54 protein-coding genes and 4 tRNA genes (1 of these 58 running past the window's edge) are annotated in these 56213 nt (G+C 67.6%); 28 read left to right on the top strand and 30 right to left on the bottom strand.

The features are described from left to right. Nucleotides 1-151: 151 nt before the first annotated feature. From tuf to RYM47_RS13620, 5 genes are all read right to left on the bottom strand, one after another. Nucleotides 152-1342, bottom strand: a complete 1191-nt coding sequence (tuf, locus tag RYM47_RS13600; protein WP_315388606.1) for an elongation factor Tu — start codon at nt 1340-1342, stop codon at nt 152-154. Nucleotides 1343-1383: 41 nt separating this feature from the next. Further along, nucleotides 1384-1459, bottom strand: a tRNA-Thr gene (locus tag RYM47_RS13605). A 49-nt stretch (nt 1460-1508) separates the two neighbouring features. Continuing rightward, nucleotides 1509-1582: transfer RNA gene (locus tag RYM47_RS13610), tRNA-Gly, on the bottom strand. Nucleotides 1583-1606: 24 nt separating this feature from the next. After that, a tRNA-Tyr gene (locus tag RYM47_RS13615) sits at nt 1607-1692 on the bottom strand. Between the two features lie 136 nt (nt 1693-1828). Beyond that, complete coding sequence (locus RYM47_RS13620) at nt 1829-2839, bottom strand: isoaspartyl peptidase/L-asparaginase (protein ID WP_315388607.1); 1011 nt, start codon at nt 2837-2839, stop codon at nt 1829-1831. A 218-nt stretch (nt 2840-3057) separates the two neighbouring features. Between RYM47_RS13620 and RYM47_RS13625 the strand changes: the two genes are divergently transcribed. After that, entirely contained in the window at nt 3058-5796 is a 2739-nt protein-coding gene (locus RYM47_RS13625; RefSeq protein WP_315388608.1) for a TonB-dependent receptor, read from the top strand. 1022 nt (nt 5797-6818) lie between these two features. Here RYM47_RS13625 and ychF read toward each other — a convergent pair. From ychF to RYM47_RS13665, 8 genes are all read right to left on the bottom strand, one after another. Further along, nucleotides 6819-7910: a redox-regulated ATPase YchF gene (ychF, locus tag RYM47_RS13630; protein ID WP_315388609.1), complete on the bottom strand. Its 1092-nt coding sequence runs from the start codon at nt 7908-7910 to the stop codon at nt 6819-6821. Nucleotides 7911-8010: 100 nt separating this feature from the next. Further along, nucleotides 8011-8589, bottom strand: coding sequence for an aminoacyl-tRNA hydrolase (gene pth, locus RYM47_RS13635; RefSeq protein ID WP_008268208.1), 579 nt, complete (start codon nt 8587-8589; stop codon nt 8011-8013). A 48-nt stretch (nt 8590-8637) separates the two neighbouring features. Next, a complete protein-coding gene (locus RYM47_RS13640; RefSeq protein WP_014036085.1) occupies nt 8638-9255 on the bottom strand; it encodes a 50S ribosomal protein L25/general stress protein Ctc in 618 nt (205 codons plus the stop codon). A gap of 110 nt (nt 9256-9365) precedes the next feature. After that, the gene (locus RYM47_RS13645; protein WP_315388681.1) at nt 9366-10325 is read right to left on the bottom strand and encodes a ribose-phosphate diphosphokinase; all 960 of its coding nucleotides are present in this window, start codon (nt 10323-10325) and stop codon (nt 9366-9368) included. A gap of 109 nt (nt 10326-10434) precedes the next feature. Further along, nucleotides 10435-10511 (bottom strand) — tRNA-Gln (locus tag RYM47_RS13650). Nucleotides 10512-10520: 9 nt separating this feature from the next. Beyond that, entirely contained in the window at nt 10521-11390 is an 870-nt protein-coding gene (ispE, locus tag RYM47_RS13655) for a 4-(cytidine 5'-diphospho)-2-C-methyl-D-erythritol kinase (protein WP_315388610.1), read from the bottom strand. Further along, nucleotides 11387-12049, bottom strand: coding sequence for a lipoprotein insertase outer membrane protein LolB (lolB, locus tag RYM47_RS13660; protein ID WP_315388611.1), 663 nt, complete (start codon nt 12047-12049; stop codon nt 11387-11389). The genes ispE and lolB overlap by 4 nt, the downstream gene beginning before the upstream one ends. After that, nucleotides 12046-13746 carry a tetratricopeptide repeat protein gene (locus tag RYM47_RS13665; RefSeq protein WP_315388612.1) on the bottom strand — a complete coding sequence of 567 codons (1701 nt, stop codon included), beginning with the start codon at nt 13744-13746 and terminating at the stop codon, nt 12046-12048. The genes lolB and RYM47_RS13665 overlap by 4 nt, the downstream gene beginning before the upstream one ends. A gap of 64 nt (nt 13747-13810) precedes the next feature. On the opposite strand from RYM47_RS13665, the gene hemA reads away from it, so the two are divergent. The 4 genes from hemA to ppk2 are packed head-to-tail and all read left to right on the top strand — an operon-like array spanning nt 13811 to nt 18683. After that, the gene (gene hemA, locus RYM47_RS13670; protein WP_315388613.1) at nt 13811-15094 is read left to right on the top strand and encodes a glutamyl-tRNA reductase; all 1284 of its coding nucleotides are present in this window, start codon (nt 13811-13813) and stop codon (nt 15092-15094) included. Beyond that, nucleotides 15072-16157, top strand: coding sequence for a peptide chain release factor 1 (gene prfA, locus RYM47_RS13675; protein WP_315388614.1), 1086 nt, complete (start codon nt 15072-15074; stop codon nt 16155-16157). The genes hemA and prfA overlap by 23 nt, the downstream gene beginning before the upstream one ends. After that, nucleotides 16154-17854: a tetratricopeptide repeat protein gene (locus RYM47_RS13680; RefSeq protein ID WP_315388615.1), complete on the top strand. Its 1701-nt coding sequence runs from the start codon at nt 16154-16156 to the stop codon at nt 17852-17854. The genes prfA and RYM47_RS13680 overlap by 4 nt, the downstream gene beginning before the upstream one ends. 46 nt (nt 17855-17900) lie before the next feature. Beyond that, on the top strand, nt 17901-18683 hold the full coding sequence (ppk2, locus tag RYM47_RS13685; RefSeq protein ID WP_315388616.1) for a polyphosphate kinase 2: 783 nt from the start codon (nt 17901-17903) through the stop codon (nt 18681-18683). A gap of 9 nt (nt 18684-18692) precedes the next feature. On the opposite strand, the gene RYM47_RS13690 is transcribed toward ppk2, so the two are convergent. Further along, complete coding sequence (locus RYM47_RS13690; RefSeq protein ID WP_315388617.1) at nt 18693-19250, bottom strand: TlpA disulfide reductase family protein; 558 nt, start codon at nt 19248-19250, stop codon at nt 18693-18695. Next, on the bottom strand, nt 19247-20521 hold the full coding sequence (locus tag RYM47_RS13695; RefSeq protein WP_315388618.1) for a YihY family inner membrane protein: 1275 nt from the start codon (nt 20519-20521) through the stop codon (nt 19247-19249). Before RYM47_RS13695 ends, RYM47_RS13690 begins: the two co-directional genes overlap by 4 nt. Nucleotides 20522-20594: 73 nt before the next feature. Here RYM47_RS13695 and wrbA point away from each other — a divergent pair, with 73 nt between their 5' ends. The 3 genes from wrbA to RYM47_RS13710 all read left to right on the top strand — a co-directional run bounded on the left by wrbA (nt 20595) and on the right by RYM47_RS13710 (nt 22077). Continuing rightward, nucleotides 20595-21185 (top strand): NAD(P)H:quinone oxidoreductase, encoded by a 591-nt coding sequence (gene wrbA, locus RYM47_RS13700; RefSeq protein WP_315388619.1) that lies wholly within the window; start codon nt 20595-20597, stop codon nt 21183-21185. Continuing rightward, on the top strand, nt 21182-21520 hold the full coding sequence (locus RYM47_RS13705; RefSeq protein WP_315388620.1) for a DUF2069 domain-containing protein: 339 nt from the start codon (nt 21182-21184) through the stop codon (nt 21518-21520). The genes wrbA and RYM47_RS13705 overlap by 4 nt, the downstream gene beginning before the upstream one ends. A 71-nt stretch (nt 21521-21591) precedes the next feature. Further along, nucleotides 21592-22077, top strand: a complete 486-nt coding sequence (locus RYM47_RS13710) for an asparaginase domain-containing protein (protein ID WP_102946459.1) — start codon at nt 21592-21594, stop codon at nt 22075-22077. A gap of 54 nt (nt 22078-22131) precedes the next feature. Here RYM47_RS13710 and RYM47_RS13715 read toward each other — a convergent pair whose 3' ends face one another. From RYM47_RS13715 to sufT, 3 genes are all read right to left on the bottom strand, one after another. After that, nucleotides 22132-23871 (bottom strand): S8 family peptidase, encoded by a 1740-nt coding sequence (locus tag RYM47_RS13715; protein WP_315388621.1) that lies wholly within the window; start codon nt 23869-23871, stop codon nt 22132-22134. Nucleotides 23872-24351: 480 nt separating this feature from the next. Continuing rightward, nucleotides 24352-25449 (bottom strand): branched-chain amino acid aminotransferase, encoded by a 1098-nt coding sequence (locus tag RYM47_RS13720; protein WP_315388622.1) that lies wholly within the window; start codon nt 25447-25449, stop codon nt 24352-24354. A 59-nt stretch (nt 25450-25508) separates the two neighbouring features. Then, complete coding sequence (sufT, locus tag RYM47_RS13725; protein WP_005415385.1) at nt 25509-26060, bottom strand: putative Fe-S cluster assembly protein SufT; 552 nt, start codon at nt 26058-26060, stop codon at nt 25509-25511. Nucleotides 26061-26182: 122 nt separating this feature from the next. Here sufT and RYM47_RS13730 point away from each other — a divergent pair, with 122 nt between their 5' ends. Beyond that, entirely contained in the window at nt 26183-26602 is a 420-nt protein-coding gene (locus RYM47_RS13730) for a hypothetical protein (protein ID WP_019338129.1), read from the top strand. A gap of 98 nt (nt 26603-26700) precedes the next feature. Here RYM47_RS13730 and RYM47_RS13735 read toward each other — a convergent pair whose 3' ends face one another. Both RYM47_RS13735 and RYM47_RS13740 read right to left on the bottom strand, forming a co-directional pair. Further along, nucleotides 26701-28155 carry an NAD(P)(+) transhydrogenase (Re/Si-specific) subunit beta gene (locus tag RYM47_RS13735; RefSeq protein ID WP_315388623.1) on the bottom strand — a complete coding sequence of 485 codons (1455 nt, stop codon included), beginning with the start codon at nt 28153-28155 and terminating at the stop codon, nt 26701-26703. Further along, nucleotides 28152-28460, bottom strand: a complete 309-nt coding sequence (locus RYM47_RS13740; RefSeq protein ID WP_070209342.1) for an NAD(P) transhydrogenase subunit alpha — start codon at nt 28458-28460, stop codon at nt 28152-28154. Before RYM47_RS13740 ends, RYM47_RS13735 begins: the two co-directional genes overlap by 4 nt. Before the next feature lie 79 nt (nt 28461-28539). Between RYM47_RS13740 and RYM47_RS13745 the strand changes: the two genes are divergently transcribed. The 3 genes from RYM47_RS13745 to RYM47_RS13755 are packed head-to-tail and all read left to right on the top strand — an operon-like array spanning nt 28540 to nt 29914. After that, entirely contained in the window at nt 28540-29154 is a 615-nt protein-coding gene (locus tag RYM47_RS13745) for an RNA polymerase sigma factor (protein WP_315388624.1), read from the top strand. An 8-nt stretch (nt 29155-29162) separates the two neighbouring features. After that, entirely contained in the window at nt 29163-29480 is a 318-nt protein-coding gene (locus RYM47_RS13750; RefSeq protein ID WP_315388625.1) for a hypothetical protein, read from the top strand. 2 nt (nt 29481-29482) lie between these two features. Continuing rightward, on the top strand, nt 29483-29914 hold the full coding sequence (locus RYM47_RS13755) for a DUF3106 domain-containing protein (RefSeq protein WP_315388626.1): 432 nt from the start codon (nt 29483-29485) through the stop codon (nt 29912-29914). 10 nt (nt 29915-29924) lie between these two features. Here RYM47_RS13755 and RYM47_RS13760 read toward each other — a convergent pair whose 3' ends face one another. Beyond that, nucleotides 29925-31007 (bottom strand): NAD(P) transhydrogenase subunit alpha, encoded by a 1083-nt coding sequence (locus RYM47_RS13760; protein WP_315388627.1) that lies wholly within the window; start codon nt 31005-31007, stop codon nt 29925-29927. Between the two features lie 36 nt (nt 31008-31043). Then, complete coding sequence (locus RYM47_RS13765) at nt 31044-33353, bottom strand: DUF1631 domain-containing protein (protein WP_315388628.1); 2310 nt, start codon at nt 33351-33353, stop codon at nt 31044-31046. Between the two features lie 332 nt (nt 33354-33685). On the opposite strand from RYM47_RS13765, the gene RYM47_RS13770 reads away from it, so the two are divergent. The 4 genes from RYM47_RS13770 to RYM47_RS13785 are packed head-to-tail and all read left to right on the top strand — an operon-like array spanning nt 33686 to nt 36538. Beyond that, nucleotides 33686-34261 (top strand): nitroreductase, encoded by a 576-nt coding sequence (locus RYM47_RS13770; protein WP_315388629.1) that lies wholly within the window; start codon nt 33686-33688, stop codon nt 34259-34261. Beyond that, the gene (locus tag RYM47_RS13775) at nt 34262-35203 is read left to right on the top strand and encodes a 5'-3' exonuclease H3TH domain-containing protein (RefSeq protein ID WP_315388630.1); all 942 of its coding nucleotides are present in this window, start codon (nt 34262-34264) and stop codon (nt 35201-35203) included. It abuts the gene before it with no gap. Beyond that, a complete protein-coding gene (locus RYM47_RS13780; protein WP_315388631.1) occupies nt 35200-35751 on the top strand; it encodes an NUDIX hydrolase in 552 nt (183 codons plus the stop codon). Before RYM47_RS13775 ends, RYM47_RS13780 begins: the two co-directional genes overlap by 4 nt. After that, nucleotides 35744-36538, top strand: coding sequence for an N-formylglutamate amidohydrolase (locus RYM47_RS13785; RefSeq protein WP_315388632.1), 795 nt, complete (start codon nt 35744-35746; stop codon nt 36536-36538). The genes RYM47_RS13780 and RYM47_RS13785 overlap by 8 nt, the downstream gene beginning before the upstream one ends. A gap of 408 nt (nt 36539-36946) precedes the next feature. Here the strand turns inward: RYM47_RS13785 and pip are convergent, their stop codons facing one another. Beyond that, the gene (gene pip, locus RYM47_RS13790) at nt 36947-37891 is read right to left on the bottom strand and encodes a prolyl aminopeptidase (protein WP_315388633.1); all 945 of its coding nucleotides are present in this window, start codon (nt 37889-37891) and stop codon (nt 36947-36949) included. 55 nt (nt 37892-37946) lie between these two features. Continuing rightward, nucleotides 37947-38804 (bottom strand): peptide chain release factor N(5)-glutamine methyltransferase, encoded by an 858-nt coding sequence (gene prmC / locus RYM47_RS13795; protein ID WP_315388634.1) that lies wholly within the window; start codon nt 38802-38804, stop codon nt 37947-37949. Between the two features lie 341 nt (nt 38805-39145). Between prmC and ahpC the strand changes: the two genes are divergently transcribed. The 5 genes from ahpC (at nt 39146) to RYM47_RS13820 (ending at nt 44052) form a co-directional block, all read left to right on the top strand. Next, entirely contained in the window at nt 39146-39709 is a 564-nt protein-coding gene (gene ahpC / locus RYM47_RS13800) for an alkyl hydroperoxide reductase subunit C (RefSeq protein ID WP_315388635.1), read from the top strand. A 153-nt stretch (nt 39710-39862) separates the two neighbouring features. Further along, the gene (gene ahpF, locus RYM47_RS13805; protein ID WP_315388636.1) at nt 39863-41455 is read left to right on the top strand and encodes an alkyl hydroperoxide reductase subunit F; all 1593 of its coding nucleotides are present in this window, start codon (nt 39863-39865) and stop codon (nt 41453-41455) included. A 92-nt stretch (nt 41456-41547) separates the two neighbouring features. After that, the gene (locus tag RYM47_RS13810) at nt 41548-42504 is read left to right on the top strand and encodes a LysR substrate-binding domain-containing protein (RefSeq protein ID WP_315388637.1); all 957 of its coding nucleotides are present in this window, start codon (nt 41548-41550) and stop codon (nt 42502-42504) included. 126 nt (nt 42505-42630) lie between these two features. Then, nucleotides 42631-43038 (top strand): nucleoside diphosphate kinase regulator, encoded by a 408-nt coding sequence (gene rnk, locus RYM47_RS13815; RefSeq protein WP_315388638.1) that lies wholly within the window; start codon nt 42631-42633, stop codon nt 43036-43038. 51 nt (nt 43039-43089) lie between these two features. Continuing rightward, complete coding sequence (locus RYM47_RS13820; RefSeq protein WP_315388639.1) at nt 43090-44052, top strand: transaldolase; 963 nt, start codon at nt 43090-43092, stop codon at nt 44050-44052. 451 nt (nt 44053-44503) lie between these two features. Here the strand turns inward: RYM47_RS13820 and msrA are convergent, their stop codons facing one another. Continuing rightward, entirely contained in the window at nt 44504-45154 is a 651-nt protein-coding gene (msrA, locus tag RYM47_RS13825) for a peptide-methionine (S)-S-oxide reductase MsrA (RefSeq protein WP_315388682.1), read from the bottom strand. Nucleotides 45155-45184: 30 nt separating this feature from the next. Further along, the gene (locus RYM47_RS13830; protein ID WP_315388640.1) at nt 45185-45451 is read right to left on the bottom strand and encodes a DUF2007 domain-containing protein; all 267 of its coding nucleotides are present in this window, start codon (nt 45449-45451) and stop codon (nt 45185-45187) included. A gap of 102 nt (nt 45452-45553) precedes the next feature. Between RYM47_RS13830 and RYM47_RS13835 the strand changes: the two genes are divergently transcribed. From RYM47_RS13835 to rlmM, 3 genes are read left to right on the top strand one after another with little or no spacing between them, the layout of a single operon-like run. Beyond that, nucleotides 45554-47302: a glutamine--tRNA ligase/YqeY domain fusion protein gene (locus RYM47_RS13835; protein ID WP_315388641.1), complete on the top strand. Its 1749-nt coding sequence runs from the start codon at nt 45554-45556 to the stop codon at nt 47300-47302. A gap of 28 nt (nt 47303-47330) precedes the next feature. After that, nucleotides 47331-47891, top strand: coding sequence for a nucleoside deaminase (locus RYM47_RS13840; RefSeq protein WP_315388642.1), 561 nt, complete (start codon nt 47331-47333; stop codon nt 47889-47891). Continuing rightward, nucleotides 47875-48933, top strand: a complete 1059-nt coding sequence (rlmM, locus tag RYM47_RS13845) for a 23S rRNA (cytidine(2498)-2'-O)-methyltransferase RlmM (protein ID WP_315388643.1) — start codon at nt 47875-47877, stop codon at nt 48931-48933. The genes RYM47_RS13840 and rlmM overlap by 17 nt, the downstream gene beginning before the upstream one ends. 30 nt (nt 48934-48963) lie before the next feature. Here the strand turns inward: rlmM and RYM47_RS13850 are convergent, their stop codons facing one another. The 4 genes from RYM47_RS13850 to ubiH form a co-directional block, all read right to left on the bottom strand. Beyond that, nucleotides 48964-49371 carry a hypothetical protein gene (locus RYM47_RS13850; RefSeq protein WP_315388644.1) on the bottom strand — a complete coding sequence of 136 codons (408 nt, stop codon included), beginning with the start codon at nt 49369-49371 and terminating at the stop codon, nt 48964-48966. Nucleotides 49372-49401: 30 nt separating this feature from the next. Further along, nucleotides 49402-49869 carry a hypothetical protein gene (locus RYM47_RS13855; RefSeq protein ID WP_315388645.1) on the bottom strand — a complete coding sequence of 156 codons (468 nt, stop codon included), beginning with the start codon at nt 49867-49869 and terminating at the stop codon, nt 49402-49404. 68 nt (nt 49870-49937) lie between these two features. Continuing rightward, entirely contained in the window at nt 49938-51113 is a 1176-nt protein-coding gene (locus tag RYM47_RS13860) for a UbiH/UbiF family hydroxylase (protein WP_315388646.1), read from the bottom strand. After that, nucleotides 51110-52315, bottom strand: a complete 1206-nt coding sequence (gene ubiH, locus RYM47_RS13865; protein WP_315388647.1) for a 2-octaprenyl-6-methoxyphenyl hydroxylase — start codon at nt 52313-52315, stop codon at nt 51110-51112. The genes RYM47_RS13860 and ubiH overlap by 4 nt, the downstream gene beginning before the upstream one ends. Before the next feature lie 84 nt (nt 52316-52399). Here ubiH and RYM47_RS13870 point away from each other — a divergent pair, with 84 nt between their 5' ends. From RYM47_RS13870 to lptD, 4 genes are all read left to right on the top strand, one after another. Beyond that, nucleotides 52400-52984 carry a hypothetical protein gene (locus tag RYM47_RS13870; protein WP_315388648.1) on the top strand — a complete coding sequence of 195 codons (585 nt, stop codon included), beginning with the start codon at nt 52400-52402 and terminating at the stop codon, nt 52982-52984. A gap of 11 nt (nt 52985-52995) precedes the next feature. Continuing rightward, on the top strand, nt 52996-53550 hold the full coding sequence (locus RYM47_RS13875) for a cob(I)yrinic acid a,c-diamide adenosyltransferase (protein WP_315388649.1): 555 nt from the start codon (nt 52996-52998) through the stop codon (nt 53548-53550). Between the two features lie 29 nt (nt 53551-53579). Then, nucleotides 53580-54497, top strand: a complete 918-nt coding sequence (locus RYM47_RS13880; protein ID WP_315388650.1) for a histone deacetylase family protein — start codon at nt 53580-53582, stop codon at nt 54495-54497. A gap of 91 nt (nt 54498-54588) precedes the next feature. Continuing rightward, nucleotides 54589-56213 carry the 5' portion of an LPS-assembly protein LptD gene (gene lptD / locus RYM47_RS13885; protein WP_315388651.1) on the top strand. 832 nt of this gene lie beyond the right edge of the window, so only the first 1625 of its 2457 coding nucleotides appear in the window; the start codon lies at nt 54589-54591; its stop codon lies off the right edge, out of view.

Consider the following 56213-nt stretch of genomic DNA (forward strand, 5'->3'; position numbering starts at 1 on the left):
CCCAACCTGCGGTTTTGGAGACCGCTGCTCTGCCAATTGAGCTACTGGCGTACGTTAGAAACTGCCTTCCCTTAGACGGCGAAGGCGGACCGAGGTTCCCGGCCCGCCATTCGCGAGACCGGCAGCGCTGTGCTGCCGCCGGTATTGCAGATTACGCGACGATCTTGGAGACCACGCCGGCGCCGACGGTACGGCCGCCTTCACGAATCGCGAAGCGCAGGCCTTCGTCCATGGCGACCGGGTTGATCAGCTCGATGACCATCTTCACGTTGTCGCCCGGCATCACCATTTCGGTGCCTTCCGGCAGGTTGGCCTTACCGGTGATGTCGGTGGTACGGAAGTAGAACTGCGGGCGGTAGCCGTTGAAGAACGGGGTGTGACGGCCGCCTTCGTCCTTCGACAGCACGTACACTTCGCCTTCGAAGGTGGTGTGCGGCTTGATCGAACCCGGCTTGGCCAGGACCTGGCCACGCTCGACGTCGTCACGCTTGGTGCCGCGCAGCAGCAGGCCAGCGTTGTCGCCTGCCTGACCCTGGTCCAGCAGCTTGCGGAACATTTCAACGCCGGTCACGGTGGTCTTCTGCACCGGACGGATGCCGACGATTTCGATTTCGTCGCCAACCTTGATCACGCCGCGCTCGATACGACCGGTCACCACGGTGCCGCGGCCCGAGATCGAGAACACGTCTTCCACCGGCATCAGGAACGGCTTGTCGATCGCGCGCTCCGGCTCCGGAATCCAGCTGTCCAGGGCATCGACCAGCTTCAGGATGGCCGGCACGCCGATGTCGCTCTGGTCGCCTTCCAGCGCCAGACGCGCCGAACCGGCGATGATCGGGGTGTCGTCGCCCGGGAAGTCGTACTTGCTCAGCAGCTCGCGCACTTCCATCTCGACCAGCTCGAGCAGCTCGGCGTCGTCAACCATGTCGGCCTTGTTCAGGAACACGACGATGTACGGCACGCCGACCTGACGCGACAGCAGGATGTGCTCGCGGGTCTGCGGCATCGGGCCGTCAGCGGCCGAGCACACCAGGATCGCGCCGTCCATCTGGGCGGCACCGGTGATCATGTTCTTGACGTAGTCAGCGTGGCCCGGGCAATCGACGTGGGCGTAGTGACGGACCGGGGATTCGTATTCGACGTGCGCGGTCGAGATCGTGATACCACGAGCCTTTTCTTCCGGAGCGGCGTCGATCGAGGAGTAATCCTTGAACTCGCCACCGAAGCGCTCGGCACCGATCTTGGTCAGTGCGGCGGTCAGCGTGGTCTTGCCGTGATCGACGTGACCGATGGTGCCGACGTTGACGTGCGGCTTGGTGCGCTCGAACTTACCCTTGGCCATGGCTGCTTATCTCGAATTCGTCTGAGAGGTGATGCTTAAGATGGTGCTCACGAAAGGAATCGAACCTTCGACCTCTTCCTTACCAAGGAAGTGCTCTACCGACTGAGCTACGTGAGCCGAGTTTTGCATTATGACATGAACTCGATAATATTCAAAGTTCATTCAATGGAGCGGGAGACGGGAATCGAACCCGCACCATCAGCTTGGAAGGCTGAGGTTCTACCATTGAACTACTCCCGCGCCGGGAATGTCACAACGTGAAACTGGTGGAGGGAGGTGGATTCGAACCACCGAAGGCGTAAGCCAGCAGATTTACAGTCTGCCCCCGTTGGCCGCTTGGGTATCCCTCCTTACCACCCTGTCCCTGGCGCCGAAGCGTTTTCGGTGTGGGGTGGAAGAGCCGTGAATTTTGGGGGTGAATGCGGGTTCTGTCAACAACCTTTTTGAATTTTTTCACACGAATCGCGCAAACGTCGCAAATACGGCCTATTGGCCGGGAAGCGGCAGCGTTTCATCGTCGAAGATGGCCACGTGCGGCACGCCGTCGACGCCGATCCAGCCGCGGTACATGCCCTGCGTATTGAACGGCGTGGCCGCGCGTCCATCTGCGGAGAGCACGATGGCGCCGCCATCCCCGCCCAGCGCCGGAATGCGCGTGTTGATCACTTCGCGCGCTGCTTCCACCGGCCCCTGCTTGAGGTACTGCATGCGCGCGCAGATGTCGTGCGCGGCGGCGGTGCGGATGTAGTACTCGCCCCAACCGGTGCCGGACACGGCACAGGTGGCATTGGCGTAGGTACCGGCACCGATGATCGGCGCATCGCCGACCCGGCCGTAGCGCTTGTTGGTCATGCCGCCGGTGGAGGTACCGGCTGCAAGTTTGCCATTTGCGTCAAGCGCGACCGCGCCGACGGTACCGAAGTGCTTTGCGGTCTCCAGGTCGGCGTGCGCCTGGCCGCCGGCTTCTTCCTTCAGCGCACGCTGCAGCTGCTGCCAGCGCTTTTCGGTGCGGAAATACGAGGGATCGACCAGGGCGATGCCCTGGCTGGCGGCGAACGCCTCTGCACCCTGCCCGACCATCATCACGTGCGCGGAATGCTGCATGACGGCTTCGGCCAGCAGGATCGGATTGCGCACGCGCTGGACCCCGGCCACGGCGCCTGCCTTGAGGGTGGCACCGTCCATCAGCGCCGCATCCAGTTCATTGCGCCCGTCATGAGTGAACACTGCACCCTTGCCAGCATTGAAGGTGGGGTCGTCCTCCAGCACGGTGATCGCCGCGGTCACCGCGTCCAGGGCCGGCTTGCCGGCAGCCAGCGCCTGGTGGCCCTGCAGCAGGGCCTGGCGCAGGGCGGCGCGGGCAGCCTTCTCCTCCGCCGGCGACAGGTCCTTGCGCTGCACCCCTGCCCCGCCATGGATGACCAGGACCGGATCGGCGGCAAGGGCCAATGCCGGGGACAGGCACAGGGCAAACAGCAGGGCGGAACGCAGGCGCATGGGAGAAAGTCCGGACGAAGGGGTGAGTCCGCCATCATGGCCCAACCCCTGCCCGGCAGGCACCGCCTGTTCGTCATGGGTTACTCGTCATGCGCTACCTGAAGGCCGGCGAGTGGCGGCCTACGTAAAAAAGGCGTTAAATGCGCGCCGCCCATCCACCAAATGTGAATGGGGGTCAGGGACCTCCCTTGAGGCCCACTTTCTTTCCGGGAATTCTCATGCGTAAACAGGCGATGGCGTGGTCGATCCAGCTGGCGTTGATGGGTGTGGCCGCAACGGCGGCTGCCCAGTCCCCGGCCCCTGCCGGGGTGCAGCAGCTGGACACGGTGCAGGTCACCGGATCGCGCATTCCGCGCGCGCAGGTCGAGGGACCGGCGCCGGTCACGGTAATCACCGCCGAGCAGATCCAGGCCAACGGCTTCACCAGCGTGCCGGACGTGCTGCGTTCGATGACCCAGAACGGCGGTGAGACCCAGAGCCAGCAGTCGTCCAGCGGTGCCGATTTCTCGCCGGGCGCGCAGCAGGTCGACCTGCGCGGGCTGGGTCCGAACCACACGCTGGTGCTGGTCAACGGGCGTCGCATCGCCGACTTCCCGATGCCGTTCCAGGGCCGCAGCAACTTCACCGACGTGTCCAACATCCCGCTGGGGATGATCGAGCGGATCGAGGTCCTGACCGGCAGTGCATCGGCGATCTACGGCTCCGATGCGATCGCCGGCGTGGTCAATTTCATCCTGAAGAAGCAGGTGGATGGCACCACGGTCGATGTGCGCATGGGGACCACCAGCGAAGGTAGCGGCGAGTCGTTCGACATGAGCATCGCCAGCGGCTTCGACAGCGGTCGGTTCAGCGCGGTGTACAGCCTGGAACTGCAGTCGCAGACGCCGCTGTGGGCGTATGAGCGTGCGCAGCAGGACTCGACCCTGGACGCGCCCACCGAGAGCGCGCGTGCGGCGCGTCGCGCGTACCTGCGTACCGATTACAACGACGATTACCTGGACCCGGGCCAGGCCACCTGCGATGCGTTGGCCGGCCAGAACAGGGGCAGCACGTACTACGCGGAGCGGCCGCGTTACGGGTTCTACTGCGGCAGCGACCGTTCGATCGGTTACGGCACGATCCTGAGCGAGCGCCGCGGGGCCAACGGGTACGCGTCGCTGCGCTACGGCTTCGACAATGGTGCGGAGTGGTTCGCGGACGTGCAGCTGGGCTACCACGACATCGCGCTGATGCGCGACGTGACCCAGTGGGGCCTGATGGCGGCCGACGGCAACGAGGACGGCTACTTCTACAACCAGGCCACCGACCAGGTGGAGTTCTGGCAGCGCCAGTTCTCGCCGGAAGAAATGGGCGGGCTGGACAGGGGGATGATCCGCAGCACGCAGAAGACCTTCAGCGTGACCACTGGCTTCAAGGGGTCGCTGGGCGCGGCGTGGGATTACGAGGCTTCGCTGAGCCATTCGCAGTACCAGTCGTCGATCCGCTGGCCGCAGATCATCGCGTCCAAGGCGAACGATCTGTTCCTGGGCCCGCAGCTGGGCGAGGACGACGACGGCTTCCCGATCTACAACGCCGACCCGGCGCGCCTGTACCGGCCGCTGAGCCGGGCCGAGTACGACTCGATTGCCGCGCGCACGACCTATACGCCGAGGTCACGCACGGACACGGCGGCGCTGACGCTGACCAACGGCGAGCTGTTCGAGCTGCCGGGCGGCAAGGCCGGGTTCGCGGCGACGGCGGAGTTCGGCAACCAGTCCTACGCGCTGAACCCGGATCCGCTGGCGACGCAGTACTACTACTACAGCTGGAAGGATTCGGACGGCCACGGCAGCCGCAACCGCTGGGCCACGGCGGCCGAGCTGCGCCTGCCGCTGCACGAGACGCTGAACGTGAGCGTGGCGGGCCGTTTCGACCAGTACCGCTATTCGGGCAACACGATCGGCAAGGCGACCTGGAGCGGCGGGATCGAGTGGCGTCCGATCGAGACGCTGCTGGTGCGCGGTTCGTACGGCACGGCGTTCCGTGCGCCGGATCTGCACTATGTGTATGCAGGTCCGGGCAACGATGAGACCAGCGCAAACGATTACTACGCGTGCGCGGTGGACGGGGCGGACGATTGCTCGGACTACGAGGAAAACCTGATCCGCACGCGCGAGGGCAACCGCCAGCTGGATCCGGAAACCAGCACGTCGTGGAGCGCGGGGCTGGTGTGGTCGCCGGCGCTGGGGCTGGACCTGTCGGTGGACTGGTTCGACATCGACATGCGTGACCAGGTGCAGGACATGGACGTGAGTACGATCCTGCGCGACGAGGCGGCCTGCCGCCTGGGCGACGCGGACGCGGCGTCGCCGACCTGCGTGGACGCGGTGAGCCGGGTCACGCGGACCGACGACGGCCGGCTGTACGGGGTGCATGTGAGCCCGATCAACATCGCGCGTGAGACCACGCGCGGGATCGACGTGGGCGTGCGCTACCGGCTGGGCACGGGGATCGGCGATTTCATCCTGAGCGGCAACCATACGTGGGTGCAGCGCCATGATTTCCAGCAGTTCGCGGGCGACGTGGTGGAGGATCAGTTCGCGGTGAACAGCGGCTTCGACATTCCGCGCACCAAGACCAGCGCGAGCGTGACCTGGGAGAACGCGGCCTGGTCGGCAACGCTTTATGGGTCGCGCCTGGGCAAGCTGCCGACCTATGACAGCTACGACCAGAGCTTCGACTGGGAAAGCGGCGACAGCCCGTGGATGAGGGCGACCTACCGCTACAACCTGTCGCTGCAGTACCGTTTCGACGACCATTCGGGCCTGTCGCTGTCGGTGGTGAACCTGTTCAACAAGATGCCGCCGAAGGACGTGACCTATACGCCTTATCCGTACTACGACGTGTCGTGGTTCGATACGGTGGGGCGTACGATCAACCTGCAGTACACGCATAAGTTTGGTGGTACAGCGTTGTAAGCGGGGTTGTTTTGGAGGGCCGCCGACAGATCTGTCGGCGGCCTATTTTTTTGGGTTGCAGGCTGTACGGTGTCGCCGGGCTCTGCCCGGCTGCTGCTGGATCTGGGCGAACAGCCGTGGGGTGCGCGGGTTCTCCTGGTCAGGGCCGTCGGGGGTGGGTTTGCGGGGGACGCCGTGAATCCGTCCATGGAGGCTAAGTCGCCGCATCCATGCGGCTCATTCCCCCGCAAACCCACCCCCGCCGACCCTTCGACAGTGCCTCGGTGACCATGGGAAGCGCGGGTGTCGGCCGTTGGCCGACATCTGGATTCGTTTGATTTTCAGTCGTTACCGAACGTTGGGTTGTCCACGACGGTTGTTTGGGAACCAACCCTACCCGTAGTGACACGCCATGCGTGTCCGTCGTAAACCAGCAGCCCACACACTCGTGTCGACCATCGGTCGACACCCGGCTTTTCCCGTGGCCTCCGACGCACTGTCGGAGGGTCGTCGGGGGTGGGTTGGTGGGGGAATGAGCGGCATGGATGCCGCGACTTAGCCCCCATGGATGGGTTTACGGCGTCCCCCACCAACCCACCCCCGACGGCCCTGACCAGGGAAACCTCGCACCCCACAGCTGTTCGCCGGAAACCAACAGCAGCCGGGCAGAGCCCGGCTCTACGGCGGGTCACGGATTGCAATGGCGCGTGGCGACGCGTTCGTCGGTTGGGCGCGTCATTGTGGCTGCAGCGCGGCAGAGCCCGGCTCTACTTCTCCACACTACGCGTGGAAAGCAGTGGGGGTTTGCTGTGGACAAGTCACGTAAGCCACGCGCCGCAACGCTCTCGAACGGTGGTGATTTTTTATCCAGTGGATGCTCGGGTTTTCCACACCGTTCGTGGAAAGCCATGGGAGTTTGCTGTGGACAACTCCGTTGAAGACTGCGCTGCAATGGTTTCGAAGCGTGGTCAATTATTGTCCAGGCCAAAACGCAAACGCCCCGCACTAGGCGGGGCGTTCGGGTCGATCTGCGCGGGCGCGGATCAGACGTTGAAGCGGAAGTGCAGGATGTCGCCTTCCTGGACGCGGTATTCCTTGCCTTCCAGGCGCAGGCGGCCCGCTTCCTTGGCACCGGCTTCGCCCTTGTACTTGATGAAGTCGTCATACGCGATCGTTTCAGCGCGGATGAAGCCCTTCTCGAAGTCGGTGTGGATCACCGCAGCGGCCTGCGGCGCGGTGGCACCCTTGCGCACGGTCCATGCGCGCACTTCCTTTACGCCGGCGGTGAAGTAGGTCTGCAGGCCCAGCAGGCTGTAGGCCGCGTTGATCACGCGGTTCAGGCCCGGCTCGCTCAGGCCGAGGTCGGCCAGGAACGTGTCGCGGTCTTCGTCGTCCAGCTGCGACAGCTCTTCTTCGATCGCGGCCGACACCGGCACCACTTTCGCGCCTTCCTCGGCGGCACGGGCGCGCACTGCGTCCAGGTGCGGGTTGTTCTCGAACCCGTCTTCCAGCACGTTCGCGATGTACATCACCGGCTTGATGGTGAGCAGGAACAGGTCGCGGATCAGCGCCTTCTCTTCTTCATCCAGGCCCGCCAGGCGAGCGGCCTTGCCGTCGTTCAGGGCAACCTGCAGCTTGGCCAGCACCGGCTTGCGCGCCGCCGCTTCCTTGTCGCCGCCCTTGGCCGCGCGCTCGGCGCGGTTCAGCGCCTTCTCGACGCTGTCCAGGTCGGCCAGGGCCAGCTCGGTGTCGATCGTGTCGATGTCCGACAGCGGGTCGACCTTGTTGTTGACGTGGATCACGTCGTCGTTCTCGAAGCAGCGCACCACGTGGGTGATCGCGTCCACCTCGCGGATATGGGCCAGGAATTTGTTGCCCAGGCCTTCACCGCTGGCCGCGCCGGCGACCAGGCCGGCGATGTCGACGAACTCCACCGCGGTCGGAATGACCTTCTGCGGGTTGATGATGGCCGCCAGCTCGTTCAGGCGCGGATCCGGCACCGGCACGATGCCCACGTTCGGTTCGATCGTGCAGAACGGGAAGTTGGCCGCCGCGATGCCCGCCTTGGTCAGCGCGTTGAACAGGGTCGACTTGCCGACGTTGGGCAGGCCGACGATGCCGCATTTGATACCCATGGGTGACAGCTCTCTGGGGTGAAAGTGATTGGGAAAGCAGCGGCATGGGCGCTGCTTTTCCAATCATTCTCCGTACCGACCAACGGTCGGTACCTACCGTTTATTTCGGGGTGTGCAGCCGCTTCATCGCTTCGCTGAAATCGCCCTGTACCGCCAGCGGCATCACGTCGATCGCATCGTCGATGGCACGCGCGATCAGCACGTCGTCGTCCTTGGACGGGCGGCCAAGCACCCAACCCACCACGCGGTCCTTGTGGCCGGGATGGCCGATGCCCACGCGCAGGCGATGGAACTTGCCGTGACCGAGCAGGCGGATGGTGTCGCGCAGGCCGTTCTGGCCGCCGTGGCCGCCGTCGAACTTCAGCCGCGCCACGCCGGGCGCCAGGTCCAGTTCGTCGTGGGCCAGCAGGGTCTCTTCCGGCTCGATCTTCCAGAACCGCTGCGCGGCGGTGACCGACTTGCCACTGAGGTTCATGAAGGTGGCGGGCTTGAGCAGCCACACCGTCTGCCCGGCAATCTCGACCTTGGCGGTCTCGCCGAACAGTTTGCTGTCCACATTCCATCGTGCACCGGCTTTTTCAGCCAGGGCCTCAACGAAATGAAACCCGGCATTGTGCCGGGTCCGGGCGTGTTCCGATCCGGGGTTGCCCAGACCGACGATCAGTCGCAGTCCTGCCATGGTTCCTTCCAATACGGTGCCTGCCCGGAGGCAGGCACCGTAGCGGTATTACTCGGCGGCAGCCGCTTCTTCGTCAGCCGCGTCGGCCTTGCCGGCCTTGGCGGTGACGATGGCGTCGTCGTGGTCCTTGCCCAGCGCCAGGGCCGGGATTTCCACGCCCTTCGGCAGCTTGATGTTGGACAGGTACACCACGTCACCGGCCTTCAGCTCGCCCAGGTCGACTTCGATCGACTCCGGCAGGTCCTTCGGCAGGCAGGTGATGGTCACTTCCTTCAGTTCGTGGGTGACCACGACGTCGGCAGCCTTGCCGGCCGGCGAGGTGTCTTCGTTGATGAAGTGCAGCGGGACCGAAGCGGTCAGGGCTTCGTTCTCGTTCACGCGCTGGAAGTCCAGGTGCATGATCAGCTGCTTGTACGGGTGGCGCTGCATGTCACGCAGCAGGACCTTCTGCACCTGGCCGTCCAGGTTCAGGTCCAGGATCGAGGCATAGAACCACTCGTTCTGCTGGGCCAGCCAGATTTCGTTGTGGTCCAGGCTGATGGCGACCGGCTCGGCGTTGCCGCCGTACACGATGGCCGGGATCACACCAGCGTGACGCAGGCGGCGGCTCGCACCCTTACGCTGCAGTTCACGCTTGGTGACCTTGATTTCATGGGTCTTCGACATTTTCGACTACTCAGGTTGTTGCCCTGCCTTGCGGCCTGGCGGTTGAAGATGCTTCCGCGACCAGAAGCACCCGGGGTATGTCCCCACCGTTGCCGGCAGGGACGAAAAACTCAGTCGACGTACAGCGAGCTGACCGACTCGCCGAAGGCGATGCGGCGCATCGTTTCGGCCAGCATTTCCGCCACGCTCAGCTGGCGGATCTTGCTGCACACCCGCGCGGCGTCCTTCAGCGGGATGGTGTCGGTCACCACCAGCTCGTCGAGCTGGGAATTGGTGATGTTGTCCACCGCCGGGCCCGACAGCACCGCGTGGGTGCAGTAGGCGGCGACCTTGAGCGCACCGCGCGCCTTCAGGGCAGCGGCAGCGGCGCACAGGGTGCCGGCGGTATCGACGATGTCATCGACCATCACGCAGGTCTTGCCTTCGACGTCACCGATGATGTTCATCACGGTGGAGACGTTGGCGCGCGGACGGCGCTTGTCGATGATCGCCAGGTCGGCGTCGTCCAGGCGCTTGGCGACGGCGCGCGCACGCACCACGCCACCCACGTCCGGGGACACCACGATCAGGTTTTCAGTGCCGTAGGCGCGCCAGATATCGGCGAGCAGCAGCGGCGAGGCATACACGTTGTCCACCGGCATGTCGAAGAACCCCTGGATCTGGTCGGCATGCAGGTCCACCGTCAGGACGCGGTCGGCGCCCACGGCGCTGAACATCTTGGCGGCGACCTTGGCGGTGATCGGCACGCGCGAGGAGCGCATCCGGCGATCCTGGCGCGAGTAGCCGAAATACGGCACCACGGCGGTGACACTGTTGACCGAGGCGCGCTTGAGCGCATCGATCAGGACCAGCAGTTCCATCAGGTTCTCGGCGCTGGGCGCGCAGGTCGGCTGGATCACGAAGACGTCCTGCTTGCGGACGTTCTCTTCGATTTCGACCTGCACTTCCCCGTCGGAGAAGCGCGACACCAATGCCTTGCCCGGTCGCACCCCCAGCTCCTTGCAGATGCTCTGCGCAAGGCGCTTGTTGGCGTTGCCGGAAAATACCAGCAGGTTCGGGTGATCTTGCATCATGACGGTCTCGGGCGGGAGCGATTGGCGGAGAACTGGCGACAACACTGCGGGCGGTCAACCGTGTCCGCGCAGGCCTGCGCGGGAAAACGCGGTTGACGTCCGCAAGTGGCAGGGGCGGGAGGATTCGAACCTCCGAATGCCAGGATCAAAACCTGGTGCCTTGGGCCTCTTGGCGACGCCCCTGCATCAAAATCAAAAACGCTCGAGTACATCAAGCAGTGGCGAGCGCTCCACGCCCGCAGCCACCCATGCCCGCAGTCCTTCCGGCAACTCCGCCAGGCCCTGCTCTGCAGCAGCGCGCGTGTCGAACTCGACGAAACAACCGCTTCCCGACCCGGTGAGTCGTGCCCGGCCGATGCTGTCCAACGCGATGAGCACTGCCGCTACGGCAGGTTCGCGACGGCGCAGTACCGGCTCGAACGCATTCCCGAGCAAAGACCCGGAAGCGAAGTCCGCTATTTTCGCCACTGGGGCGTCGCGCGTCAAATCCGGTGAACCGAAAAGGGCAGCGGTAGGCACATGGATGCCGGGATCGGCGATCACATACCAGGCCGGCGGCAGGGCCAGCGGGGTCAGCCGCTCACCCACGCCCTCGGCCCAGGCGTTGTGGCCGCGCACGAACACCGGTACGTCCGCGCCCAGCTGCAGACCCAGTGCGGCCAGGGTGTCGACGTCCAGACCGGTGCGCCACAGGTGGTTCAGGCCGACCAGCACGGTGGCCGCGTCGGAGGACCCACCGCCGAAGCCGCCGCCCGCCGGAATACGCTTTTCGATGCTGATGTCGGCACCTTGGGCGACGTTGGCATGCTTTTTCAGCAGAAGTGCAGCACGCACAGCGAGGTCGTCGGCCTCGGCCACGCCGGCCACCGAGGGACCCTCGCGGCGGACCCGGCCATCCTCACGTACACCGAGCCGGACCCGGTCGCCCCAGTCCAGCAGGCGGAACACGCTCTGCAGCTCGTGGTAGCCGTCGGCCCGACGACCGGTGATGTGCAGGAACAGGTTCAGCTTGGCCGGGGCCGGCCACCACGCCCCGTTGCCGTTCAGGTCCGCAACGCTCATGGGCTGTCGAGCACCCAGCCGTCCACCAGCAGGCGCACCTTGGCGTCGCCCTTGACCGCTTCGATCCGGCGCGGGAGCACCGGGCGGTCGCCTTCGGCCGGGTACCAGTCCAGGTACTGGATGTCCCAGCCCATCTGGTGGAAGCGGCGAGGACGGCCCTCCGCGTCGCGATCGACCTGCTCGGCAGCGGTTGCACCTTCGGCGACCAGACCACGGACCCAGTCCGGGAGCTGGTTGACCGGGATGTCCCAGCCGGTGGCCTCCAGCAGCACCTGCTGCGCGTCCGCGCCCTGCCGCGGTCCGCCGTCGATGCCGTCCAGCCGGCCGCCGCCCTGTGCGCTGTCGCCGGTGAGGGTCCAGCTCTGCCGGGTCACCGGCGCGCTGAGCGACACCACGTACTGGCGCGCCTGTTGCCGCCAGTCGATGCGGCCGCTGCCGCCGTTGCGCCCCTTGCTGACCGCAACCCGGCCTTCGAACGACCAGGCCTGCTGGGCGCGCAGGGCGTCCACCCGCGACGCTTCAGCCTGCGCCGCCTCGGCACTGACGGTGCTGACCACCTCCGGTGCGGCCGGCGCCTTGCGCGCGTCCAGCGACACGCAGGCCGACAACGACAGGGCCATGGCCGCCGCGCAGGCGGCCTTCATCGACATCCACTTCATACGCCGTATTTCTCGATCACGCGCTGCAGCGCACGGTTTTCCGGGTCCAGCCTGCGCGCCTCGTCGAAGAAGCGGCGGGCCTCGTCCTTGCGGCCGAGCACCCACAGCACTTCACCGACATGCGCGGCGATCTCCGGGTCCTTGGCCAGGGTCCAGGCCCGGCGCAGCTGCACCAGCGCCTCTTCCTTGCGGCCCAGGCGGTACAGCACCCAGCCATAGCTGTCGACGATGGCGGCGTTGTCCGGTTCGGCCACGCGGGCGCGGTCGATCAGCTCGAGTGCTTCCTGATAGCGGGTGGTGCGGTCGGCCAGGGTGTAGCCCAGCGCGTTGAGCGCGGCCACGTTTTCCGGCTCGGTCACCAGGATCTTGCGCAGGTCGGCCTCGGCGCGCGGCACGTCGTCGCGGCGCTCCCAGGCCAGTGCACGGGCATACAGCAGCGCATTCTCGTCCGGGTAGGCGGCCAGGCCGCGGGCCAGCGCGTCCAGCTCGCCCGGCAGGTCGTTGCCGCGCTGGCGCAGCTCGGCTTCGAGCAGGTAAGCGTCGCGACGCGCTTCGTCGTCGATGCTGGCGTCGGACTGGAGCGCATGCACGCCGGCGAACGCCTTGTCGGTGCGGCCCAGATCATATTCGGCACTGGCCGCGCGCAGCCGCGCTTCGGCACGCTCTTCGCCGCCGGGCACGCTCAGGTACCAGTCCACTGCTTCGGCATGGCGCTTCAGATACTCGGCGATCTTGCCGAGCAGCAGGCGCTGCGCCGGATCCGGCTTGGTCGCCTGCTTCGAAAGGTCGGTGTACAGCGCCAGCAGCGCCGGGTCGTCCTTCTGCTTGGCCAGCAGCGAGGCCCGCATGCCCCAGGTCTGCACGTCCTGCGGGCCCACCGACAGCACCCGTTCGGCCGCCTTGGCATCGCCCATGGCGTCGTACGCGATCGCCACTGCGTTGCGCAGTTCGGGGTCGGCGGCGGTGCGCGGTTCGACCGCGCGCAGGGCGGCCAGCGCCTCGTCGGCCTTGCCGGCCTGGAACATCAGGCTGGCATTCAACAATGCCACCCGTGGCTCGCCCGGGAACCGGCGCACCACTTCATCGACCATGCGCCGGGCCAGTTCGGGACGGTCCATGCGCATCGCCAGGCGGCCGAATTCCTGCCACGGCTCCAGCTGGTTGGGTATGGCGTTGTCGTCGACCAGCTGGCCCAGTACATCGGCCGCGGCGGCCGGGTCGCGGCCTCCCCCGACCAGCGCGGCCAGCGCGAACTTCCAGCCACGCGGGTCCGGGTCGCGCAGCAGCGCGGCAAGTTCGGTGCGGGCGCCCTTCACATCACCCTTGCGCAGGTCCAGCGCGGCGGCGCTGCTGCGCATGGCCAGCGAGCGCGGGGCGCGCTTCTCCCACAGGGCCAGGGCGCGGGTGGCGCGCTTGTCGTCGTCGGCCAGCATCGCGATGCGGGTGGCCCGTTCGGCCAGGCCGGCGTCGTCGCGGCCGGCCTCGGCCGCCTCCAGGTACCAGCGTGCGGCCTCGGCCAGCTTGCCGGCCTGCAGGGCGAATTCGCCGGCCATCACCGGGGTCAACGACGCCGGTTCGGCCTGGGCCGCCTTGGGGGTCGGCAGCCGGGCAGAGCCCGGCTCCACGTCGGCTGCGAGGGCCTGGGCAACGGCAAGGGACAGCAACAGAACGCTGGAGATGCGAATCAATGCGGGCATCGGGGGCTTCTGGCCTTAAAATGACGACTTGAATGGCCAGCAGCTTATCGCAAGCAACTGAACAATGACCCTGTGGGTGCTCGGACTGAATCACCAGACCGCACCGGTGGAGCTGCGCGAGCGCGCGGCCTTCGCCGGTGAGGCGTTGCCGCGCGCGCTCGGTTCGCTGCGCGATACTCCGCAGATCGCCGAGGCGGTGCTGCTGTCCACCTGCAACCGCACCGAGCTGTATGCCGTGGCCGATTCGGCACAGGCGCTGGACCAGTGGCTGCACACCCAGGCCGGCGACCTGCAGGGCTACCTGTACCAGCACGCCGATGCCGAGGCCGTGCGCCACCTGTTCCGGGTCGCCACCGGCCTGGACTCGATGGTGCTGGGTGAGCCGCAGATCCTCGGCCAGGTGAAGGATGCCTGGTCGACCGCGCGCGACCACGGCCTGCTCGGCCAGCGCCTGGACCGCCTGTTCCAGCAGACCTTCTCGGTGGCCAAGCGTGCGCGCACCGATACCCAGGTCGGCGCCAACCCGGTATCGGTGGCGTCGGCTGCGGTGCGCCTGGCGCAGAACGCGTTCGCCAGGCTGGACGATTCCACCGTGCTGCTGGTCGGTGCCGGCGAGACCATCGAACTGGCTGCACGGCACCTGAGCGAAGGCAAGGTACGCCGGCTGCTGATCGCCAACCGCACCCTCGCCCACGCGCAGGAACTTGCCAGCCGCCATGGCGGCGTGGCCCTGCCGCTGACCGAACTGGACCGCCACCTGGGCGAGGCCGACGTGGTGTTCTCGGCCACCGCTGCGCGCGAACCGGTGATCCATCGCGAGATGGTGGCCAAGGCCCTGCGCGCACGCCGGCACAAGCCGATGCTGCTGTTCGACCTGGCCGTACCGCGCGACATCGAGGCAGAGGTCGGCACGCTCAACGACGCCTTCCTCTACACCGTGGACGATCTCGAGCGCGCGGTGGAAGACAACCGCCGTGGCCGCCGCGAGGCCGCCGCCGAAGCCGAGGCGATCATCGACCTGCAGGTGTCGCGCTTCGTCGAGACCCAGCAGGCCAGCGCCCGCCAGGCGCCGCTGCGGCAGCTGCGCGCGTTCGGCGAAGCCACCCGTGCCGAGCTGCTGGAGCGCGCACGCCAGCAACTGGCCAACGGCAAGCCGGCCGATGAAGTGCTGGAACTGCTTGCCCACGGCCTGACCAACCGCCTGCTGCATCCGCCGACCGCCGCCCTGCGTGCGGCCGCGCTGAGTGGCGATGCCGACCTGACCCGCGCCGCCGAGCGCCTGTTCCCGGCCACGCCGGGTTACCGCCACCCACCCGTGAGACCCGATGACGCCGACCCTGCGCCGTAAGCTGGAAGCGCTGGCCGAGCGCCGCGAAGAACTGGAACGCCTGCTCGCCGAACCCGATGTGGTCGCCGACAACACTCGTTTCCGCGACCTTTCGCGCGAATTCGCCCAACTTGAACCGATCGCCATCGCCCTGGCTGATGAAGCCCGTGCCAAGGCCGATCTGGCAGCCGCCGAAGGCATGCGCGCCGACCCCGACCTGCGCGAGCTGGCCGATGAGGAAATCGCTGCTGCGCAGGCGCGCCTGCAGGAACTGGAGCAGGAGCTGGCGCTGCTGCTGGTGCCGCGCGACCCGCGTGACGAAGGCAACCTGTTCCTGGAAGTGCGCGCGGGTACCGGCGGTGACGAAGCAGCGATCTTCGCCGGCGACCTGTTCCGCATGTATGCCCGCTATGCCGAGCGCCAGGGCTGGAAGGTCGAGATCGAATCGGACAGTCCGGGCGAGCACGGTGGCTACAAGGAAGTGGTGGCGCGCGTGGTCGGCCGTGGCGCGTTCTCGCGCCTGAAGTTCGAATCGGGTACGCATCGCGTGCAGCGCGTGCCGGCCACCGAATCGCAGGGCCGCATCCACACCTCGGCGGCCACCGTAGCGATCATTCCCGAGGCCGATGAGGTCGATGACATCGTCATCAACCCGGCCGACCTGAAGGTGGATACGTTCCGCTCGTCCGGCGCCGGTGGCCAGCACGTGAACAAGACCGAATCGGCCATCCGCATCACCCATGTGCCAACCGGCGTGGTGGTGGAATGCCAGACCGAACGCAGCCAGCACGCCAACCGCGACAAGGCGATGAAGCGGCTGAAGGCGCAGCTGCTCGACAGCGAGCGCAGCAAGCAGGCCGCGGCCACCGCCGAAAGCCGGCGCCTGCAGGTCGGCAGCGGCGACCGCAGCCAGCGCATCCGCACCTACAGCTTCCCGCAGGGCCGGATCACCGACCACCGCGTGGAAGGACTGACCCTGTACGACCTGCCCAACATCATCGCCGGCGACATGGACGGCCTGGTCGAGCGCCTGATCCACGAACACCAGGCCGACGAACTGGCCCAGCTGTCCGCCGGCGCGTGAACATGGACCCGCAGCGCGCGCAGCTGCGCATGGCGGTGCAGCGCCAGCCGCAGGACTTCATTGCGTGGGTGATGTTGGCCGATGCCGAGCTGGAAGCCGGCGACACCGCGGCCGGTGACCTCGCCGCGCAGCGCGCACTGCAACTGCGTCCGGGCCATCCCGAAGCCTTGGCACGGCTGGGGCGGACCCGCTGGATGCAGGGCCGCCACGACGAAGCGGCCGCGCTGCTGCGGCAGGCCGCCAACCTGGTGCCGCAGCATCCGGGCATTGCGTTGTGGCTGGGCCACGCGCTGGAGGATGCCGGCCAGCCCGAAGCCGCCGCCGATGCCTACCGGCACGCGCACCACCTGCTGCCAGGCGAGCCCTACATCACCGCGCAGCTGCTCAACTGGCAGCGTCGCCTGTGCGACTGGCGCGGCTTGGATACGCTTGCGCAGCAGGTGCGGCAGGCGGTCGCGCAGGGCGCGGCGGTGGTCGAGCCGTTTGCGTTCCTCAATGAAGACAGCACTGCCGCAGAACAACTGACCTGTGCGCGGCAACGCGCGGCGAGCGTGGCCGAAGGGCTGCGTGCGCTGCCGGCCAGTGCCGTTCGACCGCACGGGGCGCTGCGCGTGGGGTTCCTGTCCAATGGCTTCGGTGCGCACCCGACCGGCCTGCTGACGGCGGCGCTGTTCGAGCAGCTGCACATGCTGGGCGGGCTGGAGCTGCACCTGTTCGCGCTCAACGGTGACGACGGCAGTGCGATCCGTGCGCGCCTGCACGCTGCGGCGAGCAGCCTGCACGATGTCACTGCCCTGCCCCACGCGGCCATCGCTGCGCGCATCCGCGAGGCCGGCATCGACGTGCTGTTCGACCTGCGCGGCTGGGGCGGCGGCGGTACACCGGCGGTACTGGCGATGCGCCCGGCGCCGGTGCAGGTGACGTGGCTGGCCTACCCCGGCACCTCCGGCGCGGGCTGGATGGACTACGTGCTGGCGGATCGCTACGTGCTGCCCGATGCACTGGCACCGGCCTTCAGCGAGCAGGTCCGCTACCTGCCACGCGCGTTCCAGCCCTCGGACAACACCCGCATGCTGGAACCGGTGCCCAACCGCGAGGCGTGCGGGCTGCCGGAACAGGGCGTGGTGTTCTGCTGCTTCAACAACAGTTACAAGCTCAACCCGGGCAGCATGCAGCGTGCGCTGGCGGTGTTGCAGGGCGTGCCGGGAAGCGTGCTGTGGCTGCTGTCCGGCCCGGGCAACGCCGATGCACGGCTGCAGGCGGTTGCGCGTGATGCAGGCGTGGATCCGGCACGGTTGGTGTTCATGCCGAAGCTGCCGCACCCGGTTTACCTCGCGCGGTACCAGCATGCAGACCTGTTCCTGGATACGCATCCGTACAACGCGCATACCACCGCGTCGGATGCGTTGTGGGCCGGGTGCCCGGTGTTGACGTGTCCGGGTGCGACGTTTGCATCACGCGTTGCCGGCTCGCTCAACCATCACCTGGGGTTGGCCGAAATGAATGTCGTGGATGACGCGGCGTTTGTTGCCACGGCGATCGCGCTGGGCAATGACCCGCAGGCGATGAAGGCGCTGCGCGCGAAGCTCGCGCGGGCGCGGCAGGACAGCGGCGTTTTCGATATGGCGGGTTTCGCGCGGGATTTCACCGCACAGGTCGAGGCCATGGCCTCGGAACACGGGTGGCAGGGGCGTTGACACGACGCGGTGTAACCTAGGTCCACCATTCCGCCACGAGACCCCCATGGGCAAGCTCAAGCGCAAGGCATACGAAGGCCTGCTGGAACCCATGCAGCTGGAAATCACCACCATGGCGCGCTGGGTCCAGCACACCGGGCAACGCGTGCTGGTGCTGTTCGAAGGCCGCGATACCGCCGGCAAGGGCGGGGCGATCCAGTCCATCGCCGAACACCTCAACCCGCGCCAGTGCCGGGTGGTGGCGCTGCCCAAGCCCACCGACCGCGAAAGCACCCAGTGGTATTTCCAGCGCTACGTCACCCATCTGCCGGCAGCCGGTGAAATCGTGCTGATGGACCGGAGCTGGTACAACCGCGCCGGGGTCGAACACGTCATGGGGTACTGCACCGAAGCCGAGTACCGCGCGTTCCTGGAGCAGGCACCGGTGTTCGAAAAACTACTGGTGGACGACGGCATCCTGCTGTTCAAGTACTGGCTCACGGTCGACCAGGCACAGCAGGAAGAGCGTTTCGCCGAGCGTCACGTGGACCCGTTGAAAGGCTGGAAGCTGTCCCCGGTGGACCTGAAGTCGCGCAGCAAGTACACCGCTTACACCGAAGCTCGCGAGGCGATGCTGCGCGCCACCCATCGTGACGCGTCGCCGTGGACGCTGGTCGACTTCAACGACCAGCGGCGCGGCCGCCTGAGCCTGATCCGCAACCTGCTTGACCGCCTGCCCGACACCCACGTGGACGATCCGGTGCCGGAGCTTCCGCCGCTGAAGGGCAAGCTGCATGAAGAGCAGTTCGGCGTGTTGAAGCCGATCAGGGCATTCGACGACGAAGGTTGAAGGCGCGGATTACGCGCCTTTCGCGATTTCCTTTTCGATGTCGGCCGCGGTGACCGGCCCCAGGAACTGCTTGGCAACCTTGCCGTCCGGGGCGATCAGATAGGTCATCGGCAGGCCGCGCGGCACGGCGAAATCTTCCGGCGGGTTGTAGGTGTCGACCAGCACGATCGGATAGGTGACCGGCAGCTTCTTCAGGAAGTCCTTCATCTCCGCCGGGTCGATGTCCTCGTAGGCCAGCCCGACCACCTCGATCTGCTCGCGCATCGCATGCAGGGCCGACAGCTCCGGCATTTCCTTGCGGCACGGCGCGCACCAGGTCGCCCAGAAGTTCACGACCACCCATTTGCCACGGTGTGCGGCGAGGTCGTAGGTAGTGCCGTCGAGGGCCGGCAACACCAGCCGCGGCTGCTCGGCGGTGGCGCGTTCCAGGTCGGGACTGGCGCTGTCGGCAGGTGCCGCCGGCTCGGTCACCGGCGCCGGCGCAGCGGCTTCGGGTTGCGGGGCGGGCTTGTTGCAGCCGGCCAGGGCCAGCAGGCCCAACGCAAGCAGCAGGGGCTTGGCGGTCATGGGGAATCTCCGTGGGGGGTATAGATGTCGCTGACGCGACGCTTGAGCAGCTCGCGCAGCGGCAGGCGCAACGCGTCCAGCGCCGCTACCGAGGCGATGCCCAGGCTGTCGTCGCGGTACGGCAGGTAGGCCTCCTTGACCGGGATGCGCAGCTGCGTGGATTCGTAGAGGTCGGCCAGGGTGAGCTTGTCCAGGTCGCGCGAAAGCAGCCATTCGCCCTGCTCGTCGCGGCGGACCACGCGGATCGCTTCCAGGTCGCAGAGCATGCTCTGCAGCAGCGAGTCGGTGAGCATCGGCTCCAGTCGCAGCACCGCGTCCTCGTCCAGGCCGCGCCCCTCCAGTCGGGCCTGGTGGAACCGCCCGATCAGGCGCAACAGGCCGTACAGCTCGTAGCCGGTGGGTAGCCGCAGGTCGGCCGGTTGATAGCGGAACGCCGCGATCGACGACGCCAGCGAGGCGCCAAGCAGCACCGAGACCCAGCACAGGTAGATCCAGAGCAGCAGGATCGGTACGAACGCCACCGTGCCGTAGAGCTTCTGATAGGACTGGAAGCTGCCCAGGTACGCGCCCATGCCCCACTTCACCAGCTCCAGCATCACCGCCGCCAGGATCGCGCCGGGAATGGCGTGGCGCCACTTCACCGTGTGGTGCGGTACCACCCGGTACACCAGCATGATGCAGACGAACTCGATCAGGATCGGCGCCACGGTCAACGAGGCATCCGCGAGCAGGCGGCCCTCGCTGGTGCCGAACAGCGGCAGCGCGAACACGCGCGCGGACACGGCCAGCGAGGCGGCGGCCAGCATCGCGCCCAGGGTGAGCACGGTCCAGTACACCAGGAAGCGGGTGAGCTTGGGCCGGGTCGAGCTGACCCGCCAGATCTGGTTGAAGGTTTCTTCCACGCTGTTGAGGGTGATCAGCAGCGACACCACCAGCGCGATGAAACCGGCGGCCGTGAGCTGCCCGGCACTGGCCGAGAACTGGCGCAGGTAGCCTTCTGCGGCGCGGGCGGCGTTAGGCACGAAGTTGGAGAACACGTAGTCGCTGAGCGTGTCGCTCCAGCGGTCGAACACCGGGAACGCCGAGAGCACCCCGAACACCACGATCGCCAGCGGCACCAGCGCGAAGACCGTGGTGTAGGCCAGCGAGGCGGCGGCCTGGAACAGGCGGTCGTCCAGGAAGCGACGCCACAGGAAGCGACCGAAGCTGGCGGTGCGGGCCCGGTCGCGCCCGCGTTCCAGCCAGAGATTGAGGGTATCCAGGGGTTCCATCGGGGCAAGCGTACCTGAAGCGGGGTGGAGGCAATGCCATACTGCGGATCGGATGGGTCACAACGGAAGCGAGATGGCGGAGATTCTGGTGCTGTATTACAGCCGCGGCGGTTCGGTGGCGCGGCTTGCGCGCCAGATCGCGCGCGGCATCGGCGAAGTGCCGGGCATGAGCGCGCGCCTGCGCACGGTGCCGCCGGTGGCGGCAGTGACCCAGACCGCGCGCCCGCCGGTGCCCGAAGACGGTGCCCCGTACGTGAGCGTTGAGGACCTGGCCGAATGCAGCGGCCTGCTGCTCGGCAGTCCGACCCGTTTCGGCAACATGGCTGCGCCGGTCAAGCATTTCCTGGACGGGCTGGGCGCCGAGTGGGTCAATGGCACCCTCGCCGGCAAGCCAGCCGGTGTGTTCACCTCCACCGCCTCGCTGCACGGCGGGCAGGAATCCACGCTGCTGTCGATGCAGGTGCCGCTTCTGCACCACGGCTGCCTGATCGTGGGCATCCCCTTCACCGAACCGGCGCTCAGCCACACCACCACCGGCGGCACGCCCTATGGCGCGAGCCATGTCGCGGGCGCGGACGACAACCCGGTACCGAGCGAAGACGAAGCGGTGCTGGCCCGCGCGCTGGGCCGCCGCGTGGCCGACATCGCGCGGCGGTTGGGATGAGCGCGCGCGCGCAGAAGTGGACGTTGGCGGCGGTGCTGGTTGCGCTGGCGGCGGTGTTTGCGGCGTGGTTCGCACAGGACCGTCACTGGCTGGCCAGCCAGCTGGTCTTCACCCTGCCGCCGCTGCTGCTGGCCGTCGGGGTGCTGCTCGGCCGCGGCAAGGCGCCGTTCTGGGCCGGGGTGCTGGCCCTGTTCTGGTTCAGCCATGGCGTGATGAGTGCCTGGAGCCACCCGGAGACCGCGCACTGGGCGTGGGCGGAGCTGCTGTTGGCGCTGGCGGTGATCGGGGTGTCGAGTGCGCCGGGGCTGCGCAGGCGGTTCGGCCCGAAGGGTTGATGCCACGCGGTATCATGGCGGCCTGGCGCGGGACGTTCCGCGCGGCTCACGCTCACACCAGGATTGCTGCAATGGAAGAACTACTGATCATCACCACCGGTGGCACGATCGACAAGATCTACTTCGACGACAAGTCGGACTACCAGATCGGCGACCCCCAGATCGGCATGATCCTGCGCGAGCTGGGCGTGACGTTCCGCTTCAACGTGATTCCGATCCTGCGCAAGGATTCGCTGCACATCAGCGACGAGGACCGCGAGCTGATCCGCGCCACCATCGCCGCGCAGCCGACCCGCCATGTACTTGTTACCCATGGTACCGACTCGATGGTGCAGACCGGACGCGTGCTCAAGAGCATTCCCGACAAGACCATCGTGATGACCGGCGCGCTCAGCCCGGCCCGGTTCCGTGGTTCGGATGCCGAGTTCAACATCGGCTGCGCGATCGGCGCGGTGCAGTCGCTGCAGCCGGGCGTGTACATCGCCATGAACGGCCGCATCTGGAACCCGGAACACGTGCGTAAGAACGTGGCAGCCAACCGGTTCGAAGACGCATGATCGCGCGTCCATGAAAAAAGGCCCCGGCACTGCCGGGGCCTTTTTTTTCATCCATCAATATTGCGCGGTCAACGTCACGCCGGAGAAGGTGGTGTACGCCTTCACCCGTACATGCCAGGTGCCCGCCGCCGGAGCGGTGATCGTGCAGGTTTCGTTGTTGCCGCTCTGGTACGGGCGGCAGGCGTACACAGTGTCGGTCGGCGCGCTGCCCGAACGCACGTACAGGTCGGCGTCGCCCGTGCCACCGGCGATGGTCACCTTCAGCTGCGAACGCCCTGCCGGCACCGCGACCGTGTAGGCCAGGGACGCACCGCTGGACGCGCCCAGGCCGGTGACCGGCACGTTGTTCTGCAGGGTACCGTTGCCCGGGTTCGGGTTGGTCCCGCCCAGCGCTGCGGTCACCGCCGCATCGGCGTCGACGAGGCCCGCACCGCAGCCGCCGCTGCACGCGCCCGGCAGGGGACGTACGGTGTTCTTGAGCAGGGTTTCAACCGCCGCCGGCGACAGCGCGGTCGGCGCCACCGACTGCACCAGCGCGACCACGCCGGCCACGTGCGGGGCCGCCATCGAGGTGCCGTTGTACGAGGCGTACGACGCGCTGCCCGGCACCGTGGTGCCGCTGTTGAGCGTGGACAGGATCGCCGCGCCCGGGGCCGAGACGTCGATGCCGGCACCATAGTTGGAGAAGCTGGCGCGCGCACCGGCCGAGGTGGTGGCCGCCACCGCGACCACGTTGGCGCAGTTGGCCGGCACCGACGAGGACACATTGGTGTTGCTGTTGCCGGCCGCCACCACCACGGTGGTACCGCGCGACACCGCGCCGTTGATCGCGTTCTGGTAAGTGGCCGAGCAGGTGCCGCCGCCACCGAGCGACATGTTGATCACTTCGGCCGGGTTGGCATTGGCCGGGACGCCGCTGACGGTGCCGCCCGAGGCCCACACGATCGCATCGGCGATGTCGGAGGTGTAGCCGCCGCACTTGCCCAGCACGCGCACCGGCACGATCTTGGCGTTGTACGCGGTACCGGCCACGCCGGTGCTGTTGTTGGTCACTGCGGCGATCGTGCCGGCCACGTGGGTGCCGTGCCAGCTCGAGTTGGAGGCCGGATAGCCGGCGCCGCATTCGTTGGCGGCGTACCAGTCGCCTTCGTCGTTGGGGTTGTTGTCGCGGCCACCGCCGTCGCGCGCCATTGCGGCGTCGCTGATGAAGTCATAGCCGGGCAGGATGTTGGCGTTGAGGTCGGCATGGTTGGTGATGCCGGTGTCGATCACGGCCACCACCACGCCGGTGCCGGTGGCCTTGTCCCAGGCCGGGCGCACGTTGATCGAGGCGTTGCTGGTGCCGAAGCCCCACTGCTCGGACAGGCGCGCGTCGTTGGGGGTCAGCGTGGCGCGCATCAGCTGGTCGACCTCGACGTATTCCACGTTCGGGTCGGCGGCCAGGCGGCGCATCAGCAGTTCCGATTCCGCTGCGTCCAGCGGGCGGTCGGCCTTGACCACGGTCGGGCCGATGGCCAGGGTGCGCAGCTTCTGCAGGCCCAGCGCGCGGCCCTGGGCGGCGGGAACCGCGGCGGCGGCCGCTTTCAGTGAGCTGGCCAGTACGGTCGGGGTCGCCACGTCGGTGGCGCCGTCCCTGTATTTCACGATGAAGCGCTGGTGGGTCGGCGCGGAGGCCAGGCCGCTGAGCTGCACGTCGCCGGCAAACGCCGGGGCGGCCAGCAGCAGGGTCGAAAGAACAGAACCACCGAGTACAACCACTGCACGCCGATGCAGGCGCTGCGAATCATGAGACATCGGAATTCCCTTTAGGTCTGGAGAGGCCGTCAATGCGGCGAGGGTCGGTTCGATCGCGCTGTGGAGAGATGGCTTCAATCGAACCTGGAAGACGGAACGGTTTCCCCTGATGAACCGCCCGACACCGGACGCTAGTGGTTTCGCCCCACCCCAACAATGTTTCAGCCCGCTTTCAGGCTTGTGAAAAGTTCGATCTGAGACTTTTCGGGTCAAAGGTTTGTGAATGTGAAGAAACTATTGGGTAGGGGAATGGTCAACGCGCGTGTAATCCGTGTCCTGCGTCACTGTCTTGTGCGTCATTGGCAGGACATCGCTTGCGCAACAATGGGTTAGGCTGGTTTGGATCGTTCTGACGGGGGGTTTATCGGTAACGACGGAAGACGGTAGAGCCACGCCCTGCGCGGCTACCCGGCCATCCCGAACGAAAAAGGCCCGCCTGTTGCCAGGCGGGCCTCTCACATTCATCTATGGATTGGACGATCAGCCGTCCAGGCGCACCAGCCAGCCATGACGGTCCGGCAGGCGGCCGTACTGGATGTCGGTCAGTTCCTTGCGCAGCGACATGGTCACTTCGCCGGCCGGGGCATTGATGTCCCCCACCGAGAAGCCCTCGCCCTTCAGCTGGCCGATCGGGGTGACCACCGCTGCGGTGCCGCAGGCGAACACTTCGGCGATCTCGCCGGAGGCAACGCCATCCTTCCACTCGTCGATGCTGACCTTGCGCTCTTCGACCTTCATGCCGCGGTCGCGGGCCAGCTGCAGGATGCTCTCGCGGGTGATGCCCTCGAGGATGCTGCCCGAGAGCTGCGGGGTGACCAGCGTGCCGTCCTTGTAGACCAGGAACACGTTCATGCCACCCAGTTCTTCCAGGTACTTGCCTTCGACCGGGTCGAGGAACAGCACCTGCGAGCAGCCCTGTGCCTGCGCCTTCTGCTGCGGCAGCAGCGAGGCGGCGTAGTTGCCGCCGCACTTGGCGGCGCCGGTGCCGCCCTTGGCTGCACGCGCGTATTCGGTGGACAGCCAGATCGACACCGGGGCGACGCCCTTGGCGAAGTACGGGCCAGCTGGGCTGGCGATGACGTAGTAGCCGGCCTTGTGTGCGCCACGCACGCCGAGGAAGGCTTCGTCGCCGATCATGAACGGACGGAAGTACAGGCTCGACTCATCGGCCGACGGCACCCAGGCGCTGTCGACGGCGATCAGCTGCTTCAGCGATTCGACAAAGATCTCCACCGGCAGTTCCGGCAGCGCCAGGCGCTGTGCCGAACGCTGCAGTCGACGGCCGTTGGCATCCGGGCGGAAGGTCCAGATCGAACCGTCGGCATGGCGGTAGGCCTTGATGCCTTCGAAGATTTCCTGGCCGTAATGCAGCACGGCTGCAGCCGGGTCCAGCTGCAGCGGGCCGTAGGCGCGCACATTGGCGTTGTGCCAGCCGGTGTCCTTGTCCCAGCGCACTTCCACCATGTGGTCGGTGAAGTGCAGGCCGAAGCCCGGCTTCTCCAGGATCTGGGCGCGCTCTTCAGCGCTGCGCGGGTGGTCCGAACGGGTGACGGCGAAGCTGGGAATGGACTGGGACACCGGAGATTTCCTGTTCTGGTTGCGGGTAATGCCGGGCCCGCGTCACTGCGGGCCGTGGGTCAAAGCATGCCGGTCTCGAGCCGGGCCGCCTCGGACATCATGTGCTGGTTCCACGGCGGGTCGAACACCAGGTCGACGTCGGCCTCGGCCACCGTCGGGATCATTTCGAGCTTGCTGCGCACGTCGTCGACCAGGATCTCGCCCATGCCGCAGCCCGGTGCGGTCAGGGTCATCTTCACGTCGATCTCCCGCTTGCCTTCGTCCAGGTGCTTGATCTCGACTTCGTAGACCAGGCCCAGTTCGACGATGTTCACCGGAATTTCCGGGTCGAAGCAGGTGCGCAGCTGCTGCCATACCAGCTGTTCCACCTGTTCATCGGTGGCATCGGCGGGCAGTTCCAGCGGTGCCGGCGCCTCCTTGCCGATGGCGTCGCCGTCCTTGCCGGCGATGCGGAACAGGTTGCCCTCGACAAACACCGAATAACTGCCGCCCAGCGCCTGGGTGATGTACCCATAGCTGCCGGCAGGCAGGGTCACGGTGTCGCCCTGCGGGACCATCACGGCCTCGCAATCGCGTTCGAAGTGGACAGGTTCGCTGCTACGGGAATACATGGGGACCGATATGGGGCCGTGGCCGGGGCCACGCAAGACGGCATTCTAGCCCAGCCGCCCTGCGGCCGCCGGTGCACTGCGGCAAACCACAGTATCCTGTGGGTGATCTTCAGGGAGCTTCGATGTCCTCCAATGCCGCGCGTGCCAGGACCGTGACCTGGCTCTGGCCCCTCATGCTGTTGCTGGGTCTGGTTGTTGCTCCCCTTGCCTGGATGGTGCTGGCGCTGATGACCGGCCGGCAGGTCGGCTGGATGGCGGTACTGACCGCCCTGGAACTGGTGTTCATGCTGCGCATGGGTACGCTGGGCCCGGGCCGGTTGCGCATCGCGCTGGTCGTGCTGGGCACCCTGCTGGTGGCCGCCGTGGCCAACTGGGCCATCGCCAGCGCCTGGATGGGCGGCTCGATCGGGCTGGATCTGTGGGACGCCACGATGCGGATGGGCCCGCACCTGGCCTGGACCCTGATCACCCTCGCCAATGGCGCGATGGAGTGGCTGTGGCTGGCCCTGGGCGTGGCCGTGGGCGCCTGGCTGGCGCGCTGACCGCGAGACTCACGCCACGCGTGGATGGCGGTAGTGCCGGCCGCTGGCCGGCAGAAGCGTGCGGACCAAGGTCCGCACCTACCGGATGCAGCCGGATCTCAATGCCCGCCGTCGAGCGCCTTCAGTTCGCTCACCAGCGAGGCTGCCGCTTCCGCACCGTCCCCGTACAGCATGCGGGTGTTGTCGGCGTAGAACAGCGCATTCTCGATGCCGGCAAAACCGGTGCCCTTGCCGCGCTTGATCACCACCACGTTGCGCGCGTTGACCACGTCCAGCACGGGCATGCCGTAGATCGGGCTGGCCGGGTCGGTGCGCGCCACCGGATTGACCACGTCATTGGCGCCGATCACCAGCGCCACGTCGGTGTTGGGGAATTCCGGGTTGATGTCGTCCATGTCGGCGATCAGGTCGTACGGCACCCCGGCTTCGGCCAGCAGCACGTTCATGTGCCCGGGCATGCGCCCGGCCACCGGGTGGATCGCGAACTTCACCTTGATGCCGCGCTCGATCAACCGCTGCGCCAGCTCCCACACCTTGTGCTGGGCCTGGGCCACGGCCATGCCGTAGCCCGGCACGATCACCACGCGTTCGGCAAAGGCCATCAGCGCGGCCACGTCGCTGGCCTCGATCGGCTTCTGGGAACCGCTGATCTCCTGCGCGGTGCCACCGCCCCCGAAGTTGGAGAACAGCACGCCACTGATCGGCCGGTTCATCGCCTTGGCCATCAGCCGGGTCAGCAGGATGCCGGCCGCGCCGACCATCATGCCAGCGATGATCAGCGCCTCGTTGCCCAGCACGTAGCCTTCGAACGCGACTGCCAAACCGGTGAACGCGTTGTACAGCGAGATCACTACCGGCATGTCGGCGCCGCCGATCGGCAGCGTCATCAGTACGCCCAGCGCCAGCGCGACCACGAAGAAGCTGATGATGGCGACCGGGCTCAGGCTGACCGCCGCCCAGATGCCCAGCACCACCATCGCCAGCGCCACCACCAGGTTGAACGCCTGCTGGCCGGGGAAGGTCACGCGCCGGTCGAGGCGTCCGTCCAGCTTGGCCCAGGCGATGATCGAGCCGGACAGCGAGACCGCACCGATGGCCGAGCCGATCACGGCGAGCGCCAGCACCGTGGCCGAGGGCTGGCGCGCGGCCAGCTCGGCAATGGCCTGTTCACTCCAATGCGTGGTATCGCGGTTGCCCAGGAACGAGAAGCGCAGCAGTTCCACCGCACCGATCGCCGCCGCCGAGCCGCCGCCCATGCCGTTGTACAGCGCCACCATCTGCGGCATGTCGGTGATCGCCACGCGCTTGGCCGACCACCAGGCCACGCCGGTGCCGATCGCCACGGCCGCCAGGATCAGCGGCACGTTGTGCAGGTCGGGCAGGAAGAACGTGGCCACGGTGGCGATCAGCATGCCCAGCCCGGCCCAGCGGATGCCGCTGCGCGCGGTCATCGGCGAGGCCATGCGCTGCAGGCCCAGCAGGAACAGCGTGGCGGCGACCAGGTAGCTCACCTGCACCAGCCACTGCAGCAGTTGCGCGGTGGAGACGTTCAAGGCGCCTTCTCCCCGCTGTCGCGCTTCTGGCTGGGCTTGAACATGTCCAGCATGCGTTCGGTCACCACGTAGCCGCCGGCGGCATTGCCCGCGCCCAGCACCACGGCGATGAAGCCGATGATCTTCTCCAGCGGGGTCTGCGCGTGGCCCAGCACCACCATCGCACCGATCAGCACGATGCCGTGGATGAAGTTGGACCCGGACATCAGGGGGGTGTGCAGGATCACCGGCACCCGCGAAATGATCACGTGGCCTGCGATCGCGGCCAGCATGAAGATGTACAACGCCACGAACCCGTCGCTCATTGCAGTCCCTCTCCCAGGCGGTTTTCCCGTCCCTGCATCATAACCATGCGCTGAACCGTTCTGCAGGCGCGGTCAACCGATGCCGCGCCGGGACGTTCTCACCGTGTCCCCCCTGCGCGAGCGCTACCCTGTGCTGGTGAGCCCTTCCCTGCCGACCCTGCCCGACGATGCCGACGCCGCGCTGCCGGTGTCGCTGGACGCCTTCCTGGCCGGGATCGGCCCGCGTGCGTTCCGCTTCGCCGAAGCCGGCCTGCGCCAGCGCGACGACGCGCTGGATGCGGTTCAGGACGCGATGCTGCGCATGCTGACGTACCGGGAAAAGCCGGCCGGCGAGTGGTCGCCGCTGTTCTGGAGCATCCTGCGTCGCCGCGTGGTCGACCTGCAGCGGCGCCGCAGCTTCCGGCTGCGCTTCTGGCGCAGCAGCGACGAAGAAGGTGCCGAGCATGATATCGACTGGGCCGACCCCGGCCCGGGCCCGGCCCAGGCGCACGAACAGCGCGACCAGTACGCGGCGCTGGTCAAGGCACTGCGCGAGCTGCCCGCCCGGCAGCGCGAGGCCTTCAGCCTGCGGGTACTGCAACAGCTGGACGGCGCCACCACCGCCGCGGCCATGGGCTGCAGCGAAGGCGCGGTCAAAACCCATCTTTCGCGCGCCCGGCAGGCGCTGCAGCAGCACCTGGAGATCGAACTGTGAGCCGCCCCGTGTCTTCCCGCCTTCCCGATGATGCCGCCCTGCAACAGCTGCACGCGCAGGCCGTGCGCCAGGTGTCGCCGGCCACGCTGGCCCGCCTGCGTACTGCCCGGCATGCATCGCAGCGCCCACGCCACCACGGCTGGTGGCTGGCCACCGCCGCCTCGCTGGTGGTCGCGCTGGGTCTGGGCATCAGCTTCACCGCCCATCCGCCGCTGGCGCCGCCGGTACAGGTGGCGGCTACCCTCGCCGATGACAGCGACGCGCTGCTCGACGAGAATCCCGATATGTACGTGTGGCTGGGCGCCACCGACCTGGCAATGGAGTGAACATGAAACCGCGACTGATCCTGGCGCCGGTGCTGCTGGCGCTGAGCGCAACCAGCTGGGCCCAGACTTCGGCGTTGCCGGAATGGGACAAGCTCACCCCGCAGCAGCGCGAAGCGCTGGTTGCGCCGGTGCGCGACCGCTGGAACAACGCCGCCCCGCCGCAGCGCGAACGCATGCTGCAGCATGGCCAGCGCTGGCAGGACATGACCCCCGAGCAGCGCGAGCTGGCCCGGCGTGGACGCCACCGCTTCGAGAACATGAGCCCGGAGCAGCGCGAGCAGGCGCGCGCATTGTTCGCGCAGATGCGGCAGATGACCCCCGCCCAGCGCGATGCGTTGCGCGCACGGTGGGAAAAGATGACCCCGGAGCAGCGGCAGGACTGGTTGAAGGCCAATCCGGTGAAGGACGTGCCGCCGCCGGCATTGCCGCGCTGACGGGCTGACCTCAGCCCGCCACCCAACGCGTCTTCGCCAGCAGCTCGTCGTCCCAATCAAACGCCACCGCGCCGTCCTTCAGGAACAGCGCCACGAAGTTGTACAGGTTGCGCGCATACATCTCGCTGGCATGCACCGCGCCTTGGCTGGCCAGGTTCAACGGCCCGTCCACCAGCACCCCGTCGACCTCGACCGTCTCGCCCGGCCGCGTCGCTTCGCAATTGCCACCGGTCTCCGCCGCCAGGTCCACGATCACGCTGCCCGGGCGCATGCCCTGCACCATCGCGCGGGTCACGATCTTCGGCGCCGGCCGACCCGGCACCGCCGCCGTACAGATCACCACGTCCACCAGCCGCAGATGCTCGCCCAGCCGGCGCTGCTGCTCGCCGCGCTCGTCGTCAGTCAGCGGCCGCGCATAGCCGCCCTCGCCCACCGCATGGACGCCAAGGTCGAGGAACTTGCCGCCCAGCGATTCAATCTGCTCGCGGGTTTCTGGCCGCACGTCGAAGCCTTCCACCTGTGCGCCCAACCGGCGCGCCGTGGCAATCGCCTGCAACCCGGCCACGCCCGCGCCCACCACCAGCACCCGCGACGGCCGGATCGTACCGGCGGCCGTGGTCAGCATCGGGAAGAAGCGCGGCGCCAGCTGCGCCGCGATCAGCGTGGCCTTGTAACCGGCCATGCCCGCCTGCGAACTCAGCACATCCATCGACTGCGCACGCGTGGTGCGCGGCAGCCGCTCCAGCGGGAACGCCTGCAGCCCGCGTGACTGCATCATGCCCGCCCGTTCGGCATCGGCCTGTGGATGCAGCATGCCAACCAGCGCGGCGCCATTCTTCAACTGCGCCAAGCGCGCCGTTTCCGGTGGTTGCACGCACAGGACGATATCGGCCTGGCTCAAACGTGCGTCGTCGGCCAGCTGCGCCCCGACCTCCAGGTACGCCCCATCGGGAAACCCCGCTGCGCGTCCGGCGCCTGGTTCAAACCAGACGGTGGCGCCCAGCGCGATCAGCTTGCGCGCCGTCTCCGGCGTCATCGCCACGCGCCGTTCCCCCGGCGAACGTTCCCGTACCACCAACACCTCGACAGCCATGCACGACCCCGGGTAGCGGAATAGAGGTCGATCCTATCAGTGAACGGTGGCGCCCTTGGTATCCAGGCGGTCGATCACGCCCTGCATGGCGCTGTCGAAGGCGCCATCGTCGATGTGGGCGCGCAGGCGACCCAGCCGCACCATGACCGCCAGCTCTTCCGGCGAGGCCACGCAGAAGCGGACGCCGCGGCGGTTCACGAACAGCAGGCGCTGGGAAATCGGGCTGACCCACGACAGCTTGCCCGCCTGCACCTTGCCATCCTTGTCCACGAAGTCCAGCCAGCTGCCGATCTCCAGACCACGGAAGCGGTCCGCATCGGCATTGTCGAAATCGGTCACGTCGACCTTGCCGCCGAGCTCCACGCCGGCGCTCTCCGCCGCCGGCGGCGCCGGCAGCACCACCTGCGGCAGCTCCGGCAGCGCGCGCTCCAGCTCCGGCCGCGACTCCGCGATCGACTGCAGCGTGTCGTGCAGCGTATCGATCGCCGCACTGGCCCCATCGGCATGCACGCCCACGCTCGCAAACACCTTGCGCAGCACCGGGTGCCACGCCTGCAGCCACGGCTTGCCGACCACGTGTCGGCGGGCCTCGGACACCTCTTCCAGCACCCCGTCCGCCAACGCCAGCGCCTCGCTCACCGAGGCGCCATCGTCGCCCTCGCGCAGGACCGCCAGGGTCAGATGGTGCTGCCACGGCTGGCGCAGGAACTCGCCAATCGCCTGCGGCAGGGTGGTGTCGGCAATCCGCCAGTCCAGTTCCGAGGCCGCACGGGTGCGTGCCACCTCCAGCTTTTCCTGCCCGCGCTGGGTTTCCGCCGCGCGGCGCTCGGCGATCTCGATGCGGCGCCGATGCTGGGTCAGGAAGTCCCGGAATTCTTCCTCCAGGGTCAGGAAGATCGCCAGGTTCTCGTTGAACTCCGCCACCAGCCGCTCGATGATTTCCTCGACCTTGCCCATCAGCACGCGCTCGGCCTGGCTCTCGCCGGTGTTGCCCTCGCAGGCCTCGGCCAGCGAATTGAGCAGCTTGCGCGCCGGATGGGTCTTCTGCACGAACATGCGGCGGTCCAGCATCGCCACCTTCACGAACGGCACCACCAGCCGGCCGATCAGCTCGCGCGAGCGACCTTCCAGGTCGCGCTCGTCCAGCATCACGTCGAACAGCATGCCGACCAGGTCGATCGCGTCCTCGTCCTGCGGATCCAGCCGCGCCTGCGACGGGTCCACGCCGAGCCGGGTGGCACCCGAAAGCACTTCGCTCTTCAACCGCTGCGCCAGCGACTCGCCGTCTTCGCCAATCGCCGCGCGCAGCGTCGCGCTCGGCGTGGCCTGCAGCAGCGACAGCACCGACATCATTTCGCGCTGGCTGAGCGGGCGCTGCTGGCCCACCGCCACGCTCGCCGCCGAGGTCGCGTCTTCGCGCACATGACGGGTCTGCTGCAACAGCTCGTGCAGCGCTTCCAGCAGCATGCCCTGGTTGCCACTCATGCCATCGGCGCCATCGCCGGCCTGGTCATGCGCGGCCTGCGCCGACTGCATGCGTCCCCGGCTTGCCGCCCAGCGGTTGGCGAAGCGTTGGGCCCAGGCTGGGGCGGCGCCATCGTCGGCGGCAGACTGCTGGTTTTCCAGCGCGTCGACCAGGTCGTCCAGCTCCTGCCGCGGCGACGGCGGGCGTGGCGCCGGGCGACGCGGCGCGGCCATCTGCGGCATCACGCCAGCCGCAGCCAGTTGCTCGTCCAGCTTCTCGTAGCGCTTGCCGATCGGCCCGTGCAGGTCCCGCTCGCACAGCTTGATCAGCACCAGCCGCACTTCCGGGGCCAGTTCGCACCCGGCGAACGCCTCATGGATGGCCACGCCGATATGCTCAGGGCTGATCGGATTGGTGTCTGCATCCAGTTCCAGCCCCCCGGCGATCCAGCCGAGGCGGCGGTCGAGCCGTCCCAGCACCGGCTTCCAGTCGCGCAGAAGCACGGTGGCGAAGTTGCGCACCGCCAACCGCGATTCCAGCACGTGTTCGGGGACCAGGCTCAGCCCTTCTTCGACCTGCCCGGCGAGGGTCGCTTCGGCCGACAGCGGCTCGCCGCGTTCCAGCGCGGCCCAGGCCTGGGTGAGGTGGTCACGGAAGCCGGCCACGATCTCCTCGCGGCGCCGACGCAGTTCGCGCATGCCATCCAGGAACAGCAGCTGCGACGAACCGGCCGTGCCGGCACGGTCGAACAGCACGTCGTCGAAGCGGGCCAGCACGGTCGCGAACGACTCGGCCAGGCCCGGCAGGGCGGCCTCGCGCGCAAGCTTCAACAGCGCCGGGTCGCGACCCGGTTGCCCCGGATTGGTGGGCGTGGCGATCATGCGAAAAGGCTCCCCACCCTCGCTGGTACAGGATGCAGCATGGATAAGACCGGAGCGGGCGTCCCCAAGACGCCAGCACACGGATGGTAGGACGCCCCGCCCGTGCGGGACAGTGATTCAGTCCGCACTTTCAACCTCGTGGTGGGGGTACTGACAGGCCTCGTATCGTAAGGCCAGCGCGGGTTGGAAGCGAGTACAGGGATCTGAAGGAGGCCCACTAATTAAGTGCGGTTCATCACACTTTGTCGCAAATGGGCCGGAGATGGCCCAAAGCCGTGTCACAAAGCGCCGCGACTATACTCAGGGCACTCCAACGCCTGACCCGTGATCCCATGCTCGACTCCCCCGCGCTGCACGCCCTGGACGCCCGCCGTTCGGTCCCCGCCCTGCAACTGGGCGCCCCCGGACCGGACCCGGCGACCCTGCAGCGCATGCTGGCCTCGGCCGTGCGCGTGCCTGACCACGGCAAACGGGTGCCGTTCCGCTTCCTGCGCATTGCCGGTGAAGCCCGCCATTCCTTGGGCGACTTCCTGGCCCGGCGCAGCCGCGAGCGCGACCCGACCGCGTCCGACGCCCAGGTCGACAAGGACCGGCAGCGCTTTTCGCACGCCCCGCTGATCATCACCGTCATCGCCAGCCCCACGCCGAGCCCCAAGGTGCCGGAGCAGGAGCAGATGATGACCGCTGCCTGCGTCTGCTTCGCCCTGCTCCAGGCCGCCCAGGCGCTGGGTTTCGGCGCGCAGTGGCTGACCGCGTGGATGGCCTTCGACCCGGCCGTGCATGCCCACCTGGGCCTGGCCGCGCACGAGCGGATCGCCGGCTTCATCCATATCGGGACCCCGCTGATCGAGGTCCCGGAGCGCGAGCGCCCGGACCCGGCCGCGCTGCTGCAGGATTGGGTGGGCTGAGTGTCCGACCTCGTTCCCGTGCGCACGCCGCTGTATCTGGTCGACGCCAGCCTGTACGTCTTCCGCGCCTGGCATTCGATGCCTGACGAGTTCCAGGACCAGCAGGGCTGGCCGACCAACGCCGTACACGGTTTTGCAAGGTTCCTGCTGGACCTGCTCGAACGCGAGCGGCCCCGGCACATCGCCATTGCCTTTGATGAAGCGCTGGACAGCTGCTTCCGGCATGGCCTGTACGCGGCCTACAAGGCCAACCGCGATCCGGCGCCGGAAGCGCTGCGCCGCCAGTTCGCGCACTGCAAGGCGCTGTGCCTGGCGCTCGGCCTGCCGGTACTGGCCCATCGCGAATACGAAGCGGACGACCTGATTGGAAGCGCCCTGCACGCGCGTCGCCCGGCCAACATGCGCGGGGTGATCATTTCGGCCGACAAGGATCTGTCGCAGCTGTTGTTCGAGCATGACGAACAGTGGGACTACGCGCGCAACCAGCGCTGGGGCATGGCCGGGGTCAAGGCACGCCACGGCGTGCACGCGCACCAGATCGCGGACTACCTGGCGCTGTGCGGCGATGCGGTCGACAACATCCCGGGCGTTACCGGGGTCGGCGCAAAGTCCGCCGCCGTGCTGCTGGCTCACTTCGGCAGCCTGGACGTCCTGTACGAGCGCCTGGACGAAGTACCGTTCCTGCGCCTGCGCGGCGCGGCGCAGATGGCGGTGCGGCTGCGCGAGCAGCGCGAGCATGCGCTGCTGTGGCGGCAGCTGACCACGATCGCGCTGGACGCGCCACTGGACGCGCTGCAGGCCGACTTCAGCCGTGCCAGCGCCGACGCGCAGATGCTGCAGGGCCTGTGCGACGCGCTGCGCTTCGGCCCGCTGACCCGGCGCCGGCTGTTTGCCGCGGCGGGCCTGTCCGACCATTCCTCACCTGCCAGCGAGTTCGCATGAGTCCCAACACGCAAGCCCCGAAGGTCGTCTACGAAGGCAAGTACCAGCGCATGGTGGTGCGCGGCAGCTGGGAGTACAGCGAGCGCACGCACGCCGGTGGGTTGGCGGCGATCATCATCGCGGTCACGCCGGAGGACAACGTGCTGTTCGTGGAACAGTTCCGGGTGCCGGTGCAGGCCAGGACCATCGAGATGCCGGCCGGCCTGGTCGGCGACATCGATGCGGGCGAGTCGATTGAAGTGTCTGCGGTGCGCGAGCTGGAGGAAGAGACCGGCTGGACCGCCGAACACGCCGAGGTGCTGATGATCGGGCCGACCTCGTCCGGCGCGAGCAGCGAGAAGATCGCGTTCGTGCGCGCTACCGGCCTGCGGAGGGTCGGGGAAGGCGGCGGCGATGCCAGTGAGGACATCACGGTGCACGAGGTTCCGCGCGCCCGCGCGGCGGCGTGGCTGGTGGAGAAGATTGGCCAGGGCTACGAGCTGGACGCGAAGCTGTGGGCGGGCCTGTGGATGATCGAACATCACCTGGACGGTACGCCGCGTGGCTGATTCAGGCGACCAGGCGCTGCCGGCGCTGCTGGGAAGCGACGATCCGGGGATCTACACGATCCACCGGGCCGAGGGCGCTTCGCCGTACGTATTGCTGGCCGACCATGCGGGCCAGCGGGTGCCGCGTGCGCTGCAGGGCTTGGGCTTGCCGCAGGCGGAGCTGGACCGCCATATCGGCTGGGACATCGGGATTGCCGGGGTCACGCGTGCGTTGTCGGAGCGGCTGGATGCGTGGGCGATCGAGCAGACGTATTCACGGCTGCTGATCGACTGCAACCGGCCGCTGGCGTCGCCCACGCTGATCCCGGAGATCAGCGATGGCACGGTGATTCCGGGCAATGCGGGTCTTTCGGATGCCCAGCGCCAGCAGCGCATCGACGCCATCCATGCGCCGTATCACGCGCGCATCGAAGCGGAGCTTTCAGCGCGCGCGAGCGCCCGCCGTCCCACCCTGTTGGTGATGATGCACAGCTTCACTCCGGTGATGAACGGCATGCAGCGCCCGTGGCATGCGGGCGTGCTGTACCACCGCGACACGCGGTTCGCGCATGCCCTGTTGCAGGCATTGCGCGATGAAGGCGATCTGGTGGTGGGCGACAACGAACCCTACTCGGTCAGCAGCACCAGCGATTACGCGGTGCCGGTGCATGGCGAAGGCCGTGGGTTGGTGCATGTGGAGCTGGAGATCCGGCAGGATCTGATTGCGGATGCGGCTGGGCAACACGCCTGGGTCGAGCGGTTGGCGCGGGTGTTTGGTGCGTTGGAGCCTCGGTTGACTGCGCTGTAGTCGCTGTTGCCGGTAGAGCCGGGCTCTGCCCGGCTGCTGTTGGATTCTGGCGAACAGCTGAGGTCTGCGAGGATTCCCTGGTCAGGGCCGTCGGGGGCAGGCCTGCGGGGGACGCCGTGAATCCGTCCATGGAGGCTAAGTCGCCGCTTGCACGTGTTCGCTGTCCTGCGCACACGGCAAGACCGGGGTTGGGCTCCTGCCCAACCCGTCCGGCGCATGCGCCCGACCCATGCGGCTCATTCCCCCGCAAACCTACCCCCGACGACCCTCCGATAGATTGCTGGTGGCCACGACAAACGCGGGCACCGGCCGTTGGCCGGTGACTGGGCTCCGTTTCGTTTCCAGTCGTTACCGGGCGTTGAGCCGTTCATGGCGGTTGTTTGGGAACCAACCCTACCGAAGCGCGACTCAACCCGCGAAGCGATCCGTGGCGCGCACCAGTGCGTCGATGTTTTCCGCTTCGAACGCCGAGTGACCCGACGCCGGGCTGATTTCCAGCGTGGACTTCGGCCAGGCCTTGTGCAGTTCCCAGGCGTTCTGCAGCGGGCAGACCACGTCATAGCGACCGTGCACGATCACGCCCGGGATGTCGGCGATCCTGTGTGCGTCGCGCAGCAGCTGCTCTTCGACCTCGAAGAAACCGCCGTTGACGAAGTAATGGTTTTCGATACGCGCGAATGCCAGCGCGAAGCGCGGGTCTTCATGGCTGTTCACGAAGTCCGCATCCACGTGCAGGAAACTGGTCGCTCCTTCCCACACGCTCCATGCCTTCGCTGCGGCCAACCGCGTCGCTTCGTCGTCGCTGGTCAGGCGACGATGGAAGGCCGAAATCAGGTCGTGGCGCTCCACCGCCGGAATCGGCGCCAGATAATGTTCCCACGCATCCGGGAACAGACGGTTGGCGCCTTCCTGGTAGAACCACTCCAGCTCCCAGCGGCGCAGCATGAAGATCCCGCGCAGCACCAGCTCGGTCACGCACAGCGGATGCGCCTGCGCATACGCCAGCGCCAGCGTCGATCCCCAGCTGCCGCCGAACACCTGCCAACGCTCCACCTTCAGGTGCTCGCGCAGCTTTTCGATGTCCGCCACCAGGTCCCACGTCGTGTTGTCGACCAGGTCCGCGTGTGGCGTGGAACGGCCCGCACCGCGCTGGTCGAACAGGATGATCCGGTACTTCGCCGGATCATGGAACTGCCGCATCTTGTCGCTGCAGCCGCCGCCCGGACCGCCATGCAGCATCACCACCGGCTTGCCGTGCGGATTGCCGCACTGCTCGAAATACAGCGTGTGCCGGTCGTCGACCTTCAGGCTGCCAACGTCGTAAGGGGTGATCGCGGGATACAGCGTGCGCATGGGCGGAGCTCCAGGTGGAATGACAGCCCGCCCGGCAACCAGCCGCAGCGGTCCCTCATTCTAACGTTGCCGGCCACCGGCCCAGGCTCACCCGGTCGCGCTGCTCCAGGTCCACCGCCGTGGCGACCTCCACGAATCCCGCGGCTTCCAACAGCGCGCGGATCGCATCGCCCTGGTCCCAGCCATGCTCCAGCAGCAACCAGCCCCCCGGTCGCAGGTGTGCTGCGGCGCCAGCGATGATGACCCGGATGTCGTCCAGCCCGTCGTCGCCCGACGCCAGCGCGCTGGCCGGCTCAAAACGCAGGTCGCCGCGCGCCAGGTGCGGATCGCCGCTGGCGATGTAGGGTGGGTTGCTCGCGATCAGGTCGAAGCGTTCCCCCGCCAGCGGCGCATGCCAGCTGCCCTCGCGGAATTCCACATTCTCCAGCTGATGCGTACGCGCATTGCCGGCCGCCACCGCCAGAGCCCCTGCGCTCATGTCCGTCGCAAGCACCCGCGCCTGCGGCCGCTCGCTGGCCAGCGCCAGCGCGATCGCACCGCTGCCCGTGCCGAGGTCGGCTACCCGCAGCGGCGTGCCCTCCGGCAACCGTTCCAGCGCCAGCTCCACCAGCCGCTCGGTTTCCGGGCGCGGAATCAGCGTGTCCGGACTGACCGCCAGGTCCAGGGTCCAGAACCCCCACCGGCCCAGCAGATAGGCCACCGGCTCACCCGCCAGGCGCCGCTGCAGCAGGCTCGCGAAGGCCGCCGCGCTGGCGGGATCGATGACGTCCGTCGCGTGCGCGAACAGCCACCCGCGCTCCCGCCCCAGCACGTGCAGCAGCAGCAGCTCGGCTTCATGCCGGCCCTCCACCCCCGGCAGGTCGCGGGCGGCGTCGGCGAGCAGCTGGCGGATCTCCTGGGAGGCGTGGGTCATGGCAGGGCCGGGGAACGGTGGGGGCGCAGTGTAGGCCAATGACGGCATCGCCCGACCACCGCGACACGGTGTCGCAGCCTCAGCACGCACCTGAAAGCCGGTTCAGCTTGGCCATCACACGGATAAGCAACAGCTATCACGGTTACCACGGCCGATTTTGGCAGAACCCTTGCACCGCAAGCCTTCTGCCCTGAAACACGCGCATCGTTCATTCGAGGATCAGCCCATTTCAATAGACTATGCCTATCGATTTGATGGAATCAATGCATTTTGCTTATCGGACGCGAGCCGCTAACCTGTGTTGGTCGCTTCACCCATCCCCTTCACCACGAGGAAATTCGATGTCGCTCATCAACACCCAGATCAAGCCGTTTGAAGCCAACGCCTACCAGAACGGCGAGTTCATCAAGGTTTCCGACGCCACCCTGAAGGGCCAGTGGTCCGTCCTGATCTTCATGCCGGCTGCCTTCACCTTCAACTGCCCGACCGAGATCGAAGACGCCGCCGACCATTACGCCGAGTTCAAGAAGGCCGGTGCCGAGGTCTACATCGTCACCACCGACACCCACTTCTCGCACAAGGTGTGGCACGAAACCTCGCCGGCCGTCGGCAAGGCCCAGTTCCCGCTGGTCGGCGACCCGACCCACCAGCTGACCAATGCCTTCGGCGTGCACATTCCGGAAGAAGGCCTGGCCCTGCGCGGCACCTTCATCATCAACCCGGAAGGCGTGATCAAGACCCTGGAGATCCACTCCAACGAGATCGCCCGTGACGTCTCCGAGACCCTGCGCAAGCTGAAGGCTGCCCAGTTCACCGCCGCCAACCCGAACCAAGTCTGCCCGGCCAAGTGGAAGGAAGGCGAAAAGACCCTGACCCCGTCGCTGGACCTGGTCGGCAAGATCTGACGCAACGCCCCATCCCCATTCCCGTTCCGACGGGAGTGGGGGTGAACCCAAGCCGGTGCACGCCGCGCCGGTTTGGGTTCTCCCCCATGCCGCCCAGATGTACCGTAGCGGTACGTCGACGCAGTTCCTTTGCCTGAATCAAGGAGTTTTTCGATGTTGGATGCCAACCTCCAGTCCCAGCTGAAGACCTACCTGGAACGCGTCACCCGCCCGATCCAGATCACCGCGCACGCCGACGACGGCGCCAAGTCGCAGGAAATGCTGGAGCTGCTCGAGACCCTGGTCGGCCTGTCCGGCCAGATCAGCCTGGACGTGCGCCGCGACGGCGCCGAGCGCACCCCCTCGTTCGCCCTGACCACGCCGGGCCAGGACATCCACCTTGCCTTCGCCGGGCTGCCGATGGGCCACGAGTTCACCTCGCTGGTGCTGGCCCTGCTTCAGGTCGGCGGCCATCCCTCCAAGGCCACCGCCGAAGTGATCGAGCAGGTGCAGGGCCTGGAAGGCGAGTTCAGGTTCGAAACCTACTTCTCGCTGTCGTGCCAGAACTGTCCCGACGTGGTCCAGGCGTTGAACCTGGCCGCGGTGCTGAATCCGCGCATCCAGCACGTGGCGATCGACGGCGCGCTGTTCCCGGCCGAAGTCGAAGCGCGCCAGATCATGTCCGTGCCCACCGTCTACCTCAACGGTGAAGTGTTCGACCAGGGCCGGATGAGCCTGGAACAGATCGTGGCCAAGCTCGACACCGGCTCGGCCAAGCGCGATGCCGCGAAGATCGCCGCCAAGGCACCGTACGACGTGCTGGTGATCGGCGGTGGTCCGGCCGGCGCCGCCGCGGCGATCTACGCCGCGCGCAAGGGCATCCGCACCGGCGTGGCCGCCGAGCGCTTCGGTGGCCAGGTGCTGGACACCATGGCGATCGAGAACTTCGTGTCGGTCAAGGAAACCGAAGGCCCCAAGCTGGCGATGGCGCTGGAACAGCATGTGCGCGAGTACGACGTGGACATCATGAACCTGCAGCGCGCCAGTGCCCTGGTGCCGGCCGGCGACGACGGCCTGGTCGAGATCAAGCTGGAGAACGGCGCGTCGCTGAAGTCACGCTCGGTGATCCTGTCCACCGGCGCGCGCTGGCGCCAGATGAACGTGCCCGGCGAAGACCAGTACCGCAACAAGGGCGTGGCCTACTGCCCGCACTGCGACGGTCCGCTGTTCAAGGGCAAGCGCGTTGCGGTGATCGGCGGCGGCAATTCCGGGGTGGAAGCGGCAATCGACCTGGCCGGTCTGGTGACGCATGTGACCCTGCTGGAATTCGACGACAAGCTGCGTGCCGACGAGGTGCTGCAGAAGAAGCTGCGCAGCCTCGGCAACGTCACCATCATCACCAGCGCGCTCACCCAGGAAGTGCTGGGCGACGGCCAGAAGGTCAACGGCCTGGTCTACAAGGACCGCGTGGGCGGCGACGCGCACCGGGTGGAGCTGGAGGGTGTGTTCGTGCAGATCGGGCTGCTGCCCAATACCGAATGGCTGAAGGATTCGGTGGCGCTGTCGCCACGCGGAGAAGTGGTCATTGACGACCGTGGCCAGACCAGTGTTCCGGGCGTATTCGCCGCAGGTGATTGCACAACCGTACCCTACAAGCAGATCATCATCGCCATGGGCGCAGGCTCGACCGCGGCGCTGAGCGCCTTCGATCACCTGATACGCACCAACGTTCCCAAGAGCAGCGGCGCTGTCGCCGAAGCTGCCTGAAACGTCAGGGTCCCCGGTTCGCCGGGGACCTTTTTGCCTGCTGGGTAAACCACGCCATCACCCGGTCCATTACCGTCTAGAGGTACAAGGAAATGAACCTACGTGATCTGAAATATCTGGTGGCGCTGGCCGACCATCGCCACTTCGGTCGCGCGGCGGCGTCCTGCTTCGTCAGCCAGCCGACGTTGTCGACCCAGATCAAGAAGCTCGAGGATGAGCTGGGCCTGCCGCTGGTGGAGCGCTCACCCCGCAAAGTGATGCTGACCCCGGCCGGGGTGGAGGCAGCGGCGCGTGCGCGCGTCATCGTGGCCGAGATCGAACAGATGAAGGAAGCGGCACGGCGGAGCGTCGACCCCGAAGCAGGCGCGGTGCGCCTGGGCATCTTCCCGACGCTGGGCCCGTACCTGCTGCCCCACGTGATCCCCAACATCCGCGCCCGCTTCCCGCAGCTGGAACTGCTGCTGGTCGAGGAAAAAAGCGACGAGCTGCTGCACCGCCTGCGCGACGGTCGCCTGGACGCAGCGCTGCTGGCGCTGCCGCTGGACGACGACCAGCTGCACGCCGAGTTCCTGTTCGAAGAACCGTTCCTGCTGGCGGTGTCCGGGCAGCACCCGCTGGCCCGCCGGCTGCACCTGGACGTGCAGGAGCTGTCCACCCAGAAGCTGCTGCTGCTGGAAGACGGGCATTGCCTGCGCGACCAGGCGCTGGCGGTCTGCCGCCTGTTTGGCGCCAACGAAAAATCCGAGTTCCGCGCCACCAGCCTGGAGACGCTGCGCCAGATGGTTGCGGCCGACGTTGGCATCACCCTGTTGCCAACCCTTTCGGTGAAGCCGCCGGTACCGCGCTCCACGAACATCGCCCTGCTCGACTTCGAGGGCGAGGACCGGCCCAGCCGCCGCATCGCCATGGTCTGGCGGCGCAGTTCGGCGATGACCGAGTTCCTGCAGCAGCTGGCCGAGCAGTTCAAGCGCCTGCCCGACGCACTGTTCACGCTGGACCGCGACGAAAGCGATCCGGCCCCGCCGCGCGCCCTGCAGGCGCGGGCCTGAGATCCCCGCTGAACCGGCCCGGGCGCAACAGTCGCATCCGCCGCGGATACGCAGCACAATAGGTCGAGGCGGTGCCAACGGGCGCCGCCTTTTGCATGGGTCTTCCATAAACCACAGGAGTTTCAGATGTCCACCGCCAGCGGCCTGCCGCCGTCCATTACCGTTTCCAGCTTCGACATGAACCAGCTCGAAGCCATGCTCGAATCCCCCGCTGTAGAACAGAGTCCCGCTGGCAAAGCCCTGGCGCACGAGCTCGAGCGCGCGACCGTGGTCGACCGCGAGCAGATGCCTGACGGGGTCGTCATGATGCATTCGCGGGTTGAATGCGAAGATGAGCTGCAGGGTGAAAAACACGAACTGACCCTGGTGTACCCGCGCGAAGCGGATGTCGACCAGGGCAAGGTCTCGATCCTCGCGCCGGTGGGCACCGCCCTGCTCGGCCTGGCCGTGGGCCAGACCATGGACTGGGACGCACCTGGCGGCCGCAAATTGCGCCTGCGGGTGACCGCCGTCCACAATCCGCCCAAGCATTGATCGTCCCTGCCGCGCATCGCGCAGGGCCCAGGTAACGTTCCAGGAGCCGCAATGAGTACTGCAACCCCGTCCAAACTGTCGCAGCTGCGTGAGCTGTCCGTGGTGGTCGCCGACACCGGCGACTACGACGCCATCAAGCGCCTGAAGCCGGTCGACTGCACGACCAATCCCACCCTGGTGAAGAAGGCCCTGGACCTGCCGGTCTACGCCGAACTGATCGAGCGCGAGCTGGCCTGGGGCCGCGAGCAGTCCGGCGAGCGGGAAACCGTGGTGCACGCCGTGGCCGACCGCCTGACCGTGGGCGTGGGTACGCTGCTGAGCACCCTGGTTCCCGGCCGCGTCTCGACCGAAGTCGACGCCGACCTCGCCCACGACACCGCCGCCACGGTGACCAAGGCCCGCCAGTTCATCGCCATGTATGAGGCGGCCGGCGTGCCGCGCAGCAAGGTGCTGATCAAGATCGCGGCGACCTGGGAAGGCGTGGAAGCCGCCCGCCAGCTGCAGGCCGAGGGTATCGACTGCAACCTGACCCTGATCTTCAACCCGACCCAGGCGCTGGCCTGCAGCGAAGCCGGCGCGTTCCTGATCTCGCCGTTCGTCGGCCGCATCCTGGACTGGTACGTAGCCAACGGCCAGGCCCCGGCCAACATCGACGCCGACCCCGGCGTGGTGTTCGTGCGTGGCGTGTACGCCGAATTCAAGCGTCGCGGTTCCCCGACCGTGGTGATGGGCGCCTCGTTCCGTTCCACCGCGCAGATCGAAGCGCTGGCCGGCTGCGACCGCCTGACCATTTCCCCGGACCTGCTGGAAAAGCTGGACGCCGACCACGGCGACCTGCCCCGCAAGCTGGTGGCGGGTGCAGCGGAGTCGGTTGAGGTGTCGCCGATTGATGGCGCGATGTTCGCCGCCGACCTTGCCGCCGATCCGATGGCGACCGAGAAGCTGGCTTCCGGTATCGATGCGTTTGCGAAGGATCTTGAAGCGCTGCGCCAGACGATTCGCGAACGGCTGTAAGTCGGTTCTACGCGGATGCAGGAGCGGGACGGTTGCAGTGATTGCAGCCGTCCCGTTTTTTTTGAGGTTAGCGCCATCGGCAGCGCCTTAGTGTTACGTGCAGGGGCGGCCGCCGGGCAGGGCCCGGCTCTACCGCCCCTGGGTGAATCACCTGCCAAGTTTCGGAGGGTCGGCGGGGGTGGGTTTGTGGGGGAATGAGCCGCATGGGTCGGGCGCATGCGCCCGACGGGTTGGGCAGGCGCCCAACCCCGGTCTTGCCGTGTGCGCAGGACAGCGCACACGTGCAAGCGGCGACTTAGCCTCCATGGACGGATTCACGGCGTCCCCCACAAATCCACCCCCGACGGCCCTGACCAGGGAGACCCCGCAGCCCAAGGCTGTTCGCACGAATCCAACAGCAGCCGGGCGGGGCCCGGCTCTACCGGATCTCACGCAATCCGACGATCTGGTTTCAAGCGTCCACGCCGATCGGGCAGCTCACGCCGGTGCCACCGATGCCGCAGTAGCCGTTTGGATTCTTGGCCAGATACTGCTGGTGATAATCCTCGGCGTAGTAGTACTCCGGCGCCGGGAACTCGATCTCGGTGGTGATCGCCCCGTAGCCCTTGTCGGAGAGGCGCTCCTGATAGGCCTCACGGCTGGCCACGGCCGCCGCGTACTGCGCCTCGCTGGTCGCGTGGATCGCCGAACGGTATTGCGTGCCGGTGTCGTTGCCCTGGCGCATGCCCTGGGTCGGATCGTGGTTTTCCCAGAACACCTGCAGCAGCTGCGCCAGGCTGATGATCGCCGGGTCGTACACCACCTCCACGATCTCGGTATGCCCGGTCATACCCGAACACACCTCTTCGTAGGTCGGATTGGGCGTGCTCCCGCCCGCATACCCGACCGACGTCGAATACACCCCCGGCAGCGTCCAGAACTTCCGCTCCGCACCCCAGAAACAGCCCATCGCAAAGCGGATCCGCTCCAGACCGGCAAACCCGTCCTTCAACGGGTGGCTGTTCACATAGTGCTGGTTGTGCAGCGGCAGCGCGTGCTCCCGCCCCGGCAGCGCCTCGTCCGCGCGCGGCAGGCGCTGCTTGAATGCCCCGATACCCAGCAAACCCTTGGCAATCCCCAACATGGCGGTCTCCTAGGCCGGCAACAGGCCGGCGCTTTCGTCACCGTCGAATATGGGGTCGTCAGGTGGGCTGCCCAAGTCCAGCCCCGCCACGATCTGTTCCGCCTCCGGCCGCGCCAGGTCCGGCACGCAGACCCGCAGCACCCCGAACAGCGGCAGCTCGCCCATCCCGCCCAGCAGCTGCTCGCCAAACACGAACGCCGGAATCCCCGCATCCTCCAGCGCATGCTTGACCAGATGGGCGTCGAACAGATTGTCGGCCTGGTAGATCACGTGCATCGGCGGGGTCCTTGGGGCGTATGGACCGAGCATACGCCGGTCTCACGCCCCCCGCAGGGGACGCGTTAGACTAGCGATCTCTTTGCCTTACGCCAGCGCATCATGTCCGAGCTTACCGCCGCCCCCTCCGACGCCACCGCCGACACCCACGAAAAGCGCGATTTCATCCGCCAGATCGTGCGTGAGGACCTGGCCAGCGGCAAGCACCCGACCATCAAGACCCGCTTCCCGCCCGAGCCCAATGGCTACCTGCATATCGGGCATGCCAAATCGATCTGCCTGAACTTCGGCCTCGCCGGTGAGTTCTCCGGCGTCTGCAACCTGCGCTTCGACGATACCAATCCCGCCAAGGAAGACCCCGAATACGTCGCCGCCATCCAGGACGACGTGCGCTGGCTCGGCTTTGAATGGAACGAACTGCGCCATGCCTCCGACTACTTCGACGCCTACTATCTGGCCGCCGAAAAGCTGATCCGCGACGGCAAGGCCTACGTCTGCGACCTGTCCGCCGAAGAAGTGCGCGCCTACCGCGGCACCCTCACCGAACCCGGCCGCCCCTCGCCGTGGCGCGACCGCAGCGTCGACGAAAACCTCGACCTGTTCCGCCGCATGCGCGCCGGTGAATTCCCGGACGGCGCGCGCACCGTGCGTGCGAAGATCGACATGGCCAGCGGCAACATCAACCTGCGCGACCCCGCGCTGTACCGCATCAAGCACGTCGAACACCAGAACACCGGCAATGCCTGGCCGATTTACCCCATGTACGACTTCGCGCACGCCCTGGGCGACTCGCTCGAAGGCATCACCCACTCCCTGTGCACCCTCGAGTTCGAAGACCACCGCCCCCTGTATGACTGGTGCGTGGACAACGTCGACTTCGCCCATGACGACGCCCTGACCGCACCGCTGGTCGAACGCGGCCTGCCGCGCGAAGCCGCCAAGCCGCGCCAGATCGAATTCTCGCGCCTGAACATCAATTACACCGTGATGAGCAAGCGCAAGCTGATGGCGTTGGTTACCGAACAGCTCGTCGACGGTTGGGAAGACCCGCGCATGCCGACCCTGCAGGGCCTGCGTCGCCGTGGCTACACCCCCGCCGCCATGCGCCTGTTCGCCGAGCGCGTCGGCATCAGCAAGCAGAACTCGATGATCGACTTCAGCGTGCTCGAAGGCGCCCTGCGCGAAGACCTCGACAGCGCCGCCGCGCGCCGCATGGCCGTGGTCGACCCGGTCAAGCTGGTCCTGACCAACCTGCCCGACGGCCACGCCGAAACGCTTACGTTCTCCAACCATCCCAAGGACGAGGCCTTCGGCACCCGTGAAGTGCCGTTCGCGCGCGAACTCTGGATCGAGCGCGACGACTTCGCCGAAGTCCCGCCCAAGGGCTGGAAGCGCCTGGTGCCCGGCGGCGAAGTGCGCCTGCGTGGCGCCGGCATCATCCGCTGCGACGAGGTCATCAAGGACGCCGACGGCACCATCACCGAACTGCGCGGCTGGCTCGATCCTGAATCGCGCCCGGGCATGGAAGGCGCCAACCGCAAGGTCAAGGGCACCATCCACTGGGTCAGCGCCGCACATGCCGTGCCGGCCGAGATCCGCCTGTACGACCGCCTGTTCTCGGTGCCCAACCCCGACGACGAATCCGAAGGCAAGACCTACCGCGACTACCTCAACCCGGAATCGCGCCGCACCGTCACCGGCTATGTCGAGCCCGCAGCTGCTGCAGCCGAACCCGAGCAGTCGTTCCAGTTCGAGCGTACCGGCTACTTTGTCGCCGACCGCCGCGACCACACCGCCGCCGCCCCCGTGTTCAACCGCAGCGTCACCCTGCGCGACACCTGGTCGGCGTAAGCCCCACCGTATTCGAAAGGCCTGTTCAATGCTGTACGCGCAAGTCCATCTCACCCTGCCCGCCTGGATCCACGACCAGATCGACCTCGGCCGTGCCTATCCCGGCGACGACGCCAAGGTAGCGCTCGCCATCGAGCTCTCGCGCCTGAACGTCGAAGCAGCGACCGGCGGCCCGTTCGGCGCCGTGGTGTTCGGCCCGGACGACCGTGTCATCGCCGCCGGCGTCAATCGCGTGGTCCCGCACAACACCTCGCTCGCGCATGCCGAGAACATGGCCTACATGCTGGCCCAGCAGCGCCTGCAGACCCCGCGCCTGAATGCGGTGCTGTCGCCGGTCACCCTGGCCACCAGCTCGCAGCCGTGCTGCCAGTGCTACGGCGCCACCGTATGGGCCGGCATCGACCGCCTGCTGATCGGCGCCAACTCGGCCGACGTCGAGGAACTGACCCCGTTCGACGAAGGCCCGCTGCCGGCCGACTGGGTGGGCGAACTCAACAAGCGCGGCATCGAAGTGGTGCAGGGCCTGAACCGCGACGCCGCGCGCAGCGTGCTGCGCGCCTATGGGGAAAGCGATGGCGCCCGTTACTGAAACCGGCATCGGCCTGCTGTGCCTGTGCCGGCAGGGCTTCGAGCCCGAGCTGGCCGGCGAGCTGCAGTTCCGCGCCGGTGAAGCCGGTTTCGCCGGCTACGCGCGCACCCAGCGCAATGATGGCTACGTGCTCTTCATGTGCGACGAAGCCGCCGCGCTGGCGCCCCGCCTGCGCTGGCGCGAGCTGATCTTCGCGCGGCAGAAGCTGGTGGTGCTGGCCGAACTGCCGCAGCTGGACCCGGCCGACCGCATCACCCCGATGCTGGAGGTGCTGGCCGATGCGCCGCGCTTCGGCGACCTGTGGGTGGAACACCCGGATTCGGATGCCGGTAAGCCGCTGTCCGGCCTGGCCCGCGCCTTCGGCAACGCGCTGCGCCCGGCGCTGCGCAAGGCCGGCAAGCTGACCGACAAGCCAAACAATCACCTGCCGCGCCTGCACGTGGTGTTTGTGGACGGCACCCACGCCTTCGTCTGCGTGGCCGACCCGGCCGACAGCGCGCCGTGGGCGCTGGGCATCCCGCGCCTGAAGCTGCTACCCGAAGCGCCTTCGCGTTCGGCGCTGAAGCTGGACGAAGCGCTGCTGACCCTGCTGACGCCGGAAGAACGCGAAGCGCTGGCCAAGCCCGGCATGCGCGCAGCCGACCTGGGCGCCGCCCCCGGCGGCTGGACCTGGGTGCTGACCCGCCAGCACATGCACGTACTGAGCATCGACAACGGTCCGCTGCGCCAGCACGTGCTGGACACCGGCCTGGTCGAGCACCTGCGCGCCGATGGCTTCCATTGGCATCCGGAGCAGCCGCTGGACTGGATGGTCTGCGACATGGTCGAGCAGCCGCGGCGCGTGGCAGAGCGCATGGCCACCTGGTTCCGCGAAGGCTGGTGCCGGCACGCGATCTTCAACCTGAAGCTGCCGATGAAGAAGCGCTGGGACGAAACCCGGCTGTGCCTGGAACTGTTCCAGGACCAGGCCGGTCGCCCGTTGAACGTGCGCGCCAAGCAGCTGTATCACGATCGTGAGGAGATCACGGTCCTGGCTTGGTGACGGGGCGCGTGGGACACGCGTGGCGTGTCGCTACGTACCCCGGAAGCGTTTGACCGCTACGGTGGTGCGCAGCGCCAGCCAGAGTACGTGGCGTTCTCCTTCCGTACCGGCGAGGGCCATTTTGCCGCGCAGCTCCGTTTCGACATCGCGGACGGAGATCAGCAACCTGGCGAAACTCTCGCGGGACGGCGTCGGATTGACCTGGGTGCCGGCCACGAAGCGCCGGATGGCGTCGGTCCCCACCAGCGCCGACGTGCTGCGGCTCCCTGCACCGTTGGAAGCGTCCACATTGTCGATGTGCAGCAACAGGCCGCTGAGCAACGTGGTGGCCTGCTGGGGATTCTGTTCCATCGCCTCGGCGGCGCGCTTCGGATCCTCCTGATCACGCACTTTCGGTACAGCGCTGAAGGGAGGAACGGGACGGATCGGGAAGGTCATGGCACTCCATGCTGACGGGCACGTGCCCGATTACTTGCCCAGCAGGGCCTTCAATGGCATGCCCTGTTTCTTGTTGAGGAAGTCGAGGTACTCGCCGTGGTTCCGGCTGCCGGGCTTGCCCTGATGGAGGCGCAGCGATTGCTCCATCGCGTTCAGACCCTGCTTGATCGCCAGGACGTCGCCCTTCATCGCGGCGTAGTCCTGTTTGCTGGGCAGCTCGGTGTCAAGCCGGTCGGCGAACCGCTTGAGGGTCAGCTCTGCCTTGAACCCCGCGTTGTCCAGCTTGCGCGGCAGGTTTTTCACCGTCAGCAGGACATCCCGGATGCGCTGCCCGGTATTGAACGCCTTGATCCTGGCGGCCGCCCTGGCGGCGGCTGCCGGGTCCAGCGGGGGCGCCTTGGGCCGGCCGGATGGCGCAGGGTGATGGAACAACTCCGAGAGCTTCATGGGCGGGATTCCGGAAATAAGGGACGCAGGGACGCCGCCGGAAGCCCCCATGGCACCAGCCGCGTGGCAGTCTGCGCAGCCGCCAACGGCCGCACTTCCAGATTTCGATCACTTCGGGCTCAAAGCCCGGCGGCGCGCTTCCACAACGCCGACACCAGCGGCGGCAGCTTGCCCGCGCACCCCAGCGCACGCCCGCGCGTCAGGGTCAGGTGCATCTCGTCATTCGAGAAAATGGTGTTGATTGCGTCAAACCCGTAGGCCGACACCGTGTTGTCGCTGCGTCGCTCACGGGCCCAGCGCTGCAGTCGCTCCGGCGACGCCCAGTCCATGCGTCGCTGCTGCGCGCCGAGCACCTGTGCATGCAGGGCGGCCACGTCGCGAAGGCCCAGATTCACGCCCTGGCCGGCCAGCGGATGGACCACATGCGCAGCATCGCCCAGGGTCAGCACGCGGCCGGCCACATAGGCCTGGGCCAGCTGCCGACGCAGCGGGAACGCAGCGCGGCGCGAGGCCAGCGTCATCGCGCCCAGCCGACCGGCGAAGGCGCGGGTCAGTTCGGCATTGAAGGCGGATTCGTCCAGCGCAAGCACGCGCTCGGCCTCCGCGTCGGGAAGGGTCCAGACGATCGAACTGCGGCGGCTGCCCGCCGGCAGCACCGCCAGCGGACCGCTCACCAGAAAGCGCTGCCAGGCCGTGGCCTGGTTGTCCTGTTCGGTGTCGATGTAGGCGACCACACCGCGCTGCCCGTAATCCTGGCGGCTGACCTCCAGGCCGGCCAGACGGCGCAGGGTCGAGTCGGCGCCGTCGGCGGCGATTGCGAGCGTGGCCTCCAGCCGGCGGCCGTCGTCCAGGCGCAGGCGCACGCCGTCCGCATCCTGCTCCAGCGCCTCCACCCGCGCCGGGCAGCACAGCTGCACGCCGGCGGCCGGCAGCGCCGCCCACAGCCGATCCACCAGCAGGTCGTTCTCTACGATCCAGCCGAGTTGTTCGCGGCCCAGGCGGTCGGCATCGAACTGCAGTTCGTCGCCACCGGCCGCATCCCAGACCCGCATGCGCCGGTAGGCGCAGGCGCGTGCAGACAGCACCGAGGGCCACACCCCCAGCGTGCGCAGCAGCTGCGCATTGTCCGGGGCGAAGGCGTACACGCGCAGGTCCGGCTGCTGCGGTTGCCAGCCAGCCGGCTCGCGGCCTTCCACCAGGGTCACCTCCAGCCCGGCATCGGCCAGGGCCAGCGCGCAGGCCGCGCCGACCACGCCGCCCCCGACCACGATCGCATCGCGCGTGCGGCGGCTCATGCGCCCGCCCCGCGGCACAGCGCCGGCACCTCGCCACGGAAGCCCATCGCGCCCCCGACCAGCATCGATTGCATCGAGGTGGCCTGCGCGGCGAGAAGACCCAGACTGCGCAGCGGGCGCAGCAGCGGTGCCGGATTGCTGGTGAGTCGGGCCAGCCCACCGGAGAACGCGATGGTCTGGCGGCGGTCCTCCTCGCGGCGCGCCACATGGGCGTGCAGCAGGGTGTCGCTGCCGGGGTCGGACGCCGTTTCCAGCAGTTCGGCCAGGGTCAGCGCATCGCGCAGGCCCAGGTTGAAGCCCTGTGCGCCCAACGGATGGATGGTCTGCGCGGCGTTGCCGAGCAGGACCGCGCGCTCGCCAATCTGCCCGCGCGCCAGCACCTGCACCAGTGGGTAGGCACTGCGCGGCCCGCTCTCCAGCAGCCGCCCGGCGCGCCAGCCGATGGCCTGCTGCAGCCGCGCCAGCCAGGCCGCGTCGTCCAGCGCCATCACCGCGTCTGCCTGGTCACGGGCCACCCCGTGCACCGCGCCGAAATGGCGGTCGCCACGCGGCAGCAGGGCGGTGGGGCCGGTGTCGGTGAACCGCTCGTAGGCGGTGCCGTCCGGCGCGCGCGCCGAGCGTATGCGGGCCACGAACAGATTCTGCTGGAAGTCGTGCTCGTCCACGCCGATGCCCAGCGCGTCGCGCACGCCGCTGCGGGTGCCATCGGCGCCGACCACCAGCCGTGCCAGCAGGCAACGCTCGCCGCTGTCATCGGCGATGACCACCTGCCGATAGCCGTCCTCGACCGCGCCGAGCCGCACGAAGCGGGCCGGGCGGTAGCGGGTCAGGTGCTGCAGCTGCTGCAGGCGCGCTTCCAGCGCCTGGCCGAACTCGCGGGCGACCACCACCTGGCCGAACCACGGCCGCTGGTACTGCCCGGCGTCCATCTGCACGCGACCGAAGTCGCCGGCGCGGGTGACCTGGATGCGGGTGATCGGGCCGGGTGCCGCGCCCAGCAGTTGCATGACGCCCAGCGCGGTCAGCGCGTTGACCGTGGCCGCGCCGAAGCTGAGGTTGCGCTGGTCGAACACGGGCGGCAGCGCACCGGCCGGGGCGGCTTCCACCAGCCCGACATCGCGGCCGTTCCGGTCCAGGGCGATGGCCAGGCTGGCACCCACCAGCCCACCGCCCACGATCACTACGTCATGACGTTCACTCATGCCGCCATGATAGTGCGTGCGGGCCGGCAACGCCCCGTGGCGGCAGGCGCTAGAATGAACGCTGGACCACCACTGCCCGTGCCGATGACCCCGACCGCCCAACGTGCCTTCATCCTGTTCGTGCTCGTGCTGCTGATGGCCGCGACCCGGGTCAATCATTTCGCGGCCATCCCCGACGCGTCCTGGGCGGTGTTCTTCATTGGCGGGTTCCACCTGCGCAGCGCGTCGCGCTGGGCATTCCCGCTGCTGATGGCGCTGGCGATCGTCATCGACGTGCTGGTGATCCGGGCCAGCGGCATCGGTTACTGGCAGCACTACTGCGTGTCGCCGGGGACGGCGCTGCTGGTGCCGGCCTACTTCGCGATGTGGGCCGGCGGCGCCCTGCTGCGCCAGGGATATGCCGGCGCCGACTGGACCGCGCTGGCCAAGGCTGCCGCACTGCTGGTGGCCGCCGTAGCGGTCTGCCACCTGTTCGCGCAGAGCGGCTTCTACTGGACCAGCGACGTGGTCGCCGCGCCGACCCTGCAGGGCTGGGCAACGAACTATGCGGACTGGTTCCTGCCGTACCTGCGTACCGCCGCGATCTACGTCGGGCTGGCCGCCGCGCTGCAGCTGGCCACCGAACAGGTGGTCAAGCTGCTGCAGGCCCGCCGCGACGTGCTGCACTGAGACCGGCGCGCATGGGCAACCGTCTTTCGCGGATCTATACCCGCACCGGCGATGACGGCAGCACCGGCCTGGGCGACGGCAGCCGCGTGGCCAAGGACGCGGCGCGGGTAAACGCCTTCGGCAGCGTGGACGAAGCCAATTCCGCGCTCGGCGTGCTGCTGGCGGTGTCGCTGCCCGACGACGTGCGCGCACTGCTCACCACGGTCCAGCACCAGTTGTTCGACCTTGGCGGTGAACTGTGCATTCCCGGCCATGCCGCCATCCAGGCCGCCGACGTGAGCGCGCTCGAACAGCAGCTCGACCACTACAACGCCACCTTGCCGGCATTGAAGGAATTCATCCTGCCCGGTGGCGGCGAAGCGGCTGCGCGCTGCCACCTGGCGCGCACCATCGTGCGCCGCGCCGAGCGCGAAACGGTGACCCTGGCACGGCTTGAAACGGTCCGCGCCGAGGCGCTGCACTACCTCAACCGGCTGTCGGACCTGCTGTTCGTGCTGGCCCGGGTGCTGGCCCGCGCGGATGGCCACGGCGAGGTGCTGTGGCAGCACGCCCGCCGCCACGGCTGAGCCGCCCACTGCCCCGGAACCCTGTCTGCATGCTGGTATTCACCCATCCCGACTGTCTGCTGCACGATCCCGGCCCGGGCCACCCCGAATGCCCGCAGCGCCTGCAGGTGGTCCTTGACGCACTGCATGCGGCGTTCCCTGCGCAACTGGACTGGCGCCAGGCGCCGCCAGCCAAGTTCGGCGAGCTGGCACGCGTACACGACAGCGCGCTGATCGACCAGGTGCTGGCCACGCAGACCGAGCCGCTGCGCCAGCTCGACATGGACACCCTGACCTCGCCCGGCTCGGCCAGTGCGGCCGTGCATGCGGCCGGCGCCGGCGTAGCGGCGGTCGACGCGGTGATGCTGGGCAACGACCCGCTGGCGTTCTGCGCGGTACGCCCCCCCGGCCACCATGCCACTGCCACCACGGCGATGGGCTTCTGTCTGCTCAACAACATCGCCATCGCCGCCGCGTACGCGCGCGACCGCCATGGGCTGGAACGCATCGCCATCGTCGACTTCGACGTGCACCACGGCAACGGCACCCAGGACATCTTCGCGGCCGACCCGCGGGTGGCCTACTACAGCACCCACCAGGCCGGCCTGTTCCCGAACTCGGGACTGCGCCGCGACCGCGGTGCCGGGAACCTGCTGAACATCCTGCTGCCGCCGGGCAGCGGCAGCTTCCGCTTCCGCAACACCTGGGCCGACGAGATGTTGCCGGCGATCGATGATTTCCGCCCGCAGCTGCTGCTGGTCTCGGCCGGATTCGACGCCCACCTGCGCGATCCGCAGGCCGACCTGATGCTGGAAACCGACGATTTCAACTGGATCACCGCCGAGCTTCGCGTGCTCGCACGCCGGCATGCGGCAGGGCGCATGGTGTCGATGCTGGAGGGCGGATACGACCAGCAGGCGCTGGCCGAATGCACGGTTGCCCACGTCGGCGCGATGTTGGATCCATGAACCTGAACCCCTTGTAGGAATTCACCTTCATTGCCCCTATGCAAGGGATGGGGCAAGCTACGATCCGTTTTCGCCTGAATCCGAAGCCCGCGTGCGCCGAGCCCTCCGCCTGCTGCCCCTCCCCCTGAGCATCGCCATCTGCCTGCCGGCCATGGCCGACGAGAAACCGGTGAACTGGGGCCTGTGCCCGGTCGCCGATGTCCTGCCGGTCTTCGAAGACGCCCCCCCGGCGGACAAGGCAGCGGCTGAAACCCGCGATCAACAGCCCACCGATATCGAAGGCGACAGCCTGTTCGGTACCAGCACGGTGCCGCAGTACCAGGGCAACGTGGCGCTCAAGCGCGGCGACCAGTTCCTGGGTACCGACCACCTGAGCTTCGACACCGAGAGCGGCAATTACATCGCCGAGGGCAATGTCCGCTACCAGGACTCGTCGATCCGGATGACCGCCAAGCGGGCCGAAGGCAACCAGGAAGCGGACACGCACAAGATCAGCGACATCCAGTACCAGCTGGTGTCGCGGCGCGGCCATGGCGGCGCCGACTCGATCGACCTGCAGGGCTCTGTCGGCCAGATGCACCGCTCCACCTACACCACCTGCGATCCCTCGCAGCCGATCTGGAAGCTGTCGGCGCCGCAGATCGACGTGGACAACGACGAAGGCTTCGGCACCGCGCGCAACGCCGTGCTGCGGATCGGCAACGTGCCGATCCTGTGGGCACCCTACTTCAAGTTCCCGATCGACGACCGGCGCCAGACCGGCCTGCTGTACCCGGAGCTGGGCATGTCCGGCCGCAACGGGTTCGACTACGCGCAGCCGATCTACTTCAACCTGGCGCCGAACTACGACGACACCCTGACCCCGCGCTACATGAGCAAGCGCGGATTCATGCTCGACAACGAGTTCCGCTACCTGTACGACGGCGGCCGTGGCCAGCTGGATACGGCTTACCTGCCCAACGACAAGCTGCGCGACCGGGACCGCGGCGAGGTCAAGTACGAGGGCTACCACAACGTCAATGCGACCTGGCAGGCGCGTGCCAACATTGCCTGGGTCAGCGACGAGCGCTACACCGAAGACTTCTCCAGCAAGCTGCTGGGGGTGACCACCTCCTCCATCCAGAGCCAGGTCGGCATCTACGGCACCGGGGAGAACTGGAGTGGCGGCCTGATGGCCGACTACTGGCAGAACACCGACTACACCCTGACCGACTCCTCGCTGCCGTACGCGCGCCAGCCGCGCCTGTTCGGCACGTGGGAGAAGCCGGTGCTGCCGTGGCTGGACGTGGGCGTGTATGCCGAGGCCGTGCATTTCACCCATGACGATGTCGAGGGGAAGGAGGGCGAGGCCCTGGACTTCGCTCCGAATGGCGTGATCACGCCTTATTACAACGGCTCGCGTCTGGACGTGAAGCCGTATGTGAGCCTGCCCCTTGCCGGCGCTGCCTGGTATGTCACCCCCACCCTGGCCTACCGCTATACCGGGTACGAGCTGGACCGCGGCCTGGCCGATCAGACCCGTCTGCAGGCGCTGAACGACGCAAACGTCGATCTGAGCACGCTTACGCCGGACCAGCTGCGCGGCAACACCTCGCCCCACCGCAGCGTGCCGATAGCCAGCCTCGACGCGGGCATGTTCTTCGACCGCGAAACCACCATCGGTGGCAAGGGCTACCTGCATACGCTGGAGCCGCGCCTGTTCTACCTGCGCACCCC

Source organism: uncultured Stenotrophomonas sp. (assembly GCF_963519125.1).
Taxonomy (GTDB): domain Bacteria; phylum Pseudomonadota; class Gammaproteobacteria; order Xanthomonadales; family Xanthomonadaceae; genus Stenotrophomonas.

Coding starts and splice junctions, on each gene's coding strand:
- tuf (WP_315388606.1), bottom strand. CDS start 1,342: ATGGCCAAGGGTAAGTTCGAGCGCACCAAGCCGCACGTCAACGTCGGC.
- RYM47_RS13620 (WP_315388607.1), bottom strand. CDS start 2,839: ATGCGCCTGCGTTCCGCCCTGCTGTTTGCCCTGTGCCTGTCCCCGGCA.
- RYM47_RS13625 (WP_315388608.1), top strand. CDS start 3,058: ATGCGTAAACAGGCGATGGCGTGGTCGATCCAGCTGGCGTTGATGGGT.
- ychF (WP_315388609.1), bottom strand. CDS start 7,910: ATGGGTATCAAATGCGGCATCGTCGGCCTGCCCAACGTCGGCAAGTCG.
- pth (WP_008268208.1), bottom strand. CDS start 8,589: ATGGCAGGACTGCGACTGATCGTCGGTCTGGGCAACCCCGGATCGGAA.
- RYM47_RS13640 (WP_014036085.1), bottom strand. CDS start 9,255: ATGTCGAAGACCCATGAAATCAAGGTCACCAAGCGTGAACTGCAGCGT.
- RYM47_RS13645 (WP_315388681.1), bottom strand. CDS start 10,325: ATGCAAGATCACCCGAACCTGCTGGTATTTTCCGGCAACGCCAACAAG.
- ispE (WP_315388610.1), bottom strand. CDS start 11,390: ATGAGCGTTGCGGACCTGAACGGCAACGGGGCGTGGTGGCCGGCCCCG.
- lolB (WP_315388611.1), bottom strand. CDS start 12,049: ATGAAGTGGATGTCGATGAAGGCCGCCTGCGCGGCGGCCATGGCCCTG.
- RYM47_RS13665 (WP_315388612.1), bottom strand. CDS start 13,746: ATGCCCGCATTGATTCGCATCTCCAGCGTTCTGTTGCTGTCCCTTGCC.
- hemA (WP_315388613.1), top strand. CDS start 13,811: ATGACCCTGTGGGTGCTCGGACTGAATCACCAGACCGCACCGGTGGAG.
- prfA (WP_315388614.1), top strand. CDS start 15,072: ATGACGCCGACCCTGCGCCGTAAGCTGGAAGCGCTGGCCGAGCGCCGC.
- ppk2 (WP_315388616.1), top strand. CDS start 17,901: ATGGGCAAGCTCAAGCGCAAGGCATACGAAGGCCTGCTGGAACCCATG.
- RYM47_RS13690 (WP_315388617.1), bottom strand. CDS start 19,250: ATGACCGCCAAGCCCCTGCTGCTTGCGTTGGGCCTGCTGGCCCTGGCC.
- RYM47_RS13695 (WP_315388618.1), bottom strand. CDS start 20,521: ATGGAACCCCTGGATACCCTCAATCTCTGGCTGGAACGCGGGCGCGAC.
- wrbA (WP_315388619.1), top strand. CDS start 20,595: ATGGCGGAGATTCTGGTGCTGTATTACAGCCGCGGCGGTTCGGTGGCG.
- RYM47_RS13705 (WP_315388620.1), top strand. CDS start 21,182: ATGAGCGCGCGCGCGCAGAAGTGGACGTTGGCGGCGGTGCTGGTTGCG.
- RYM47_RS13710 (WP_102946459.1), top strand. CDS start 21,592: ATGGAAGAACTACTGATCATCACCACCGGTGGCACGATCGACAAGATC.
- RYM47_RS13715 (WP_315388621.1), bottom strand. CDS start 23,871: ATGTCTCATGATTCGCAGCGCCTGCATCGGCGTGCAGTGGTTGTACTC.
- sufT (WP_005415385.1), bottom strand. CDS start 26,060: ATGTATTCCCGTAGCAGCGAACCTGTCCACTTCGAACGCGATTGCGAG.
- RYM47_RS13730 (WP_019338129.1), top strand. CDS start 26,183: ATGTCCTCCAATGCCGCGCGTGCCAGGACCGTGACCTGGCTCTGGCCC.
- RYM47_RS13740 (WP_070209342.1), bottom strand. CDS start 28,460: ATGAGCGACGGGTTCGTGGCGTTGTACATCTTCATGCTGGCCGCGATC.
- RYM47_RS13745 (WP_315388624.1), top strand. CDS start 28,540: ATGCCGCGCCGGGACGTTCTCACCGTGTCCCCCCTGCGCGAGCGCTAC.
- RYM47_RS13755 (WP_315388626.1), top strand. CDS start 29,483: ATGAAACCGCGACTGATCCTGGCGCCGGTGCTGCTGGCGCTGAGCGCA.
- RYM47_RS13760 (WP_315388627.1), bottom strand. CDS start 31,007: ATGGCTGTCGAGGTGTTGGTGGTACGGGAACGTTCGCCGGGGGAACGG.
- RYM47_RS13765 (WP_315388628.1), bottom strand. CDS start 33,353: ATGATCGCCACGCCCACCAATCCGGGGCAACCGGGTCGCGACCCGGCG.
- RYM47_RS13770 (WP_315388629.1), top strand. CDS start 33,686: ATGCTCGACTCCCCCGCGCTGCACGCCCTGGACGCCCGCCGTTCGGTC.
- RYM47_RS13780 (WP_315388631.1), top strand. CDS start 35,200: ATGAGTCCCAACACGCAAGCCCCGAAGGTCGTCTACGAAGGCAAGTAC.
- pip (WP_315388633.1), bottom strand. CDS start 37,891: ATGCGCACGCTGTATCCCGCGATCACCCCTTACGACGTTGGCAGCCTG.
- prmC (WP_315388634.1), bottom strand. CDS start 38,804: ATGACCCACGCCTCCCAGGAGATCCGCCAGCTGCTCGCCGACGCCGCC.
- ahpC (WP_315388635.1), top strand. CDS start 39,146: ATGTCGCTCATCAACACCCAGATCAAGCCGTTTGAAGCCAACGCCTAC.
- ahpF (WP_315388636.1), top strand. CDS start 39,863: ATGTTGGATGCCAACCTCCAGTCCCAGCTGAAGACCTACCTGGAACGC.
- RYM47_RS13810 (WP_315388637.1), top strand. CDS start 41,548: ATGAACCTACGTGATCTGAAATATCTGGTGGCGCTGGCCGACCATCGC.
- rnk (WP_315388638.1), top strand. CDS start 42,631: ATGTCCACCGCCAGCGGCCTGCCGCCGTCCATTACCGTTTCCAGCTTC.
- RYM47_RS13820 (WP_315388639.1), top strand. CDS start 43,090: ATGAGTACTGCAACCCCGTCCAAACTGTCGCAGCTGCGTGAGCTGTCC.
- RYM47_RS13830 (WP_315388640.1), bottom strand. CDS start 45,451: ATGCACGTGATCTACCAGGCCGACAATCTGTTCGACGCCCATCTGGTC.
- RYM47_RS13835 (WP_315388641.1), top strand. CDS start 45,554: ATGTCCGAGCTTACCGCCGCCCCCTCCGACGCCACCGCCGACACCCAC.
- RYM47_RS13840 (WP_315388642.1), top strand. CDS start 47,331: ATGCTGTACGCGCAAGTCCATCTCACCCTGCCCGCCTGGATCCACGAC.
- rlmM (WP_315388643.1), top strand. CDS start 47,875: ATGGCGCCCGTTACTGAAACCGGCATCGGCCTGCTGTGCCTGTGCCGG.
- RYM47_RS13850 (WP_315388644.1), bottom strand. CDS start 49,371: ATGACCTTCCCGATCCGTCCCGTTCCTCCCTTCAGCGCTGTACCGAAA.
- RYM47_RS13855 (WP_315388645.1), bottom strand. CDS start 49,869: ATGGGGGCTTCCGGCGGCGTCCCTGCGTCCCTTATTTCCGGAATCCCG.
- RYM47_RS13860 (WP_315388646.1), bottom strand. CDS start 51,113: ATGAGCCGCCGCACGCGCGATGCGATCGTGGTCGGGGGCGGCGTGGTC.
- ubiH (WP_315388647.1), bottom strand. CDS start 52,315: ATGAGTGAACGTCATGACGTAGTGATCGTGGGCGGTGGGCTGGTGGGT.
- RYM47_RS13870 (WP_315388648.1), top strand. CDS start 52,400: ATGACCCCGACCGCCCAACGTGCCTTCATCCTGTTCGTGCTCGTGCTG.
- RYM47_RS13875 (WP_315388649.1), top strand. CDS start 52,996: ATGGGCAACCGTCTTTCGCGGATCTATACCCGCACCGGCGATGACGGC.
- RYM47_RS13880 (WP_315388650.1), top strand. CDS start 53,580: ATGCTGGTATTCACCCATCCCGACTGTCTGCTGCACGATCCCGGCCCG.